This is a genomic window from Streptomyces sp. NPDC001678 (assembly GCF_042892945.1).
In the GTDB taxonomy this organism is placed as follows: Bacteria; Actinomycetota; Actinomycetes; order Streptomycetales; family Streptomycetaceae; genus Streptomyces.
Genome location: NZ_JBIAUP010000002.1, coordinates 111,802 through 167,448, shown reverse-complemented (window position 1 = coordinate 167,448; position 55,647 = coordinate 111,802). Strand labels below are relative to the sequence as shown.

Annotated in this window: 54 protein-coding genes, 1 tRNA gene and 1 riboswitch (2 of these 56 cut by a window edge); of the genes, 28 read left to right on the top strand and 27 right to left on the bottom strand. The window is 71.4% G+C overall.

Features of this window, described 5'->3' with window-relative positions:
* The 4 genes from groL to thrC all read right to left on the bottom strand — a co-directional run.
* Positions 1-839: the 5' portion of a chaperonin GroEL gene (groL, locus tag ACFYZR_RS04280; protein ID WP_358633223.1), read on the bottom strand. 784 nt of this gene lie to the left of the window's left edge; only the first 839 of its 1,623 coding nucleotides appear in the window; the start codon lies at positions 837-839; the stop codon falls past the left edge of the window.
* A 417-nt stretch (positions 840-1,256) separates the two neighbouring features.
* Complete coding sequence (locus ACFYZR_RS04275) at positions 1,257-1,460, bottom strand: cold-shock protein (RefSeq protein ID WP_004954158.1); 204 nt, start codon at positions 1,458-1,460, stop codon at positions 1,257-1,259.
* A 484-nt stretch (positions 1,461-1,944) separates the two neighbouring features.
* Positions 1,945-2,220, bottom strand: coding sequence for a MoaD/ThiS family protein (locus ACFYZR_RS04270; protein WP_391904774.1), 276 nt, complete (start codon positions 2,218-2,220; stop codon positions 1,945-1,947).
* A 64-nt stretch (positions 2,221-2,284) separates the two neighbouring features.
* A complete protein-coding gene (gene thrC / locus ACFYZR_RS04265; RefSeq protein ID WP_391904771.1) occupies positions 2,285-3,580 on the bottom strand; it encodes a threonine synthase in 1,296 nt (431 codons plus the stop codon).
* A gap of 17 nt (positions 3,581-3,597) precedes the next feature.
* Positions 3,598-3,740: riboswitch (SAM riboswitch) on the bottom strand.
* Positions 3,741-3,915: 175 nt separating this feature from the next.
* Between thrC and ACFYZR_RS04260 the strand changes: the two genes are divergently transcribed.
* The 3 genes from ACFYZR_RS04260 to ACFYZR_RS04250 all read left to right on the top strand — a co-directional run bounded on the left by ACFYZR_RS04260 (position 3,916) and on the right by ACFYZR_RS04250 (position 7,407).
* A complete protein-coding gene (locus ACFYZR_RS04260; RefSeq protein ID WP_391904768.1) occupies positions 3,916-4,863 on the top strand; it encodes a glucosyl-3-phosphoglycerate synthase in 948 nt (315 codons plus the stop codon).
* Between the two features lie 101 nt (positions 4,864-4,964).
* Entirely contained in the window at positions 4,965-6,461 is a 1,497-nt protein-coding gene (locus ACFYZR_RS04255) for a trehalose-6-phosphate synthase (RefSeq protein WP_391904766.1), read from the top strand.
* Positions 6,462-6,648: 187 nt separating this feature from the next.
* Positions 6,649-7,407 carry a hypothetical protein gene (locus ACFYZR_RS04250; protein ID WP_391904762.1) on the top strand — a complete coding sequence of 253 codons (759 nt, stop codon included), beginning with the start codon at positions 6,649-6,651 and terminating at the stop codon, positions 7,405-7,407.
* Between the two features lie 15 nt (positions 7,408-7,422).
* Here ACFYZR_RS04250 and otsB read toward each other — a convergent pair whose 3' ends face one another.
* The 3 genes from otsB to ACFYZR_RS04235 all read right to left on the bottom strand — a co-directional run bounded on the left by otsB (position 7,423) and on the right by ACFYZR_RS04235 (position 9,852).
* Positions 7,423-8,262, bottom strand: coding sequence for a trehalose-phosphatase (gene otsB / locus ACFYZR_RS04245; RefSeq protein ID WP_391904759.1), 840 nt, complete (start codon positions 8,260-8,262; stop codon positions 7,423-7,425).
* Between the two features lie 77 nt (positions 8,263-8,339).
* Positions 8,340-8,588: a DUF3263 domain-containing protein gene (locus ACFYZR_RS04240; RefSeq protein ID WP_391904756.1), complete on the bottom strand. Its 249-nt coding sequence runs from the start codon at positions 8,586-8,588 to the stop codon at positions 8,340-8,342.
* A 10-nt stretch (positions 8,589-8,598) separates the two neighbouring features.
* Positions 8,599-9,852 (bottom strand): extracellular solute-binding protein, encoded by a 1,254-nt coding sequence (locus tag ACFYZR_RS04235; protein WP_391904754.1) that lies wholly within the window; start codon positions 9,850-9,852, stop codon positions 8,599-8,601.
* Positions 9,853-10,117: 265 nt separating this feature from the next.
* Here ACFYZR_RS04235 and ACFYZR_RS04230 point away from each other — a divergent pair, with 265 nt between their 5' ends.
* The 5 genes from ACFYZR_RS04230 to ACFYZR_RS04210 all read left to right on the top strand — a co-directional run bounded on the left by ACFYZR_RS04230 (position 10,118) and on the right by ACFYZR_RS04210 (position 15,256).
* The gene (locus ACFYZR_RS04230) at positions 10,118-11,041 is read left to right on the top strand and encodes an SIS domain-containing protein (RefSeq protein WP_391904751.1); all 924 of its coding nucleotides are present in this window, start codon (positions 10,118-10,120) and stop codon (positions 11,039-11,041) included.
* Positions 11,042-11,139: 98 nt separating this feature from the next.
* On the top strand, positions 11,140-12,102 hold the full coding sequence (locus ACFYZR_RS04225; protein ID WP_391904750.1) for an ROK family protein: 963 nt from the start codon (positions 11,140-11,142) through the stop codon (positions 12,100-12,102).
* Positions 12,102-13,262, top strand: coding sequence for an N-acetylglucosamine-6-phosphate deacetylase (gene nagA / locus ACFYZR_RS04220; RefSeq protein WP_391904749.1), 1,161 nt, complete (start codon positions 12,102-12,104; stop codon positions 13,260-13,262). Before ACFYZR_RS04225 ends, nagA begins: the two co-directional genes overlap by 1 nt.
* Positions 13,263-13,368: 106 nt before the next feature.
* Positions 13,369-14,289: a 1-phosphofructokinase family hexose kinase gene (locus ACFYZR_RS04215; RefSeq protein ID WP_391904748.1), complete on the top strand. Its 921-nt coding sequence runs from the start codon at positions 13,369-13,371 to the stop codon at positions 14,287-14,289.
* 142 nt (positions 14,290-14,431) lie between these two features.
* On the top strand, positions 14,432-15,256 hold the full coding sequence (locus ACFYZR_RS04210) for a class II fructose-bisphosphate aldolase (protein ID WP_391904747.1): 825 nt from the start codon (positions 14,432-14,434) through the stop codon (positions 15,254-15,256).
* On the opposite strand, the gene ACFYZR_RS04205 is transcribed toward ACFYZR_RS04210, so the two are convergent.
* The gene (locus ACFYZR_RS04205) at positions 15,249-16,232 is read right to left on the bottom strand and encodes a carbohydrate-binding protein (RefSeq protein WP_391904745.1); all 984 of its coding nucleotides are present in this window, start codon (positions 16,230-16,232) and stop codon (positions 15,249-15,251) included. The genes ACFYZR_RS04210 and ACFYZR_RS04205 overlap by 8 nt on opposite strands.
* Positions 16,233-16,354: 122 nt before the next feature.
* Complete coding sequence (gene cdgB, locus ACFYZR_RS04200) at positions 16,355-18,157, bottom strand: diguanylate cyclase CdgB (protein ID WP_391904744.1); 1,803 nt, start codon at positions 18,155-18,157, stop codon at positions 16,355-16,357.
* 436 nt (positions 18,158-18,593) lie between these two features.
* On the opposite strand from cdgB, the gene ACFYZR_RS04195 reads away from it, so the two are divergent.
* Positions 18,594-19,157, top strand: a complete 564-nt coding sequence (locus ACFYZR_RS04195) for a flavin reductase family protein (protein WP_391905989.1) — start codon at positions 18,594-18,596, stop codon at positions 19,155-19,157.
* A gap of 70 nt (positions 19,158-19,227) precedes the next feature.
* Here ACFYZR_RS04195 and arfB read toward each other — a convergent pair whose 3' ends face one another.
* Entirely contained in the window at positions 19,228-19,656 is a 429-nt protein-coding gene (gene arfB, locus ACFYZR_RS04190) for an alternative ribosome rescue aminoacyl-tRNA hydrolase ArfB (RefSeq protein ID WP_391904742.1), read from the bottom strand.
* A gap of 187 nt (positions 19,657-19,843) precedes the next feature.
* Here arfB and ACFYZR_RS04185 point away from each other — a divergent pair, with 187 nt between their 5' ends.
* Positions 19,844-20,419, top strand: a complete 576-nt coding sequence (locus tag ACFYZR_RS04185; protein WP_391904740.1) for a TerD family protein — start codon at positions 19,844-19,846, stop codon at positions 20,417-20,419.
* 139 nt (positions 20,420-20,558) lie between these two features.
* Here the strand turns inward: ACFYZR_RS04185 and ACFYZR_RS04180 are convergent, their stop codons facing one another.
* Entirely contained in the window at positions 20,559-21,212 is a 654-nt protein-coding gene (locus tag ACFYZR_RS04180) for an NAD(P)-dependent oxidoreductase (RefSeq protein ID WP_391905987.1), read from the bottom strand.
* 35 nt (positions 21,213-21,247) lie between these two features.
* Positions 21,248-22,123, bottom strand: coding sequence for an EamA family transporter (locus tag ACFYZR_RS04175; protein ID WP_391904737.1), 876 nt, complete (start codon positions 22,121-22,123; stop codon positions 21,248-21,250).
* Between the two features lie 99 nt (positions 22,124-22,222).
* Here ACFYZR_RS04175 and ACFYZR_RS04170 point away from each other — a divergent pair, with 99 nt between their 5' ends.
* Positions 22,223-22,720: a MarR family winged helix-turn-helix transcriptional regulator gene (locus ACFYZR_RS04170; RefSeq protein WP_391904734.1), complete on the top strand. Its 498-nt coding sequence runs from the start codon at positions 22,223-22,225 to the stop codon at positions 22,718-22,720.
* 69 nt (positions 22,721-22,789) lie between these two features.
* Here ACFYZR_RS04170 and ACFYZR_RS04165 read toward each other — a convergent pair whose 3' ends face one another.
* Positions 22,790-23,557: a MerR family transcriptional regulator gene (locus tag ACFYZR_RS04165; protein ID WP_391904731.1), complete on the bottom strand. Its 768-nt coding sequence runs from the start codon at positions 23,555-23,557 to the stop codon at positions 22,790-22,792.
* A 202-nt stretch (positions 23,558-23,759) separates the two neighbouring features.
* Between ACFYZR_RS04165 and ACFYZR_RS04160 the strand changes: the two genes are divergently transcribed.
* A complete protein-coding gene (locus ACFYZR_RS04160) occupies positions 23,760-23,951 on the top strand; it encodes an antitoxin (protein WP_391904728.1) in 192 nt (63 codons plus the stop codon).
* A 39-nt stretch (positions 23,952-23,990) separates the two neighbouring features.
* Here ACFYZR_RS04160 and ACFYZR_RS04155 read toward each other — a convergent pair whose 3' ends face one another.
* Positions 23,991-24,542 carry a GNAT family N-acetyltransferase gene (locus tag ACFYZR_RS04155; protein ID WP_391904726.1) on the bottom strand — a complete coding sequence of 184 codons (552 nt, stop codon included), beginning with the start codon at positions 24,540-24,542 and terminating at the stop codon, positions 23,991-23,993.
* Positions 24,543-24,804: 262 nt separating this feature from the next.
* On the opposite strand from ACFYZR_RS04155, the gene ACFYZR_RS04150 reads away from it, so the two are divergent.
* The 4 genes from ACFYZR_RS04150 to ACFYZR_RS04135 all read left to right on the top strand — a co-directional run bounded on the left by ACFYZR_RS04150 (position 24,805) and on the right by ACFYZR_RS04135 (position 29,821).
* The gene (locus ACFYZR_RS04150) at positions 24,805-26,427 is read left to right on the top strand and encodes a M4 family metallopeptidase (RefSeq protein ID WP_391904723.1); all 1,623 of its coding nucleotides are present in this window, start codon (positions 24,805-24,807) and stop codon (positions 26,425-26,427) included.
* 147 nt (positions 26,428-26,574) lie between these two features.
* Positions 26,575-27,069, top strand: a complete 495-nt coding sequence (locus ACFYZR_RS04145; protein ID WP_391904721.1) for a hypothetical protein — start codon at positions 26,575-26,577, stop codon at positions 27,067-27,069.
* A 92-nt stretch (positions 27,070-27,161) separates the two neighbouring features.
* Entirely contained in the window at positions 27,162-28,175 is a 1,014-nt protein-coding gene (locus ACFYZR_RS04140; RefSeq protein WP_391905984.1) for a zinc-binding dehydrogenase, read from the top strand.
* A 164-nt stretch (positions 28,176-28,339) separates the two neighbouring features.
* A complete protein-coding gene (locus ACFYZR_RS04135; protein ID WP_391904718.1) occupies positions 28,340-29,821 on the top strand; it encodes an MFS transporter in 1,482 nt (493 codons plus the stop codon).
* Between the two features lie 70 nt (positions 29,822-29,891).
* Here ACFYZR_RS04135 and ACFYZR_RS04130 read toward each other — a convergent pair whose 3' ends face one another.
* The gene (locus ACFYZR_RS04130; protein ID WP_391904716.1) at positions 29,892-30,998 is read right to left on the bottom strand and encodes an aminopeptidase P family protein; all 1,107 of its coding nucleotides are present in this window, start codon (positions 30,996-30,998) and stop codon (positions 29,892-29,894) included.
* A 250-nt stretch (positions 30,999-31,248) separates the two neighbouring features.
* On the opposite strand from ACFYZR_RS04130, the gene ACFYZR_RS04125 reads away from it, so the two are divergent.
* Entirely contained in the window at positions 31,249-33,399 is a 2,151-nt protein-coding gene (locus ACFYZR_RS04125) for an MMPL family transporter (protein ID WP_391904713.1), read from the top strand.
* A 72-nt stretch (positions 33,400-33,471) separates the two neighbouring features.
* Here the strand turns inward: ACFYZR_RS04125 and ACFYZR_RS04120 are convergent.
* Positions 33,472-33,544 (bottom strand) — tRNA-Thr (locus ACFYZR_RS04120).
* 162 nt (positions 33,545-33,706) lie between these two features.
* On the opposite strand from ACFYZR_RS04120, the gene ACFYZR_RS04115 reads away from it, so the two are divergent.
* The 3 genes from ACFYZR_RS04115 to ACFYZR_RS04105 all read left to right on the top strand — a co-directional run bounded on the left by ACFYZR_RS04115 (position 33,707) and on the right by ACFYZR_RS04105 (position 36,214).
* Positions 33,707-34,819: an ABC transporter ATP-binding protein gene (locus ACFYZR_RS04115; protein ID WP_391904710.1), complete on the top strand. Its 1,113-nt coding sequence runs from the start codon at positions 33,707-33,709 to the stop codon at positions 34,817-34,819.
* A gap of 198 nt (positions 34,820-35,017) precedes the next feature.
* The gene (locus ACFYZR_RS04110; RefSeq protein WP_391904707.1) at positions 35,018-35,428 is read left to right on the top strand and encodes a hypothetical protein; all 411 of its coding nucleotides are present in this window, start codon (positions 35,018-35,020) and stop codon (positions 35,426-35,428) included.
* 54 nt (positions 35,429-35,482) lie between these two features.
* The gene (locus tag ACFYZR_RS04105) at positions 35,483-36,214 is read left to right on the top strand and encodes an NDP-sugar synthase (RefSeq protein ID WP_391904705.1); all 732 of its coding nucleotides are present in this window, start codon (positions 35,483-35,485) and stop codon (positions 36,212-36,214) included.
* Between the two features lie 160 nt (positions 36,215-36,374).
* Here ACFYZR_RS04105 and ACFYZR_RS04100 read toward each other — a convergent pair whose 3' ends face one another.
* The 3 genes from ACFYZR_RS04100 to cysS form a co-directional block, all read right to left on the bottom strand.
* Positions 36,375-37,991 (bottom strand): DoxX family membrane protein, encoded by a 1,617-nt coding sequence (locus ACFYZR_RS04100; RefSeq protein ID WP_391904703.1) that lies wholly within the window; start codon positions 37,989-37,991, stop codon positions 36,375-36,377.
* A 179-nt stretch (positions 37,992-38,170) separates the two neighbouring features.
* Positions 38,171-39,121: a 23S rRNA (guanosine(2251)-2'-O)-methyltransferase RlmB gene (gene rlmB / locus ACFYZR_RS04095; protein ID WP_391904700.1), complete on the bottom strand. Its 951-nt coding sequence runs from the start codon at positions 39,119-39,121 to the stop codon at positions 38,171-38,173.
* A gap of 75 nt (positions 39,122-39,196) precedes the next feature.
* The gene (gene cysS, locus ACFYZR_RS04090) at positions 39,197-40,591 is read right to left on the bottom strand and encodes a cysteine--tRNA ligase (protein ID WP_391904697.1); all 1,395 of its coding nucleotides are present in this window, start codon (positions 40,589-40,591) and stop codon (positions 39,197-39,199) included.
* 249 nt (positions 40,592-40,840) lie between these two features.
* On the opposite strand from cysS, the gene ACFYZR_RS04085 reads away from it, so the two are divergent.
* Both ACFYZR_RS04085 and ACFYZR_RS04080 read left to right on the top strand, forming a co-directional pair.
* Positions 40,841-41,977, top strand: a complete 1,137-nt coding sequence (locus tag ACFYZR_RS04085) for an acyltransferase family protein (RefSeq protein ID WP_391904694.1) — start codon at positions 40,841-40,843, stop codon at positions 41,975-41,977.
* A gap of 243 nt (positions 41,978-42,220) precedes the next feature.
* Entirely contained in the window at positions 42,221-43,390 is a 1,170-nt protein-coding gene (locus ACFYZR_RS04080; protein ID WP_391904691.1) for an acyltransferase family protein, read from the top strand.
* A gap of 17 nt (positions 43,391-43,407) precedes the next feature.
* Here the strand turns inward: ACFYZR_RS04080 and ACFYZR_RS04075 are convergent, their stop codons facing one another.
* The 4 genes from ACFYZR_RS04075 to ACFYZR_RS04060 form a co-directional block, all read right to left on the bottom strand.
* Entirely contained in the window at positions 43,408-43,809 is a 402-nt protein-coding gene (locus ACFYZR_RS04075; protein ID WP_391904688.1) for a PPOX class F420-dependent oxidoreductase, read from the bottom strand.
* 240 nt (positions 43,810-44,049) lie between these two features.
* Entirely contained in the window at positions 44,050-44,541 is a 492-nt protein-coding gene (ispF, locus tag ACFYZR_RS04070) for a 2-C-methyl-D-erythritol 2,4-cyclodiphosphate synthase (RefSeq protein ID WP_391904685.1), read from the bottom strand.
* Positions 44,531-45,334, bottom strand: coding sequence for a 2-C-methyl-D-erythritol 4-phosphate cytidylyltransferase (gene ispD, locus ACFYZR_RS04065; protein ID WP_391905981.1), 804 nt, complete (start codon positions 45,332-45,334; stop codon positions 44,531-44,533). The genes ispF and ispD overlap by 11 nt, the downstream gene beginning before the upstream one ends.
* A gap of 311 nt (positions 45,335-45,645) precedes the next feature.
* Positions 45,646-46,128, bottom strand: coding sequence for a CarD family transcriptional regulator (locus tag ACFYZR_RS04060; protein ID WP_009716930.1), 483 nt, complete (start codon positions 46,126-46,128; stop codon positions 45,646-45,648).
* Positions 46,129-46,710: 582 nt separating this feature from the next.
* Between ACFYZR_RS04060 and ACFYZR_RS04055 the strand changes: the two genes are divergently transcribed.
* Complete coding sequence (locus ACFYZR_RS04055) at positions 46,711-47,400, top strand: DUF461 domain-containing protein (RefSeq protein ID WP_391904682.1); 690 nt, start codon at positions 46,711-46,713, stop codon at positions 47,398-47,400.
* A gap of 77 nt (positions 47,401-47,477) precedes the next feature.
* Here ACFYZR_RS04055 and ACFYZR_RS04050 read toward each other — a convergent pair whose 3' ends face one another.
* Positions 47,478-48,158 carry a response regulator transcription factor gene (locus ACFYZR_RS04050; protein ID WP_015035162.1) on the bottom strand — a complete coding sequence of 227 codons (681 nt, stop codon included), beginning with the start codon at positions 48,156-48,158 and terminating at the stop codon, positions 47,478-47,480.
* Between the two features lie 64 nt (positions 48,159-48,222).
* Positions 48,223-49,518: a sensor histidine kinase gene (locus ACFYZR_RS04045; RefSeq protein ID WP_391904679.1), complete on the bottom strand. Its 1,296-nt coding sequence runs from the start codon at positions 49,516-49,518 to the stop codon at positions 48,223-48,225.
* Between the two features lie 220 nt (positions 49,519-49,738).
* Between ACFYZR_RS04045 and phoU the strand changes: the two genes are divergently transcribed.
* Positions 49,739-50,428, top strand: coding sequence for a phosphate signaling complex protein PhoU (gene phoU / locus ACFYZR_RS04040; protein ID WP_391904677.1), 690 nt, complete (start codon positions 49,739-49,741; stop codon positions 50,426-50,428).
* Positions 50,429-50,776: 348 nt separating this feature from the next.
* Here the strand turns inward: phoU and ACFYZR_RS04035 are convergent, their stop codons facing one another.
* Together ACFYZR_RS04035 and ACFYZR_RS04030 are read right to left on the bottom strand one after the other, a co-directional pair.
* Positions 50,777-52,075: an MFS transporter gene (locus ACFYZR_RS04035; RefSeq protein ID WP_391904674.1), complete on the bottom strand. Its 1,299-nt coding sequence runs from the start codon at positions 52,073-52,075 to the stop codon at positions 50,777-50,779.
* 353 nt (positions 52,076-52,428) lie between these two features.
* Positions 52,429-53,109, bottom strand: coding sequence for a hypothetical protein (locus tag ACFYZR_RS04030; protein WP_391904671.1), 681 nt, complete (start codon positions 53,107-53,109; stop codon positions 52,429-52,431).
* A gap of 212 nt (positions 53,110-53,321) precedes the next feature.
* Here ACFYZR_RS04030 and gntA point away from each other — a divergent pair, with 212 nt between their 5' ends.
* From gntA to ACFYZR_RS04010, 4 genes are all read left to right on the top strand, one after another.
* On the top strand, positions 53,322-54,005 hold the full coding sequence (gntA, locus tag ACFYZR_RS04025; protein ID WP_391904668.1) for a guanitoxin biosynthesis heme-dependent pre-guanitoxin N-hydroxylase GntA: 684 nt from the start codon (positions 53,322-53,324) through the stop codon (positions 54,003-54,005).
* Positions 54,006-54,350: 345 nt separating this feature from the next.
* The gene (locus ACFYZR_RS04020) at positions 54,351-54,554 is read left to right on the top strand and encodes an MbtH family protein (protein ID WP_391904665.1); all 204 of its coding nucleotides are present in this window, start codon (positions 54,351-54,353) and stop codon (positions 54,552-54,554) included.
* 102 nt (positions 54,555-54,656) lie between these two features.
* Complete coding sequence (locus ACFYZR_RS04015) at positions 54,657-55,592, top strand: ornithine carbamoyltransferase (RefSeq protein WP_391904662.1); 936 nt, start codon at positions 54,657-54,659, stop codon at positions 55,590-55,592.
* Between the two features lie 52 nt (positions 55,593-55,644).
* On the top strand, positions 55,645-55,647 hold the start of the coding sequence (locus tag ACFYZR_RS04010; protein ID WP_391904659.1) for an amino acid adenylation domain-containing protein. Its footprint extends 1,911 nt past the window's final position; 3 of the gene's 1,914 nt are visible here — the first part of the coding sequence; its start codon is at positions 55,645-55,647; the stop codon falls past the right edge of the window.

Sequence of the window (55,647 nt, the reverse complement as noted above, 5' to 3'; positions counted from 1 at the left end):
CCGAAGCCCGGGGCCTTGACGGCGACGGACTTGAAGGTGCCGCGGATCTTGTTGACGACCAGGGTCGACAGGGCCTCGCCCTCGACGTCCTCGGCGATGATCAGCAGCGGCTTGCCGGACTGCATGACCTTCTCGAGGAGCGGCAGCAGGTCCTTGACCGAGCTGACCTTCGAGTTGACGATCAGGATGTACGGGTCCTCCAGCGAGGCCTCCATACGCTCCATGTCGGTGGCGAAGTACGCCGAGATGTAGCCCTTGTCGAAGCGCATACCCTCGGTGAGCTCCAGCTCCAGACCGAAGGTCTGGGACTCCTCGACGGTGATGACGCCTTCCTTGCCGACCTTGTCCATGGCCTCGGCGATGAGCTCGCCGATCTGGGTGTCGGCGGCGGAGATGGAGGCGGTGGAGGCGATCTGCTCCTTGGTCTCCACGTCCTTGGCCTGCTCGAGCAGGGCGGCGGAGACGGCCTCGACGGCCTTCTCGATACCGCGCTTCAGGGCCATCGGGTTGGCACCGGCGGCCACGTTGCGCAGACCCTCGCGGACCAGCGCCTGGGCGAGGACGGTCGCGGTCGTCGTGCCGTCACCGGCGACGTCGTCCGTCTTCTTCGCGACCTCCTTGACCAGCTCGGCGCCGATCTTCTCGTACGGGTCCTCGAGCTCGATCTCCTTGGCGATGGACACACCATCGTTGGTGATCGTGGGGGCGCCCCACTTCTTCTCGAGGACGACGTTCCGGCCCTTGGGGCCGAGGGTGACCTTGACGGCGTCGGCGAGCTGGTTCATCCCGCGCTCGAGACCGCGCCGTGCCTCCTCGTCGAACGCGATGATCTTGGCCATGTGAAGTGGTCCTCCCAGGACGGGGTGGAGAGACTGCTCCGGACCGCGCTGGCGCCCGCGACGGACGGCCTGCGTGCCCTGCGGTTCCTTGCCCCGCTTGGCTCGCCGACCTCACCGACGGTCCAAATCTGTCACTCTCACTCGGAGAGTGCTAAGCCCAATGATTAGCACTCGACCCACCCGAGTGCAAGCGGTCCACGGTGTATCCCACCCCAGGCGGCAAAGGGCGCCCCCTCGGAGACAACAGGGGGCGCAAGCGCCTCACACCAACCTGCCCCGCGCCGGGGGAACCCACACATGGGCGTGGCACGGACGCGCGAGAACACACGGGAACGCACGAGAACACACGAGGGGCCCGCGTCATGGAGACGCGGGCCCCTCGGCGAGCTGAGTGAGCCGGTGGTCGATGCGCGCCGGTCAGGCGGTCACCTTGACCATGTCCGCCTGCGGCCCCTTCTGGCCCTGCGAGATCTCGAACTCGACCCGCTGCCCCTCCTCGAGGGTGCGGTAGCCGTCCATCTGGATCGCGCTGTAGTGGACGAAAACATCCGCACCACCGTCGACCGCGATGAAGCCGTACCCCTTCTCCGCGTTGAACCACTTGACGGTGCCCTGAGCCATGCCTAACTCCCCTATTACTGGCCCTTGCGCAGGACCGCACCTCGCGGACCCGGGTCAGACCTCACCCCCAGACAGGATGGGGGTGTGCGCCGGAACGCGTCGACCGCCGCTGAATGTATCTGCACGGATGCCGTCTGCAACAGGTCAGTCGGACGAGAATTCCGGGCGTGGCCGATCGGTCATTACTGCCGATTTCGCCAGCTTCTCGGGCAAGCCGGGCCGGGCATAACGCAACCAACCCGGCAATTCGTGCACATGTTGTGGGCACAACTTGACGGGTTCTCATATGCGTTCGGCAGTGACACCGGAGGGGGAACGCCCCAACTGTATCGCGCTTCAACAGACGGAATCACCCCGTCCGTTTTACGGGCGGGGTGATTCCGGTGAATTCCGCAGGAACGCTTTGAAAGGGTCGGGCCAAGGGTCCGGCAGCCGGGAGCCGACACGGCCCCGGCCCAGGGCGCCCGGGCCCGGGCGCCCTCGGTCAGCCGCCGGCGACCGCCGGAATGATCGATACTCCCGCGCCGTCCGGCGTGGCCGCCGCCAGGCCGCCCTCGAACCGTACGTCGTCGTCATTGACGTACACATTGACGAAACGGCGCAGCTTTCCGTCCTCGTCGAGAACGCGCGCGGCGATTCCGGGGTGGTTCTTCTCCAGGGAGGCGATCACTTCGGCGAGAGTGGCCCCCTCGGCGGGGACTTCCGCCTTACCGGCGGTGTAGGTGCGAAGGATGGTGGGGATTCGGACGTTGACGCTCATGGGGTCACCTTTTGGTTTAAGAGGCCGGTGAAAGGGAAACGGTCGCAGCGCGTTTACGGACCCGCTACAGCCCCGCCGCCCGGAACGCGTCGAGCGAAGGCGGAATCGTCGCCGTCGGCCCCGCCGCCACCGCGTCCAGCGTCTTGAGGCCGTCGCCCGTATTGAGCACGACGGTGGTCAGCGACGGATCCAGCCGCCCGTCCTCCAGCAGCTTCCGGGTCACCCCGACCGTCACCCCGCCCGCCGTCTCCGCGAAGATCCCCTCCGTACGGGCCAGCAGCCGGATCGCCTCGACGATCCGCTCGTCGTCCACGTCCTCCACGGCCCCGCCCGTGCGCCGGGCGATGTCGAGGACGTACGGCCCGTCGGCGGGGTTGCCGATGGCCAGGGACTTCGCGATGGTGTCCGGCTTCACCGGCCGCACCACCTCGTGCCCGTCCTTGAAGGCGCGCGAGACCGGCGCGCACCCCTCGGCCTGGGCGCCGAAGATCCGGTACGGGCGGTCCTCGACCAGCCCCAGCGCGATGAGCTCCTTCAGCCCCTTGTCGATCTTCGTCAGCTGCGACCCCGAGGCGACCGGCACCACGATCTGGTCCGGCAGCCGCCAGCCCAGCTGCTCGCAGATCTCGTACGCGAGGGTCTTGGAGCCCTCCCCGTAGTAGGGCCGCAGATTGACGTTGACGAAACCCCAGCCCTCGCCGCGCGGGTCGCCGATGAGCTCGCTGCAGAAGCGGTTGACGTCGTCGTACGTGCCCTCGATGCCCACCAGCTCGCCACCGTAGACAGCGGCCATCACGACCTTGCCGGTCTCCAGGTCGTGCGGGATGAAGACACACGACCGCAGGCCCGCGCGCGCCGCCGCGGCGCCCACCGCTCCCGCCAGGTTCCCCGTCGAGGAGCACGAGAGGGTGGTGAAGCCGAAGGCGCGCGCCGCCTCGACGGCGATGGCGACGACGCGGTCCTTGAAGGAGTGCGTGGGGTTGCCGGAGTCGTCCTTGACGTACAGCCCACCGGTGACGCCCAGCTCGCGGGCGAGATTGTCGGCCTTGACGAGCTTGGTGAAGCCGGGGTTGAGGTTCGGCCGGTCCGCGACGTCGGCGGGTACGGGCAGCAACGGGGCGTAGCGCCAGATGTTCGCGGGTCCGGCCTCGATACGGCGGCGCAGCGCCTCGGGGTCGCCGGCCGGGAGCTCATAGGCCACTTCAAGGGGGCCGAAGCAGCCCACGCAGGCGAAGGAGGGACCGAGCGGGAAGCGCTCGCCGCACTCGCGGCAGGAGAGCGCGACGGCGGGGCCGAAAGAGGATGCGGCGGAAGCGGCCGAGGGTACGGAGGTACGACTTTCAACGGCTTGGACAGCCATGGAGGCGAGGCCCTTTCTCCTCATCTTCCTCGCGGCGAACGTCGCCACGAGACGGAATTGGCACCTTCCCCGCCGGGAGCCTCGCGTCTGATGACCGAGACCGGCTGGAGGGTTGCCGGGGCTTCAACGGGCCGTGTCCCTCTGCCCCTCTGGATGAGCGGTATGGCCCGGGCGGACCCGGGCGTTTGTGCGCGTGACGACCCCCGACATAGGACGGCCGTCCGCGTTGTTCAAGACTGTAACGGAAGGGATGGCCGCTTGAGAGGGCCGTCCGCACCGCGAGATGCGTCACAACGAAGATCAGCGACAACGATCAACACCGAGGAGTCACGCACGTGCTGGAAGAGGTGGAACGCTGGCTCGCCCGGCGGTCCTGGTCCGCCGCAGACCGTCCGCTCGACCAGCTGCTGGCCGCGAAGGGGGACACGGGCACCACGGTCAGCGTGGTGCTGCCGGCGCTGAACGAGGAGGCGACGGTCGGGGAGATCGTGGCGACGATCCGCCGGGAGCTCATGAGCGAATCCGTTCCCCTGGTGGACGAGCTGGTGGTGCTGGACTCCGGTTCCACGGACCGCACCGCCGAGGTCGCCGCGGCGGCCGGCGCGCGCGTCGTGCACCGGGACGAGATCCTGCCGCGACTGCCCGCGCTGCCCGGCAAGGGCGAGGTGCTGTGGCGGTCCCTGCTGGTGACGACGGGCGACGTCGTCTGCTTCGTCGACGCCGACCTGAAGGACTTCTCCGGCACCTTCGTCTCGGGGATCGTCGGCCCGCTGCTGACCGATCCCGAGGTGGGGTTCGTCAAGGCGATGTACGACCGCCCACTGGGCGAGGTCGCGGGGCAGGGCGGCCGGGTCACCGAGCTGGTGGCGCGCCCGCTGCTGAACCTCCACTGGCCGCAGCTCGCGGGCTTCGTCCAGCCGCTGGGCGGCGAGTACGCGGCCCGCCGCTCGCTGCTGGAGCGGCTGCCGTTCCCCGTGGGCTACGGCGTGGAGCTGGGCCTGCTCGTGGACGCGCTGCACACGGTGGGCCTGGACGCGCTGGCGCAGGTCGACGTGGGCGTGCGCAAGCACCGCCACCAGGACGGCCGGGCGCTGGGCCGGATGGCCGCGACGATCTACCGCACGGCGCAGCTGCGGCTGGCCCGGGGCCATCTGGTGCGCCCGGAGCTCACCCAGTTCGAGCGCACGGCGGAGGGGTTCGTGCCGCGGACGTACGCGGTGGACACGGAGGAGCGGCCACCGATGGCGGAGATACCGGAGTACGCGCAGCGGCGCGCGGCATAGCCGCCGGGAGACGCGCAGCGAAAGGAACGGGACGTTCCCGTGTGCCACCCGACGGGCCGTGCGTACGTTTGAGCGGTTCGCCGGGCGGCAAGGCTGGCGACATGGTCGCTGAGCATCCCCCGTCCGCCCCGGAAGCCTCCCCGGTGGCCGCCGCACCCATCGTCGTGGCGTCCAACCGGGGGCCCGTCTCGTACGCGCTGCGCGAGGACGGCTCGCTGGCGGCGGGCCGGGGCGGCGGCGGGCTGGTGTCCGGGCTGAGCGAGATCGGGCGGGATCCCCAGGGCGCGGCGGCGGTGTGGGTATGTGCGGCGCTGGGCGAGGGCGACCGGCTGGCGGCGGGGCGCGCGGGCCGAAGACTCGACCCGGCCGACACGGGCGGGCTGCGGGTGCGGATGCTGGACATCCCGGCCGGGACGTTCTCCGCCGCGTACAACGGCGTGGCCAACTCCGTGCTGTGGTTCGCCCATCACATGCTCTGGCAGACCCCGCTGGAGCCGGTGTTCGACAAGGAGTTCCGGGAGCGGTGGGCGGCCTACGAGGCCTACAACACCGCCTTCGCGGACGCGATCGCCGAGGAGGCGGCGGAGGGCGCCGTCGTGCTCGTCCAGGACTACCACCTCACCCTCGTCCCCGGGCTGCTCCGGACCCGCCGCCCCGATCTGCGCATCGGCCACTTCTCCCACACCCCGTGGGCCCCGCCGGACTACTACCGGCTGCTGCCGGACGACATCGCCGAGCAGGTGCTGCGCGGCGTCCTCGGCGGGGACCGGGCGGCGTTCCTGACCCGGCGCTGGGCGGAGGCGTTCGCCGCGTGCTGCGCTGACGTCCTGGGGGCCGAGGTGATCCGGGAGGAGGACGGGACGGCGGCGGCGGTCCGCTTCGCGGGCCGTACGACGCGGCTGGGCGTGCACGCGCTCGGCGCGGACGCGGACTTCCTGCGCGAGCGCGCGCACCGGCCGGACGTGGAGGAGCGGCTGGCGGCCCTGCGGGAGCAGGTCGGCCCGGGGCGCCGGACGATCCTGCGGGTCGACCGCACGGAGCTGTCCAAGAACATCGTGCGCGGCCTCCTCGCCTACCGCCGGCTGCTGGAGGAGCGGCCGCACTGGCGGGGCAAGGTGGTGCACATCGCCTTCGCCTACCCCTCCCGGCAGGACCTGAAGGTCTACCGCGACTACACCGCCGAGGTGGAGCGCGTCGCGGAGTCGATCAACGCCGCCTTCGGCACGGCGGACTGGCAGCCGGTGATCCTCCATGTGAAGGACGACTTCGCCCGTTCCCTGGCCGCCTACCGGATGGCGGACGTGGCGCTGGTCAACCCGATCCGCGACGGGATGAACCTGGTGGCCAAGGAGGTCCCGGCGGTCTCCGACCACGGCTGCGTCCTTGTGCTGTCCCGCGAGGCGGGGGCGGCGGCGGAGCTGGCCGAGGAGGCGATCGTCGTCAATCCGTACGACGTCGAGGCGACGGCGCGCGCCCTCCACCTGGCCCTGCTGATGGACCCGGGCGAGCGCGCGGAGCGGGCGAAGCGGCTGGCCGCGGCGGCGACGCGGTTGCCGCCGGCGCGGTGGTTCACGGAGCAGTTGCTGGCGCTCCGTTGAGGGCCGGTTCGATCGCCGCGGGCCGGTGGGGGCTGGTCGCGCCCACGCGGCGGTAGCCGCATATCGACACTGCCCCGCGCCCCTACGGGGCGCCGGAGTGCACGGCGCGTTCGCCGGACCCGCCCGTGCGGGCCGACGCTTCCGCCACCCGGTACCCATCCCCCGGTGGGCGGGTAGCCATGGCTCCATGCCGAACGCTCAGCGCTGGGCCGCCCTCGCGGCGGCCGCCACCACGCTCATAGCCGTTACCGCCACCGGCTGTTCCTCGGACTCCGACAGCGGCAAGGACGCCGGATCCAAGGCGGCGAAGGCCGGCCCGTCGGGCACCCCGTCCCCGTCCTCGTCCTCGTCTTCCTCCTCGCCCTCGTCCGGGGGTGACGCCGCCGCGATCCCGGCCGGCCAGGGCCCCCAGGGCTCGTACACCGTCCAGAACCAGCCCCCGCCCGGTACGTGCTCCTACCGCTACACCGCCGCCAAGGAGCCGCTGCCCGACCCCAAGTGCACCCCGGGCGCCACCAATCCCAAGGTCACCCAGGCGACCCTCAAGACCACCATCTGCCGCAGTGGCTACACGGCCGACATCCGTCCCGGCACGAACATCACCGGCCGGGAGAAGACCGCGAACGCGGCCTCGTACGGCTACAAGGGGCCGCTGAAGGACGCCGAGTACGACCACCTCATCAGCCTCCAGCTCGGCGGCGACCCCAACGACCCGCGCAATCTGTGGGTCCAGCCGCCCTCCCCCGGCCACAAGGCGGGAGCCGGGCCGAACAACCCGAAGGACGTGGTCGAGAGCAAGCTCAAGGCGGCGATCTGCTCGGGGAAGACCGAGCTGGTGAAGGCCCAGCGGGCGATCGCCAAGGACTGGACGACCGCGCTGTCCACCCTGGGGCTCACGAACGAGAAGCCGGCGGCGAAGGACCCCAAGGCGGAGGACGGCGAGTAGACGCGCGGCGGGGGCTCACCCGAGCCGCTCGGCCAGCCCGGCCAGCAGCTCCACCACCCCCGCCGGCCCGTCCACCACGAGGTCCGCCCGCTCGGCGAGCACGGTGACCTCGGCGCTGCCGCTGCACACCAGGGTGCCCGGCACCCCCTCGGTGCGCAGCTTCTCGACCGCCGCGAAGGCGGCGAGATCGCCGAGGTCGTCACCGGCGTAGAGGACGGCGGAGGCGCCGGTCTCGCGGACGTACTCGGCGAGGGCCACGCCCTTGTCCATGCCCGGCGGCCGCAGCTCCAGCACCAGCCGGCCGGGTTCGACGATCAGGCCGTGGCGCTCGGCGAGGGCGGCGAGCGGGGCGCGCAGGGCGTCGTAGGCGGCCTGGGGGTCGTCGGCGCGGCGGGTGTGGACGGCGATGGCACGTCCCTTGTCCTCGACCCAGGTGCCCCGCCAGGCGCCCGATTCGTCCAGTACGCCGGGGAGTTCCGCCTGCACGGCGGCGACACCGGGGTGCGGGGCGGGGGCGTGGACGGTGCCGGTGACGGCGTCCCAGCGCTCGGCGCCGTAGTGGCCGAGCACCACCAGGTGCTCCAGCCCGGGGACGCCGGCGAAGCCGCCGTAGCGCACGGCGACCCCGGCCGCGCGGCCGGTCACCACGGCCACCGACCCCAGGTGGGGGGCGAGCCGGGCGAGGGCGGGCACGGCGCCGGGGTGGGCGCGGGACCGTTCGGGGTCGGGCACGATCGGCGCGAGCGTGCCGTCGAAGTCGAGGGCGACGACCGCGCGTTCGGGCCGCGCGAGCAGTGCGGCCAGGCCGTCACGGCCGGCCTCGGTCACGGGTTCCGGGAGGGGGTGGCTGCCCATACGGGCGACCCTACCGGGGCGCCCGCGACGGGGTGGGCGGTTGTACGGACGTATACCGGCCCCGTATACCCGTCCGCTCAGCGGCGCCCGCGCCGCTCGTCCCGCAGCCGCCGCAGCCGGTTGACCGTGACGGGGTCGTGGGCGAGGGCGCGCGGGTCGTCGATGAGGACGCCCAGCAGCTGGTAGTAGCGGGTGGGCGTGATGCCGAGGCGCTCGCGCACGGCCCGCTCCTTGGCGCCCGGCCCGGGCCAGGACATCCGTTCCAGGGCGAGCACGGCGAGATCGCGCTCGGACAGCCCGCCCTGGTCGTCCCGGTCGTCACTCATGCCGTGCAATCTAACGGCCCGCGAGCTCCGCGGCCTCCGCCTCGCGCTGGATCTCGCCGAGCACGGCGGCCGGGTCGCCGCCCTTCTGCACGACCGAGCCGATCTTCTCCTTGATCGTGGCGCTGACCTTGGCCCAGGAGGTCTTGTCGGCGGGGTAGAAGTCGGCGTTCTGGAGCTGGGAGAGGAACGGCCAGAGGGTCTCGTAGCGGCGGTCGCTCTGCATCGCCGCGGAGGCGGACTCCGTCACGGGCAGCAGCTCGTACTGGCCGACGAAGCTCAGCACGTTGTCCTTGCTGAAGACGAAGTCGAGCAGGGTGCCCAGCTGGTCGCGGTGGCCGCCCTGCTTGAAGGCCATCATCCAGTCGGCGACGCCCATGGTGGAGCTCGCCTTGCCCTTGATACCGGGCAGCGGGGCGGTCTGGAAGTCGATCTTCCCGGCCTTGGCCTGCTGCATCAGGGTCGGGTGGCCGTGGAGCATGCCGACGTCGCCCTTGCAGAACGCGTCGAAGACGTCCTGGCGGTTGGTGCGGGCCGGGTCGGTCGGGCCGGTGAGGCCCTTGCCGACGAGCTCGTCGCGCAGCCAGGCGAAGGCCTTCACGTTGGCCTCGGAGCTGATCGTGTAGGCACCGGTGTTGTCGGTGTAGCCACCGCCGCCGCCCAGCATCCACAGCATGGTCTCGGCGGGCGCCTCCTCGGGGCCCAGCGGCACGCCGAAAGGTATCTTCACGCCCGCGGCCTTGAGCTTGACCGCCGCGGCCTGGACCTCGTCCCAGCTCTCGGGCGCCTTCGTGACGCCCGCCTTGAGGAACAGGGTCCTGTTGTAGAAGAGCATGCGGGTGCTGGAGACGAACGGCAGGCCGTACTGCACCCGGTGGACCTCGCCCGCCTTGGCGAGCGAGGCGATGAAGTCCGCCTGGGTGGGCACGGAGATCATCTGGTCGGCGCTGTAGAGCTTCCCGGCCGCGGCGAAGTCGGCGTACGCGCCGATCTGCGCGATGTCGGGGGCCTTGCCGGCCGCGACCATCTCGGCGACCTTCTTGTCGACCTCGGTCCAGCTGTAGACCTCGACGTCGAGCTTGATGCCCTTGTTCTTGGACTCGAAGTCCTTGGCGAACTGCTCCCAGTACTTCTTGGAGCTGTTGGCCGGCTTGTCGCCGTAGTCCGCCGCGACGAGCTTCAGCTTCTTGTCGCCGCCGGGGCCGGAGCTCCCGCACGCCGTCAGCGTCGGCGCCAACGCCGCCGTAGCGGCACCCGCCGCCGTCATGCCCAAGAACCGCCGCCGCTGCACTACTGCTACCCACCTTGTGGTTCGTGTTCGCCGTGTGGAGACCGTGGAATCTCCCCCCTGGGATTCGCGAGTCCCGTGGAGACCGTGAGTTTCTCCCGCGCGCAACCATACGGTCTACGGCTCCGGGGTTTCGCTTCGGTATCGCCGTATCGCTCTTCCCCCAGGTCACGGGGGCCTGCTATGCACGGGGGCGGCGTTCGACCTGCTGTACGCGTCCACGCATCCCGCAAGGAGCAAGCACATGAAGCCGTCCTCGTCTCCGTCCCCGTCGTCCCCGTCGCTCACCCACCGTGAACTCGTCACCCAGCCGGAGAGCTGGCGCCGGGCGGCCCGTGCCGCGAAGCTCACGACGGGCCTCCCGTCCCCCGGCGAACGCGTGGCGGTCACCGGCTGCGGCACGTCGTGGTTCATGGCCCAGGCCTACGCGGCGCTGCGCGAGGCGGCGGGGCAGGGCGAGACGGACGCGTTCGCCGCGTCCGGGTTCCCGCGCGGCCGCGCGTACGACCGCGTCGTGGCGATCACCCGCTCCGGTACGACGACGGAGGTGCTGCGGCTGCTGTCGGAAACCGCGAGCACCCCCACGCTGGCGATCACCGCGGACCCCAGGACGCCCGTCATGGACGCCGCGACCGACACGGCCGTCCTGGACTGGGCGGACGAGGAGTCCGTCGTCCAGACCCGCTTCGCGACGACGGCCCTGGCCTTCCTCCGCGCGGGCCTCTCGCCGTCCGCCGAGGCGGCGATCGTGACGGCGGCGGACGAAGTGGAGGGGGCCCTGGCGACCCCCTTGCCGCCCTCCCTCCTGGCAGCGGAACAGTGGACGTTCCTGGGCCAGGAGTGGACGTACGGCCTGGCGCAGGAGGCGGCGCTGAAGATGCGGGAGGCGGCGGGGGCGTGGACGGAGGCGTACCCGGCGATGGAGTACCGCCACGGTCCGGTGGCGATCGCGGGGCCGGGGCGGGTGGTGTGGTCCTTCGGGCCACTGCCGGAGGGGTTGGCGGCGCAGGTCGCGGCGACGGGAGCCACGCTCGTGGCGGAGCCGGGCCGCGATCCGATGGCGGATCTGGTGCGGGCGCAGCGGCTCGCGGTGGCGGTGGCGGAGTCCAGGGGGCTGAACCCCGACGCGCCGCGTCACCTCACGCGGAGCGTGGTGCTTTCCGGCTGACCACCGTGGGGGTGCCCGGCAAGTCGACAGAACCCCGCGCGGGAGGCGCGCGGCGAGTGGACTAGACCTTTCATGCCCGCAAGGGCGAAACTACAGACGTGAAACACGTCATCGCCCTGGACGTAGGCGGCACCGCCATCAAGGCCGCGCTGGTCGCCCCGGACCACACCCTGCTGTACGAGACCCGCAGGCCGACCGAGCGCGCCAAGGGCCCCGAAGCCGTCGTGGCCGGCATCCTCGCCCTCGCCGCGGACCTCCGCGAGCACGGCCGCCGTACGTACGGGGAGCCGGCCGCCGCGGCCGGCATCGCCGTACCCGGCATCGTGGACACCGCCACCGGCACCGCCGTCTACGCCGCCAACCTCGGCTGGCGCGACCTCCCCCTCCGCGACCGCCTCAGCGACCACCTGGCCGGCACCCCCGTCGCCCTCGGCCACGACGTCCGCACCGGCGGCCTCGCCGAGGGCCGCGTCGGCGCCGGCCGGGGCGCCGACCGCTTCCTCTTCGTACCGCTGGGCACCGGCATCGCCGGAGCGATAGGGATCGACGGCCGCATCGAGGCGGGCGCCCACGGCTACGCGGGCGAGATCGGCCACATCGCCGTGCGCCGCGGCGCCGACGCCGACGCCCTCGACTGCGGCTGCGGCGGCCGCGGCTGTCTGGAGACGATCGCCTCCGCGTCGGCGGTCAGCCGCGCCTGGGCGGAGGCGAGCGGCGACCCCGCCGCAGACGCCGCCGACTGCGCGAAGGCCGTGGCGTCGGGCGACCCGCGCGCCCAGAAGGTGTGGCGGCACGCGGTGGAGGCGCTGGCCGACGGCCTGGTGACGGCCCTGACCCTGCTCGACCCGCGCGTGCTGATCATCGGCGGTGGCCTGGCCGAGGCGGGGGAAACCCTCTTCGCCCCCCTGCGCGCGGCGGTGGCCGAGCGCGTCACCTTCCAGAAGCTCCCCCGGATCGTCCCGGCGGCCCTCGGGGACACGGCCGGCTGCCTGGGCGCGGGCCTGCTCGCCTGGGACCTACTCGCAACGCTCGACACGGAATCCATGGAGGTATCCGCCTGATGGCCGAACGAACGGTTCTCACCGGCGCCCGCGTAGCGCTGCCGACCGGGGTGGCGGAGGGGGGCCGCGTAACGATCGCGGGCGGCCGCATCGCGGAGAACACGCCGCGCGGTGGTGCGGAAACAGCTGTCGACCTGACCGGCCACTGGATCGTCCCCGGCTTCGTGGACATCCACGTCCACGGCGGCGGCGGCGCGTCCTTCTCGTCCGGCGACGCCGAGGAGGCGCTCACCGCGATCCGCACCCACCGCGCCCACGGCACCACCACCATGGTCGCCTCGACGGTCACGGGCGACCTGGACGACCTGGCCCGGCAGGCGGCGACCCTCGCCGAGCTGACCGAGCAGGGCGACCTGGCGGGCATCCACTTCGAGGGCCCGTTCATCTCCCCGCACCGCTGCGGCGCCCACCAGCCGGAACTCCTCCGCGACCCGGACCCGGCGGACGTCCGCAAGCTCGTCGACGCGGCGCGCGGCACGGCGCGGATGATGACGCTGGCGCCGGAGCTCCCCGGCGGCCTGGAGTCGGTCCGGCTGCTCGCCGACCACGGCGTGATCGCCGCCGTGGGCCACACGGACTCCACCTACGAGGCCACCCTCGAAGCCATCGACGCGGGCGCGACGGTCGCCACCCACCTCTTCAACGCGATGCCTTCCCTCCTGCACCGCGCGCCCGGCCCGATCGCGGCGCTGCTGGAGGACGAGCGGGTCACGGTGGAGCTGATCGACGACGGCACCCACCTCCACCCGGCAGCCCTCCAGCTGGCGTTCTCCCAGGCGGGCCCGGACCGGGTCGCGTTCATCACGGACGCGATGGGCGCGGCGGGCATGAGCGACGGGATGTACCCGCTGGGCCCGATGAGCGTCGAGGTCAAGGACGGCGTGGCGCGGATCGCGGACGGCCCGACGGCCGGCTCGATCGCGGGCTCGACGCTCACGCTCGACACGGCGTTCAAGCGCGCGGTGACGGTGGACCGGCTGCCGGTCGAGGACGCGGTACGGGCCCTGTCGACGACCCCGGCGCGGCTGCTGGGCCTGTCGGACCGGATCGGCACGATCGAGCCGGGCAAGGACGCGGACCTGGTCGTCCTGGACGAGGCGTTCGGCCTCGTCGGTGTGATGCGCAAGGGCGAATGGCTGGTTAAGCCGGAAGTGCGGTAATTATCCGCCCACTTCATCGAGAGCGGTGGGCCCCGAGGTCTGGGCCTGCCGCCCCCGCTTTGGCATGATCACTGGCGCGCATCCACCACCGTCGAGAGAGGCGCCGATGATCCTCACGGTCACGCTCAACGCCGCGCTCGATCTGACCTACCGCGTCCCCCGGTTGCTCCCGCACACCTCGCACCGCGTCCGGCACTCGGCCGAACGGCCGGGCGGCAAGGGCGTGAACGTCGCACGGGTGCTGGCCGCGCTGGGCCACGAGACGGTGGTCACCGGCTTCGCGGGCGGCGCCACGGGCGACACCCTGCGCCGGCTCCTCGCGGAGTCGACGGGCTCGCTGACCGACGCGCTGGTGCCCATCACCGGCGCGACGCGCCGCACGGTGGCCGTCGTGGACGACGCGACCGGCGACACGACGCAGCTCAACGAGGCGGGCCCGGACGTCACTCCGGCCGAGTGGGCCGCCTTCGACGACCGTTACGGCCACCTCCTGCGCGACGCCGAGGCCGTCGCCCTGTGCGGCAGCCTGCCGCCGGGTGTCCCCGTCGGCGCCTACGCCCACCTGATCCGCCAGGCCCGCGCCCGGCACGTGCCCGTCCTCCTCGACACCAGCGGCGAGCCGCTGCGGCGCGGCATCGCCGCCCGCCCGGACGTCGTCAAGCCCAACGCCGCCGAACTGGCCGCGCTGACGGGCTCCACGGACCCCCTCCCCGCGGCCCTGGACGCCCGCCGCCGCGGCGCCCACGCGGTCGCGGCGTCGCTGGGCCCCGAGGGCATGCTCGCCGTCACCCCCACTGGCACCTGGCGCGCCACCCCACCCGCTCCCCTGCGGGGCAACCCCACGGGCGCGGGCGACTCGGCCGTCGCGGGCCTCCTCTCGGCCCTGACGGAGGGCCTGCCCTGGCCGGACCGCCTGATACGCGCGGTGGCCCTGTCGGCGGCGACGGTCCGGGCACCGGGGGCGGGCGAGTTCGACGCGGGGGCATACGAGGAGTTGAGGGCGGGCGTACGGGTCGAGGAGCTGTGAGGACCCCAGGGCCCGGGGCGAAGCCCCGGTTACGGGAAGGGGTGGGACTGGGGCCCCTCCCCCGCCGCGACGGCGATCGGCCCACGCGGCGCGACCCGGCGGTGCCGAAACACCCGTCACCCACGGAAGGGTTGAGCCGCACATGCCACTGACCCGCACCCAAGACCTGATGACCGCACGCGGAGCCGTAGCCGCCTTCAACGTCATCACCGTAGAACACGCCGAAGCGATCGCGCTCGGCGCGGAGGCGGCCGGCGCCCCGGCCATCCTCCAGATCTCCGAGAACGCGGTGAAGTTCCACGGCGGGAACCTGGCCCCCATCGCCGCCGCGACGGCAGCCGTGGCCCGCACCTCGACGGCCCCGCTCGCCCTCCACCTGGACCACGTCGAAAGCGCGGACCTCCTCCGCGCCGCGCACGCCCACGACTTCAGCTCCATCATGTTCGACGCGTCGAAGCTGCCCTACGGCGACAACGTGAAGGCCACGGCCTCCGCCGCCCGCTGGGCGCACGAACGTGGCCTCTGGCTGGAGGCGGAGATCGGCCGCATCGGCGGCAAGGCGGGCGACGCCCACACCCCCGGCGTCCGCACCGACCCGGCCGAGGCGGCTGCCTACGTGGCCGACACGGGCGTGGACGCCCTGGCCGTGGCGGTAGGCAGCACCCACGCCATGACCGAACGCACGGCCGCCCTCGACCACACCCTCATCGCCACCCTCGCCGCCACCGTCCCGGTCCCGCTCGTCCTCCACGGCTCCTCGGGCGTTCCGGACGCGGAAATCCGCCGTGCCATCGCCGCCGGCATGAAGAAAATCAACGTCGGAACGGCCCTGAACACCGCCTACACGGGCGCGGTACGAGCCTTCCTGGAGGGCCGTCTCTCAACCGTTGATCCCAGGGCGTACCTCGCCCCCGCTCGCGAGGCGATGGCGGGGGCGGTGGCGGGGTTTCTGGGGGTCGTCAGCTGATCCAGAGCTGGTCGAGGTGGGACTCGCACTGGTTACCGGGCTCGCAGGAGACCTTGAGGACGTTGGTGCCCTTGTTGAGCGTCACCTGGACCCAGCTGGTGAACCAGCCGTTCTCCCAGTCACCCGGCTTGGCGCCGTAGTTCTTCATGTTGATGGAGGTCGTGGTCTTGTTGCCGTTCGCCCACGTGGTGAGGCTGGCGTCCTTGCCGGGCACGCCGTAGCGAAGGTTCAGCCGGTAGTTCCCGGCCTCCGCGACGTCCACGGTCCATTCGACGGCCGCGCCCGGCTGGTTCATGCCGGTGATGTAGATGCCCCCGTCGGCATTCGCACCCTTCACGGTCTTCTCCGTGGTGGCACCGCCGCTCAGCCGGAGGTTCGACGCGTCACGCTTCCTCTGGTCATTGACCGAAGGATTCTTCGGCTGGTCGTCCTTGCCCTTGTCCTTTTCCTTCTTTTTCTTCGCGTCGTCGCCCTTGGCCTGCCCGTCGTCGCCGGGCTTCTCCTCGCCGCCCGCCGTCGTCTGCTTGTCGTCGGACGAGCTGTTCGTCAGCATCGCCACGCCGATGCCACCCGCGACCACGAGCACGACCGCTATCGCGGCTATGAGCAGCCCGCGCCGCTTCGGTCGCGCCGGGGCCGCGCCGTGGCCGCTCGGGGCGCCCTGGGCGCGGCCGCCCTGGGCGGGCATTCCGCCCGGCAGCGTCTCCGGAGCCGCGTAGTGCGGGTTCGGCCCGGCGGCCGGGCGGGGCGCGGTCGAGCCGACGCCCTGCGCGCCGCCGTACGTGCGCGAGCCCACAGGCCGTACCTGGTTGTAGGACGTGCGGGGAACGCCCGGCTGATAGGCGGCGGTCTGCTGCTGACCGCCCTCGGTGGACCCGCCGCCCTCCGAGCGGTACAGGTAGCCGAACGGGTCGTCGTTCTCCGGCGCGCCGGACGCTCCGGAACCGGTGCCCGTGCCGTTGTTACCGGCCGTCATCCCCTGTCACTCCCCATATCCCACATGGTGTCCCCGTCGGCGGTGCCGCATCGGCGAAGCGTACCCCGAGTGGGTGGTTTCACGCCGTGCACCCGGTCTCGGGGGGCCGGGCAAACCGGCACTCATCCGGCGCGTCTTCCCGCCTTCGCCCGCGCCCGCTTCTCCATGTACATCCGCTGGTCGGCGGAGTGCAGCACTTCGTCGGCGCTCATACCGCAGCCGGCCCAGCCGATTCCGAAACTCGCCCCCACCCGGACGGCCCGGCCATCGACCCTTATGGGCGGAATGATGGCATTTCTCAGCCGTACGGCAAGATCCTCCGCGTCGGCGAGGGCCAGCCCGTCCGCGAGGACGACGAACTCGTCGCCGCCGAGCCGGGCGACGGTGTCGCCCTCCCGCACGCCGTTGCTCAGCCGCCGGGCGACCTCTATCAGCACCGCGTCGCCCGTGTGGTGCCCGAACCGGTCGTTGATCAATTTGAAGCCGTCGAGGTCGCAGAAGAGGACGGCCAGGCCCTTGGTGCCGTCGTCGGCGTCCTCGTCCGGGGCGATCGCGTGCTCGTGGTGGTCGTAGGCGTGGCCGTGACCATGGCCGTAGCCGTAGCCGGCGGAGAGGCCCGGTCCGCCGCCGTAGTCCTCGGGCGGGAAGTCCGGCGCGTAGTCGGGCCCGGTGTCGGAGCCGAAGCCGTGGCCGTGACCGGCGGCGGGAAGCCCTCCCACGGCACCCGCCGGCAGCGGCTCCGGCACATACGCCGTGCCCTCGACGCTCGCGACCTCCGCGAAGCCGTCGAGCGCCCCGTACGGGCCGGTGGCCGCCGCCGCGTGGGTCTCGCTGCCGGGCGGGCGGCCGCAGAGCCGGCTGCTGAGGCGGGCGCGGAGCTCGGCGCTGTTGGGCAGGCCGGTCAGGGAGTCGTGGCTGGCGCGGTGGGCGAGCTGGAGCTCGTGCCGCTTGCGCTCCTCGATGTCCTCCACATGGGTGAGCAGGAAGCGCGGGCCGTCGGCGGCGTCGGCCACGACCGAGTTGCGCAGCGACACCCAGACGAACGTGCCGTCGCGCCGCGCCAGCCGCAGCTCGGCGCGGCCGCCCTCGGCGGAGGTGCGGAGCAGGGTGCCTATGTCCTCGGGGTGGACGAGGTCGGCGAAGGAGTAGCGGCGCATCTGGGAGGCGGAGCGGCCGAGCAGCCGGCACAGCGCGTCATTGGTGCGGTGGAGCCGGCCGTGCTGGTCGCCACCCATCTCGGCGATGGCCATCCCGCTCGGCGCGTATTCGAACGCCTGCCGGAAACTCTCCTCGCTCGCACGCAATGCCTGCTGTTCCCGTTCGAGCCGGACCAGGGCGCGCTGCATATTTGCGCGTAGACGAGCGTTACTGATCGCAATCGCCGCTTGCGACGCATACATCTGAAGAGCCTCCCGGCCCCATGCGCCGGGTCTACGGCCATTGCGCGGTTTGTCCACAGAAATGACGCCGAGCAGTTCGCCGCCGGAGGGGCCCGTGGAGTACATCGGGGCGAAGAGCCGGTCCATCGGGTGCCACTCGTCCGCGAAGCGCGGCGCGGGGCCGGCGGTGTGCCACTGGGGGACGTCGTCGTCGTCGAGGATCCAGCCCTCGGTGTACGGGATGAAGCGCAGCTCGCCCCACTCGTCACCCATCGCCAGCCGCCGCTCCCATGACACGCGCGAGCCGACACGCCCCGCCATCAGGGCCTCCGCGCTGGCGCTCCCGGCCACGGCGGCGACGACCAGATCGCCGTCCGGGCGGACGAGGTTGACGGCGGAGAGCTCGTAGCCGAGCCCGGACACGACACCGTCGGCGACGGTCTGCAAGGTGTCCGCGAGGCTGCGCGCGGTGTTCAGGTCCGCGATCGCCCGATGGACCTGTTTCAGTGTGGCCAGGCGGACGTACGGCTCCGACTCGGTCTCCATAGCTCGCTCTCCCCCGAGACCTCGACAGCAAACTCCAGGCTTCTTGTTCGTCCGATTACCCGGCCACTGAATCACAGCGAGCTGACCACCCGGTACACAGGGTCAACAATTAGCGCCCTCTGTGACTCATGTCACAGGAGGCGTTGAAGTCCCACCCCTGGCGTTCGAGCGCGCTCTTATGCTTAATGAACGCAAATTCGACGGCCCGGAAAAGACACGAACGGACATGATCAGATCTCTTCCGGACCGATTCCCACGTGGATATGCGTCACCGCACACGGACCGGCATCACCGCACGCGGACTGTACGCGCACAGGTTCTCAAGACCTAGGACCGGACCGGAACCCCGACTGGTCCCCCCGCCCGATGCGTCTCGTCCCCCGGGACGGCTAGCGTGCGAGGCGTGTTGCAGACGACTTCGCCCACCGAGACCGGCATAGCCCATCCTGTTGGAGTGACCGCCGAGCCCGACACCCACCACGAGGGCCACCCCGAGGGGGTGCCCGCCGACGAATTCCGCGCCGCCCTGACCCGGCTCGCGGCCGGCGTCGTGCTCGTGACCGCCCACGACCCGGAGGACGGCCCCCGCGGCGAGGACGTCGGCATGACGGCCACCGCCTTCGTCTCCGTCTCCCTGGAACCGCCCCTGGTGATGGTGAGCGTCCGTAACGGCTCCCGCATGGACGACCTGCTGGAGCGGCAGCCCGCATGGGCGGTCTCCGTGCTCGCCGAGGGCCAGCGCCACATCGCGGGCCGTTTCGCCATGAAGGGCCGCGTCAGCGACCGGCTCCTCTTCGCGGACGTCCCCCACGAGCGCGGCGCGGTCAGCGGCGCCCCCCTGATCGAGGGCACCCTGGCGACCCTCGAATGCCGCACCGAGCAGCGCGTGGTGGCCGGGGACCACACGCTCGTCATCGGACGGGTGCTCCGGGCGGTCACGCCCGCCGTGGAGAGCGGCCCGCTCGCATACTTCCGAGGGCGCTACCGCCACCTGGACTGACCGCGATCGATGGGCCTAGCGGTCGGCACCGATCGGCGTCAGTGCCAGTCGGCGTCAGTGCCAATCGGCGTCAGTGCCAATCGCGCCCGGAACGCCCCCGTTTGGTGTCGGCGCGCTGCTTCTTCTCGCGCAGCCGCCGCTCATTGATGCCGCGCGGGATCTTCGTGGCCCGCCGCGGCTTCGGCGGCGGCGCGCTCGCCTCGGCCAGCAGCGCCGCCAGCCGCACGGCCGCCGCCTCGCGGTTCCGCCACTGCGAGCGGTGCTCGGAGGCCCGTACGGTCACGACGCCGTCGACGAGCCGGCTCGCGAGCCGCTCCAGCGCGCGCTCCTTCCACACCTCGGGCAGCGCGTTCGTCGCCGCGAGGTCGAAGCGCAGCTCGACCTGACTGTCGCTCGTGTTGACGTGCTGACCGCCCGGCCCGGAGGAACGCGAGAAGCGCCACATGAGCTCGGCCTCGGGGAGGGAGACGGAGCCGCGGATGACGTGGGGACCGGACATGCGTCCATGTTCCCCCGGCGGACGCGGACACGTCACCTCGTTTATCCACGAAGGCCACGGCGTCAGGAAGCGGTAAAGAAAGTAAAGCGGAATGGAACCCCGGGTCCCCCACATGGCGTTATCAGGAGTGTGACGGCGGCCTGGAGCGCGCCGCGAGTCGACGTAGAAGCAGAAAGGGACCCATCCCATGGCTGTAAGCCTGTCCAAGGGCGGCAACGTCTCCCTCACCAAGGAGGCCCCGGGCCTGACGGCCGTCACGGTCGGCCTCGGCTGGGACGTCCGCACCACCACCGGCACCGACTTCGACCTCGACGCCAGCGCCATCGCCGTGAACGCGGGCGGCCGGGTCTACTCCGACGCCCACTTCGTCTTCTTCAACAACAAGTCGACGCCGGACCAGTCCATCGTCCACACCGGTGACAACACCACCGGCCAGGGCGAGGGCGACGACGAGCAGATCAATGTGAACCTGGCGGCCCTCCCGGCCGACATCACCAAGATCGTCTTCCCGGTCTCCATCTACGACGCCGCGGCCCGCTCGCAGAACTTCGGCCAGGTCCGCAACGCCTACATCCGCATCGTCAACCAGGCCGGCGGCGCCGAGATCGCCCGCTACGACCTCAGCGAGGACGCGGCCACCGAGACGGCCATGGTCTTCGGCGAGCTCTACCGCAACGGCGCCGAGTGGAAGTTCCGCGCTGTCGGCCAGGGCTACGCGTCCGGCCTCGTCGGCATCGCCAAGGACTTCGGCGTCAACGTCTGACGGACACGTCTGAGCGTCTGAACGCCTGAACGTCTGCCGGAAACGTCCGGCGAACGACGCCGGAGGGCCGCCTCGTCCCCGCGAGGGGAGGGGCGGCCCTCCGCGCACCCACCCCAGTGCGCGGTTTCGGCAGGCGGCTTCAGTACGCCACCGTGAACCGGGCCCGGCGGTGCCCCGGCCGTTCGGCCTCGTCCAGCAGGGCCACGGCCAGGTCCTCCATGGAGACGGCCGACCTCCCCTCGCCGTCGACGAGCAGTTCGTCGCGGCCGAGCCGGTAGGCGCCGGTCCGCTCGCCCGGCTCCAGCAGCGCCGGCGGGCTCAGGTACGTCCAGTCCACGCCCTCGCCGGCCGCGCGGCAGACGGCCAGTTGCTCGCCGCAGGCCACCGCGATGGGCCGCCACGCCTCGGGGACGTACGCCGGGTCGTCGACGACGAGGGTACGACCGCCCGTGCCCGGCACGGAGAGGTTCCCCGCGCCGCCGACGAGCAGCAGCCGGGTCCCGGCTTCCGCGACCCCGGCCAGCAGGGCCTCCGCCATGGCGGCGAGCTCGCCCTCCTGTCCCGGGGCGGGGCGGGTGGCGCCGATGACCACGTCCTGCCCGGCGCTCAAGGCAGCGACGTCCCTGACGTTTCCCGCATCGCCGACGCGTATTTCCGCTGCCTCGGGCAGCCCCGCCGCCAGGGCCCGGGCCGGATCGCGGACGACGGCGGTGACGGCGTGCCCCCGGTCCAGGGCCTCGGCGACGACGCGGCGTCCGACGTTCCCGCCCGCGCCGATGACGGTGACGCGCAGGGACTTGACGGTCTTTTCTGTCTTTTCCATGACTTTCAGCTCCTCTGGGTCCGGGCGAGTCGACGGGTTCCGAGTTGACGGGGTTTGAACTGTGCCTGTGCCAGGACCAGGGCGCCCAGGACGACCAACCCACCCAGCCCCTGCGCGACGGTGAGGGACTGACCGAGCGCGAGCCAACCGACCACCGTGGCGACGACGGGGCTCAGCAGCCCGAGGAAGGTGACGTCCGTGGCGGGCAGCGCCTGTATGCCGCGGAACCACAGCACGTAGGCGAACGCCGAGCCGACGACGGCCAGATAGCCGTACCCGGCGAGGTTCGCCGCGGTGAGCGACGTGGGCGGCGCGCCCTCCACGACGAGGGCGACCGGGAGCAGCAGCACGCCACCGGCGACCAGCTGCCAGCCCGTCGCCGCGAGCGGCGGCGCGGACGAGGCCCAGCGCTTGCTGAGCACGACGCCGGTGGCCATCACCACCGCGCCGCCGACCGCGGCCGCCACCCCGATCCCGTCGAGCCGCGCGTCGGCCCGCAGGACGAGCAGGCTGACGCCGGCCACGCCCACCGCGCCGGCGATCACCGTGCGCAGGGAGAGCCGCTCCCCCAGCAATCCGGTGGAGAGCCCGGCGGCCAGCAGGGGCTGCACCGCCCCGATGGTGGCGGCCACACCGCCGGGCAGCCGGTACGCGGCGACGAACAGCAGCGCGAAGAACGCCCCGATGTTGAGCGCCCCCAGCACCAGCGCCCGCCACCACCAGTCGCCCTTGGGCAGCCGACGGGTCACGGCCACCAGGACGAGCCCGGCGGGCAGCGCCCGCACGACCGCCGCCAGCAGGGGCCGGCCGGGCGGCAGGAACTCTGTGGTGACGGCATAGGTGGTGCCCCAGATGGCGGGCGCCAGAGCGGTGAGGAACACGATCCCGATCCGATTGCTTAGCACTAAGCCAATATAACTCAGCGCTAAGCTATCGGTGAGTGATCTACCTCACCGCTAAGACATTGCTAGGCTGGGGCCGTGACAGATCACGTCGACCGAGTACTGGAACAGTGGGCACGAGAGCGGCCCGACCTGGACCCCTCCCCCATGGCCGTGATCGGCCGCCTGAACCGGCTCCACCAGCTGGTCAACACCGAGCTCCGGCGCACGTTCGCCGCCCACGACCTGGACGGCGCCTCCTTCGACGTCCTCGCCACCCTCCGCCGCAACGGCCCCCCGCACCGCCTCACCCCGGCCGAGCTGATGCGCTCGTCGATGGTCACCTCCGGCGCCATCACCCAGCGCCTCGACCGCCTCGAGGCCCGCGGCCTCGTCACCCGCACCCGCAGCGACCACGACGGCCGCAGCGTCGTCGTCTCCCTCACTGACGAGGGCCGCGCCCTCATCGACCGCGCCCTCCCGGACCACATCGCCACGGAGGAACGCCTCCTGGCCGCCCTGAGCCCGGCCGAGCGGGAGGCACTGACGGGATCGCTGCGGGCCCTGCTGGAATCGCTGGGCGACAGGACGGGCTGAGGCAGGCCGAGTCAGGCCGAAACAAGGTGCGGGCCGACACGGGGTGAAAGGCGGCAAGCCCCCGGCCGCTCAGCCCAGCCGGGCGTCCGCGTAGACGGCCATCGCGTCGCGCTGGTAGCCGGCCAGCCCCTCGGCGATCTTGTCGAAGTTCGCGCGGAACCTCGGGTCGTCGACGTAGGTCTGCCCCACCCCCTTGTACGCGGCCGCGCACGGGGTCCAGAAGCCGCACACGCCCTGGTAGTGGGTCTCCACCTCGGCCTGTACCGCCGGGTCGGTGACCGGGACGCCGGCCGCCATGAACTCCGCCATGCGGATCATCTGCGCCGTCACCTCCCGCTGCCACCGCTCCGTGTCCTCGGCGGTCATCGCCTCGACGGCCTGCCGGGACTGCTCCCACTGCTCCGGCCACCGCTCCCGCACCTCCGCCTCGATCTCGGCGTCGGCGGGGTCGAAGCCCTCGAACAGGTTCTCCGGACGGTTGATCTTCGTCATGCCGTTGTCGTCCTTTCCTTCCTCCAGTTCGGTGATGGTGCGGCCGACGGTGCGGACGAGCGTCTCCAGCCGGTCGCGTTCGCCCAGCAGGCGCTCGTAGTGCTCACGGAGCGCGGCCAGCCGGTCGACCTGGCTGTCCAGGACCGCCTGGATCTCGCGCAGCCCCAGGCCCAGCTCCCGCATCAGGAGGATCTGCTGCAACCGCAGCAGTTCGGCCTCCTCGTAGTGGCGGAGCCCCCCGTGCCCGGTCCACGCGGGCGGCAGCAGCCCGATCTCGTCGTAGTGCCGCAGCGTCCGGGACGTCACCCCGGACATCCGGGCCACATCCGCGATCGACCAGGCCATCCGCCTCAGCCTTCCCTCACCACCGGGCCGGTCTCTCCGGCCCTGGGAAAGACCGTAGGAGTTGACGTAACGGCAACCGCAAGCCCGTCCGTGCGACCCCACACGGCCCCGCACGACCCCGCACGCCCCCCGTCCCCAGGATGCGGCACGGCCGGAACGCGGCGATCCTGAAGGCGTCAGGCGTTCCGTAAGGAGGACGACCATGTCCATGCTCGACAAACTCAAGGACCTGCTCAAGGGGCATGAGGACACAGCCCGGCAGGGCGTCGAGAAGGCCGGCGACGCGTTCGACGCGAGGACGGGGAACAAGTACCAGAGCCAGGTCGACACCGCTCAGCAGAAGATCAACGAGCAGCTCGGCACCCAGGAGCGGAAGCCGGACGACCAGCCGTAGCCCCGGTATCCCCTCTCACCGCAACCCTCGCCTCAGCTCTCACCACAACCTGTCGATCCCACCCGGGTACAGCCCGATCCGGGCGTCCCGGAACGAGGCCGCGCCCCGCCGCCCCCGCTCGGTGAAGAAGTCCGCCATCGCGACCTTGTCGAATCCCGGGCGGTCGCTGGGGAAGGGGGCCTCCGGGGTGCCCCCGACGAGCACGGCGCCCTCCAGCGCGCGCCAGCCGGCCCCCTCGTAGAAGCCCCGCAAGGGGCGGTCGCAGGTGAAGATTCCCAGGTCCGCACCGCTTTTCGCGATGAATTCACGGGCGGCAGCCACGAGCTGCCGCCCGTGTCCTTTGCCCTGGTGCGCCCCGGCCGTGACGACCGAACTCAGGCCCGCCGCCCGGTAACGGACGCCCTCGTGCTCGATGTCCTTCGACAGGACATCGAGCACCGCCCTGACTTCTCCGTCCGGCGTTACCAGCAGTATCGTCAGCGGATTCAACGCGGGATCGTGCGGGATTCCCCCCAGCCCGGGCCACGCCTCTTCGCGCAACGCCCTCGCCTGTACGCGGAATTGCTCCGGAACGTAGTCCTCCGCGTACATTCCGATATCCATTCCCGTCACCCCTTTCCCTCTGTTCAACTGCCCTTCTCCACCAGTTGAGCACATCCCCCCGTCCCCCAACTCACCGCATAGCGGATCCAATCCACCGCTCAGCGTTTACCAACAGATCAAATCCTTGTTGCGCCCCTGTCAATCTCCGGCCATCGATGGCACGCTCTCCTCAATTCGCTCCTGTACCACTCCTGACGCAACGGTCGGCCCCCGCTCGGGCTGCCCGTAACCCCCCTCTTAGGAGATCGAGTTGAGAAGCATCACCGCCACCCCCCGTAAGAACTCCCTGCGTGCCGCCGCACTTGTCGCCTCCGCCGCCATGGTGGTGATCGGTGTGCAGTCGGGCTCGGCGAACGCGTCGGCCGACAAGGCCCAGGGCGGGCAGCAGTTGGCGCTGTCGGCCGGACAGCGGGCCTCCGCCGTCAAGGAGGCGCAGGGTGAGGCGTCCTCGACCGCCGCGAAGATCGGGCTGGACGCCGGCAAGGAGAAGCTGGTCGTCCGTGACGTCGTGAAGGACGCCGACGGCACCGTGCACACGCGCTACGAGCGCACGTACGAGGGTCTGCCGGTGCTCGGCGGCGACCTGGTGGTGCATCAGAAGAAGAACGGCGCCCGTGACGTCACCAAGGCGACCGACGCCAAGATAGCCGTGCCCAGCACCACGCCCTCCCTCGCGCCCGCCGCCGCCAAGAAGAGCGCGCTGAGCGTCGCCGCAGGCAAGGAGACCGCGAAGGCCGACGCCGACCGCGCGCCGCGCAAGGTCATCTGGGCCGCGCAGGGCAAGCCGGTCCTGGCGTACGAGACCGTGGTCACCGGCGTCCAGAAGGACGGCACGCCCAGCAAGCTGCATGTGATCACCGACGCGAACACCGGTGAGAAGCTGTTCCAGGACGAGGCCATCGAGACCGGCACCGGGACCAGCACCTACAGCGGAAAGGTTTCGCTGAGCACCACCAAGTCGGGCTCCGGCTACACGCTCACCGACGGCGACCGCGGCGGCCACAAGACGTACGACCTCAACCAGGGCACCGACGGCACCGGCGCGCTCTTCACCAACGCGAGCGACGTGTGGGGCGGCGGCCGGCAGACCGCGGGCGTCGACGCCCACTACGGCGCGGCCGTCACCTGGGACTTCTACAAGAACGTGCTCGGCCGCAGCGGCATCAAGGGCGACGGCAAGGGCGCGTACTCCCGCGTCCACTACGGCAGCGGCTACGTCAACGCCTTCTGGGACGACGAGTGCTTCTGCATGACCTACGGCGACGGCGAGAACGACTCCCACCCGCTGACCGCGCTCGACGTGGCCGCCCACGAGATGAGCCACGGCGTCACCTCCGCCACCGCCAACCTGCGCTACAGCGGTGAGTCCGGCGGTCTGAACGAGGCCACCTCCGACATCTTCGGCACCGCCGCCGAGTTCTACGCCAACAACGCCACCGACCCGGGCGACTACCTCATCGGCGAGAAGATCGACATCAACGGCGACGGCACCCCGCTGCGCTACATGGACAAGCCGAGCAAGGACGGCCGCTCCAAGGACTACTGGTCGTCCTCCCTGGGCAACGTCGACGTCCACTACTCCTCCGGCCCCGCCAACCACTTCTACTACCTGCTGTCCGAGGGCAGCGGCAGCAAGGTCGTCGGCGGCGTGAGCTACAACAGCCCCACCTACAACAACTCCAAGATCACGGGCATCGGCCGGGACAAGGCCACCAAGATCTGGTACAAGGCCCTGACCACGTACTTCACCTCCACCACCAACTACAAGGCCGCCCGTACCGCCACCCTCAAGGCCACCGCGGACCTCTACGGCGCCACCAGCAACGAGTACAAGACGGTCGCCGCCACCTGGACCGCGATCAACGTGAAGTAGCCCCCACGGGTCCACCCCCACCGGTACACCCCCCAGTGCCCCCGTCGCCCCTATGGCGGCGGGGGCACACCCGTCGTACGCACGCACGCCCGCCGTACGCGCGCACGCCCGTCCTACGCACCCGCCCGGCATACGTACCATCGAAGCGTGATCGACCTCGGCTACTCCCTCTCCCGCCGCTTCCCGGACCCTCCGCAGACGGACTACCGCACCGCTGACGTGCACGCCCTGCGGCACGACCTCTTCTGCGGCGACGTCTATCTGGCCGACGTCAAGGAGGACCGGGAGATTTCCACAGCCTGGGGATGGGTGCCGGTGCTCGACTTCGCCTGGGCGCTGTGCGACATCGTGGAGAAGATCGACCGCGACCCCCGGGGCAGCCGTTCGGCGCAGACGCAGTTCGCCGAGCTGGACTTCACCGAGTCCACCGACTGCCTGGTCTTCGAGCGCCGTTTCGGCTGGGTGGAGGTCACGGCCGACTGGGCGCCGGACGACCCGCCGCTGACCTTCGACCACAAGGCCCTGCGCCGCGAAGCCCGCGATTTCCTCCACGATCTGGTCGCGGATCTGGCGGACATGCATGAGGGACTCGCCGACAACCCCGTCGTCTGGGACCTCCAGAGCCGCTTCCCCCGGGTCTGAGCGCCGGGCGGCGCCAGGTGCCCCTTGACCTCAATTCTGGTTGAGGTTGAAGACTCGGGACCGTCCCCGTGACGATCTTCGAGGAGAGCGCCATGCACGCCGTCCGTCTGCACGCCTTCGGCCCCGCCGAGAACCTGCGCCACGAGCGCGTCGAGGACCCCGTTCCCGGCCCCGGCCAGGTCCGGGTGGCCGTGGCGGCCGCGGGCGTCCACCTGGTCGACGCCGGCCAGCGCGCCGGGGACCCCGGCAACCCCTACGGCCTGCCCGGGCTGCCGGCCGTCCCCGGCCGTGAGGTCGCGGGCACCGTCGACGCCCTCGGCGAGGGCACCGACCCCTACTGGCTCGGCCGGCGCGTCGTCGCCCACCTGGGCCGTACCGCCCCCGGCGGCGGCTACGCGGAGCTGGCCGTCGTCGGCGCCGACAGACTCCACGAGCTGCCGGACGGGCTCGCCGAGGACCACGCCATCGCCATGATCGGTACGGGCCGCACCGCGCTCGGCATCCTGGGCTTCACCGAGCTGGGCGAGGACGACATCGTGGTCGTGACGGCCGCGGCGGGCGGCATCGGCTCGCTGCTCGTGCAGTACGCCGGGAACGCGGGCGCCACCGTCGTCGGACTGGCCGGCGGGCCGGCCAAGGTCGCGCACGTCGGCGCGCTGGGCGCGGACATCGCCCTCGACTACAACGACCCCGGGTGGGCCGAGCGGGCCCGTACGGCCCTGTGGGGGCGTGCCGCCACGGTCGTGTTCGACGGCGTCGGCGGCCCGGCCGCCCTGGCCGCGGTCGACCTGCTGGCGCCCGGCGGGCTCCACCTGGTCTTCGGCTGGTCCGCGCACGGCACGGTCGGCGGCGGGCCGCTCGACCTCGACCCGGCCCGGCTCGCCGAGCGCGGCATCACCTCGCGGTACGTGCTCGGCCCGGCCATGCTGGAACGGTTCGGCGGGGGCGAGACCGGGATGCGGCGGCTGGAGGAGCTGTCCCTGGCGGAGGCCGCGGCGGGGCGCGTCGTACCGGCCGTGCAGCGCTTCCCGCTCGCCGAGGCGGCAGCCGCCCACCGGGCGCTGGAGACGCGCGGCACGATCGGGAAGGTCGTGCTCGTCCCCTGAGCCTCCCGTTCCGGGATACGCCGCGAAAGACCCGGATACGCCAAAATACGTCGAACAAGTAGGCGATTGGCCGCCGGGGGGCGTATGTCACCCGGCAGGCCTAGGCTGGATCGCGAGCCTCTGCACGTCGCGCACGGCGCGTAAGCACGCGAGAGCGGGTACCCATGAGCTCGAACGAGCCTCCCATAGCCGACGCAGCCGATGAATCCGACGCCGACCCCCGCCGCTGGTGGGGGCTGGTGGTGATCGCACTGGCGCAGCTGATGGTCGTCCTCGACGCGACCATCGTGAACATCGCTCTCCCCTCGGCCCAGCGTGAACTCGGGATGACCGACGCCCACCGGCAGTGGGTCATCACCGCCTACTCCCTCGCCTTCGGCGGGCTCCTGCTGCTCGGGGGCAGGATCGCCGACCGGGTCGGGCGCAAACGCGCCTTCACCCTGGGACTCGTCGGTTTCGCGGTCGCCTCCGCGCTCGGTGGCGCCGCGCACAGCCAGGGCACGCTCTACGCGGCCCGCGCCCTTCAGGGCGTCTTCGCGGCGGTGCTGGCGCCCTCGGCGCTGTCGCTGCTGACGACGACGTTCACGGACCTGCGCGAGCGCGGCAAGGCGTTCGGGATCTACGGCGCGATCGCGGGCGGCGGCGCCGCCATCGGCCTGATCACCGGTGGCCTGCTGACGGAGTACCTGGACTGGCGCTGGTGCCTGTACGTCAACGTGCCCATCGCGCTGGTCGCGCTGCTCGGGGCGGTCCTGCTGCTGCGCGACCACCGGCCGCTCCCAGCCGACCGGCCGAGCCTCGACCTGCCCGGGGTGCTGCTCGGCTGCGGCGGGCTCGTGGCCGTCGTGTACGCGTGCAGCGAGGCCGAACCGCGTGGCTGGTCCAGCCCGTTGGTCCTCGGTCTGCTGTGCGGCGGGACGGTGCTGCTGGCGGTCTTCGCCCGGTGGCAGACGCGGGCGCGCAGCCCGCTGCTGCCGCCGCGCGTCATCGGTGACCGCAACCGGGGCGGCGCGGTCATGACGATGGCGCTGGCGGTCGTGGGGATGTTCGGGATGTTTCTGTTCATGACCTACTACTTTCAGGTCGTGCTCGGATACTCACCGCTCCGGACCGGGCTGGCGTTTCTGCCGCTGAGCGGCGCGATCGTCATCGCCTCGACGCAGATCTCCGCGCGGCTGATGACCCGGCTGCCGCCCCGGCTGCTGATGGTGCCGGGCGCCCTGCTCGCGGCGACGGGGCTGTTCCTGCTGACGTTCCTGACCGCCGCGCCGGCCTACGCCTCGCACGTCCTGCCCTCCGAGATCCTCGTCGGCCTCGGCATGGGCCTGATCTTCATGCCGGTCGTCAACGTCGCCACGTCCGGGGTGGCGCCGCGCGACTCCGGTGTCGCCTCGGCGACGGTGAACACCGCGCAGCAGGTGGGGGGTTCGATCGGGACGGCGCTGCTGAACACGATCGCGACGTCGGTGGCCGTCAGGGCCGGTGTCGTCCACGGCTTCGCCGTCGCCATGGCGTGGGGGGCGGGGATCATGCTGATGGCGGCCGTCGTGGCCTGGGTGTTCGTCAACGCGCGGGCGCCACGGTACGGACAGACCACCCGCGCGCCGGGGCACGACTACGACCCGCACCGGATGCGGGTGGTGTGAGACGGCCGAGGGGGTTCTCGCCCCCTCTCGCTCCTCGTGCCCCTCGTGCCCCTCGCGCCCCCGGCCGGGGCTAGCTCACCACCCGCAGCTCGCGCGCCGTGTTGTTCAGCCTCCGCCCGCCGGACTCCGTGCACACCACGATGTCCTCGATCCGCACCCCGAACCGCCCCGGCAGATAGATCCCCGGCTCGATCGAGAAGCACATCCCCGGTACCAGCGGCAGGTGTTCGCCCTCCACCATGTACGGCGGCTCGTGCGTCGTGACGCCGATGCCGTGCCCCGTGCGGTGGATGAAGTACTCGCCGTAGCCCGCGCGGCGGATGACCTGGCGGGCCACGCGGTCGACGTCCTGGCAGGCCACCCCGGGGCGGACCGCCTCGAACGCCGCCTGCTGGGCCTCGCGCACCAGGTCGTGGACCTTGCGCTCCTCCGCCGTCGGCTCGCCCACGTGCACCGTGCGGGTGGTGTCGGAGCCGTAGCCGTCCTTGAGGCCGCCGAAGTCCAGGACGACCATGTCGCCGTCCTCGATGACCCGCTCGCCCGCCTCGTGGTGGGGGTTGGCGCCGTTGGGGCCGGAGCCGACGATCGTGAAGTCGACCTGGGAGTGGCCGTGTTCCCGGAGCAGCCGGGCGAGGTCGGCGGCCACCTCGCGCTCGCGGCGCCCGGCGAAGCGCAGGTCGACCACGGTCTCGTAGGTGGCGTCCGCGGCCGCTCCGGCGGCGGCGAGCAGCTCGACCTCGTGGGCGTCCTTCACGGCCCGCAGCATCGGGAGGACCTCCGTGAGCGCGCCGAAGCCCGCTCCGGGGGCCGTTCGCTGGAAGGCCAGCAGGTGCAGCGCCCAGGTGGCGTCGGAGACGCCGTAACGGCCGCGCGGGTCGAGGTGCCCGGCGAGGGTGGCGTAGGGGTCCTCGCCGTCGGCCCAGCCGGTGATCGTCAACGCGCCCGCGCCCGGCGAGTGCTGGGCGTCGGGCTGCTCCAGCCGGGGCACCACGAGCAGGGGCTTGCGGCCGGGGAGGAGGAGCAGGGCCGTGAGGCGCTCGGTGACGGCCGGGACGCGGTATCCGCAGAGCCAGCCGAGATCGGGGCCCGGGGAGATGATCAGACCGGCCAGGCCCGCCTCGGTGGCGGCCAGGACGGCGCGCTCCATGCGCGCGGCATAGAAATCGACATCGCTCATGAGGGCAGCGTAATCCGGACGAAGCTGTTCGGCGGAGTGGCCTCTACCCCACGGGTGAGAGCGGCTCCACCGGCTCTCCTCCTCAGGGTTGAGAGGCTTCTCCAACTTCCCCACCCCAGGGCCGATTTCCCCCTGATTCCCCGGAATTTTGTTGTGGCCGGGGAACTTCAGTCCCTAGCGTGTTCATGCCTATACGGCCCATACGAACACACGTACACGCATGTTGTTAAGAGGTAGTTGAAGGAGCGTCATGTTCCGTCGAGTCGGGCGGTTCGCCGTCCATCGGCCCTGGCTCACGATCGCCGGCTGGATCATCGCGGCCGTGGCACTCGCCATGTTCGCACCCGGCCTGAAGTCCACCACGGACGAGACCGAGTTCCTGCCCTCGCACTATGAATCGGTGCGGGTGGGGAATCTCCAGCAGAAGGCCTTCCCGCAGACCGAACAGCCCGCCGCGATCGCGGTGTTCCAGCGCGCCGACGGCGGCAAGCTGGACGACGCGGACAAGCGCGACGTCATCAAGGTCACCGCCGGGCTCGACGGCAAGCACCACGAGAAGATAGCCAAGGTCGTCACCGACCCCAAGGCCGTCTCCCCCAATGGCGAGGTGGCCCTGGCCAACATCTACGCCACCACCAAGAATTTCAACGACGAGACGCTGCCGGACTCCGTCAAAAAGCTGCGCGACGACGCCAAACCGCTGCTGGACGGCACCCATCTGAAGATGGGCATCACCGGCCAGGCCGCCACCCAGCTCGACGCCAAGGAATCCTCCAGCGACACCGACGCCATGGTCATGTCGGCGACGTTCCTGCTGATCATCGTGCTGCTGCTGGTCATCTTCCGCAGCCCGCTGATCGCCATCCTTCCCGTCGTCATCATCGCCGTCGTCTCGATGGTCGCCACCGGCCTCATCGGCACCGCCGCCTCGGTCGGCGGGCTGAAGGCCGACAGCTCCATCTCCGCGATCCTGATCGTCGTCCTCTTCGGCGTCGGCACCGACTACATCCTCTTCCTGCTCTTCCGCTACCGCGAGCACCTGCGCCAGGGCCAGGAGCCCAAGGAGGCCCTCGTCGAGGCCGTGGCCCGGGTCGGCGAGACCATCGCCTCGGCCGCCGGGGCGGTCATCGTCGCCTTCCTCGCCCTGCTGCTCTCCACGCTGGGCATGATGCGGGCGATGGGCCCCTCGCTGGCCATCTCCGTGGCCGTCACGCTCGTCGCGGCGCTCACGCTCGTGCCCGCCGTCTTCTCCCTCCTCGGGCGCGCGGCGTTCTGGCCGTCGAAGGCCTGGCGCAAGCAGCCGAGGAACCGCTTCGCGAACGGTGTCGGCGGGCTCGTCGCCCACCGCCCCGGCGTGGTCGCCGTCCTGTCCACCGCCGTCCTCGCCGTCCTCGCCGTGGGCGCCTTCAGCTTCAAGCCCCAGTTCGACACCAGCAGCCAGATGCCGCAGAAGCTGGAGTCCGTCCAGGCCATGAAGGACCTCCAGCGGGGCTTCTCCGCCGGCCAGTCCGACCCGGCCATGGTCTACCTCAGCGCCAAGGACGGCACCCGCCTCGACCAGGCCGCGCTGGAGACCTTCCGCGGCAAGCTCGCCGCCGTCGACGGGGTCGGCACGGCCGCGCCCGCCGTCGTCAACGCCGACGGCACCGTCGCCCAGTACAGCGTGATCCTCAAGTACGCGCCCACCGCCGACAAGGCCATCGACCTCGCGGGCGGCGAGCTGCGCGAGGCGGCCCACAGCGCCGCGCCCTCCGGCACCGAGGCCCTCGTCGGCGGCACCTCCGCCGTCCTCGCCGACATCGAGGACGCCGTGGGCCACGACTACCGGGTCGTCTTCCCCGCCGCCGGAGTGGCCATCATGATCATCCTCGGTCTGCTGCTCCGCAGCCTGGTCGCACCCTGGTATCTGATGATCGCCGTGGCCCTGGGCTTCGGCGCCACCCTCGGCTCCACCGTCTGGCTCTTCCAGGACGTCAAGGGCGAGCACGGACTGCTCTTCATGCTGCCGGTGATCGTCTATCTCTTCGTCGTCGCGATCGGCACCGACTACAACATCCTGATGGTCGCCCGCCTCCGCGAGGAGGTACGCCGCGGTGTCCCGCCCAAGGAGGCCATCCGCACGGCCGTGGCGCAGTCCGCCCCGACCGTCGCCTCCGCCGCGATCATCCTCGCCGGCACCTTCGGCGTGCTGGTCCTCGCCGACAACTCCATGCTCCAGCAGATGGGCTTCGCCGTGGGCTTCGGCATCCTGCTCACCGCCTTCGTGATGGCGATGCTGCTGGTGCCCACCGTCACCTCGCTGCTGGGCCACAAGGCCTGGTGGCCGGGTCACCAGGACTCGCCCCAGGAGACGCCGGCCGGCGCCCCGGCCGTCGACGACCGGGTGGCCCACCGGAGCTGAACGCCGGGCCCCTGACGCACGGAAACCGCAGGTCCTCCTCGGAGGGCCTGCGGTTTCCGTGTCTTCGCACCGAGCCGCCTGTCGGACTCGAACCGACGACCTTCGCTTTACAAGAGCGGTGCTCTACCAGCTGAGCTAAGGCGGCATGCGAGACGCAGTCTACCCACATCGACTTCGTGACCCGCCACCTGCTGACAACGGCCCTCCGCCCCGGTACCGTCACGGGAAACCCAGCCCGATTGGACTGGACCACTCCCTCTACTCGGATCGTCCGGCACGTTCCTGCCGGTGAAGGGATCACATCACCATGGCCACGGTCACGTACGACAAAGCCACCCGGATCTACCCGGGAACCGACAGGGCCGCTGTCGACCAGCTCGACATCGCCATCGAGGACGGGGAGTTCCTGGTCCTCGTCGGCCCCTCCGGCTGCGGCAAGTCCACCTCCCTGCGGATGCTGGCGGGACTGGAGGACGTCAACGGCGGCGCGATCCGCATCGGCGACCGGGACGTCACCCATCTGCCGCCCAAGGACCGGGACATCGCCATGGTGTTCCAGAACTACGCGCTCTACCCCCACATGACCGTGGCCGACAACATGGGCTTCGCCCTGAAGATCGCGGGCGTGCCGAAAGCGGAGATCCGCCAGAAGGTCGAGGACGCCGCCCGCATCCTGGACCTCACCGAATACCTGGGCCGCAAGCCCAAGGCCCTCTCCGGCGGCCAGCGCCAGCGCGTGGCCATGGGCCGCGCCATCGTCCGCGAGCCGCAGGTCTTCCTCATGGACGAACCGCTGTCCAACCTCGACGCCAAGCTGCGTGTCCAGACCCGCACCCAGATCGCGAGCCTCCAGCGCCGCCTCGGCATCACCACCGTCTACGTCACCCACGACCAGGTCGAGGCCATGACCATGGGCGACCGGGTCGCGGTGCTCAAGGACGGCCTGCTCCAGCAGATCGACTCCCCGCGCAATATGTACGACCGGCCGGCCAACCTCTTCGTGGCGGGCTTCATCGGCTCCCCCGCGATGAACCTCGTCGAGGTGCCGATCACCGACGGCGGGGTGAAGTTCGGCTCCGACGTCGTGCCCGTGCCCCGCGAGGCGCTGACCACCGCCGCCGACAAGGGCGACCGCACGGTCACCGTGGGCGTCCGGCCCGAGCACTTCGACGTCGTCGAGCGGCCCGAGGGCAAGGGCGCCGAGCCCGGCGGCGTCGCCGTGACCGTCAACGTCGTCGAGGAGCTCGGCGCCGACGGCTACGTCTACGGCACCGCCGAGGTCGGCGGCGAGCAGAAGGACATCGTCGTCCGCGTCCACGGCCGCCGCGTGCCCGAGAAGGGCTCCGTGCTCCACGTCGTCCCGCGCTCCGGTGAACTGCACGTGTTCTCCACGTCCTCCGGCGAGCGCATCGGCGACTGAGCGTAACCGAGAAGACGCGCCCCGCGTCCGGGTCCCGGGGGCCCGGGACGCGGGGTGTGCTTCGGCGGCAAATACCCCGGCACACCGCTCATTTCGAGCCCCGTACGTCAACTCAACCGTCATTCCGATAACCATCGACATCCCCCGACCGGGTGACTAAATGGAGCGGCGTCATTACGCCTCGCTACCATCTGCGGCATGAACCAGGCCGCCCGCCGCATCGGCAGAACCCTCGCTCTCGTCCTCCCGGTCGTTCTCGTGCTCTCGGGGACTCTCGCGGTGACCCGCGTTCCCTGGGCGGCGCCGACCGCCGAGTCGCAGGTCCTCACCGCGTCCTCCGACACCGCCTCGACCGTCGCCAAGGCCCGTGCGCCGCACGAGGTGCTGCGCGACAAACTCCTCCTGGAGCTCCAGGAGAAGAACCCCGGCGCCGCCCTGACACACCTTCAGGAGGCGACCAACGGCCGTCCCTCACTGGCCCAGCACTGCATGGCGATCGCCCGGGCACTGGGCGAGGCCGCGCGCAAGAAGTACGGGGAGCGCAAGGCCCAGTCCTTCGCCCGCCCCGTCTGCGACACGGCCTTCGCCGCCGGCGTCCAGAGCCACTGACCGCTCCCACCGCCGGCCGCGTCCCCACGCGCGGCACCGCATATCGTGCGGAGCATGACCGGCACGCAGCACAGCCCGTACAGCCTGTACCCGACGCAAGCCGTGATCCTGGCCGGAGGCCAGGGTTCGCGGCTCCGTCCGTACACCGACGACCGTCCCAAGCCGATGGTCGAGATCCCCGGCACGGGAGTCCCGATCATCGGCCATCAACTCGCCTGGCTGGCCGCCGAGGGCGTCACCGACGCCGTGGTCTCGTGCGGCCATTTGGCGCGTGTCCTCGAGGACTGGCTCGCCACGGCCGAACTGCCGCTGCGGGTGACGACGGTCGTCGAGCCCGAGCCCCTCGGCCGGGGCGGCGGCCTGCGGCACGCGGCCTCCTCCCTGCCCCGCCCCGACGAGGCCTGGTACGCCACCAACGGCGACATCTGGACCCGGTTCTCGCTGCGCGAGATGGCCGCCTTCCACCATGAGCGGGACGCCACGGCGACGCTCGCACTGGCGCGGCCGCGGATCCCCTGGGGTGCGGTGAAGACCGACGAGTTCGGGCACGTCCTGGACTTCGTCGAGGCGCCGCCCTCGCCCTATCTGATCAACGCCGGCGTCTATGTCTTCTCGCCCGCCTTCACGGAGCTGCTGCCCGAGCGCGGCGACCACGAGCGGACCACGTTTCCGCGCCTGGCGCGCGAGCGGCGTCTTGCCGGGTTCCCGCTGCCGCAGGGGGCGTACTGGCGGGCGATCGACACGGCGAAAGATCTGGCGGAGGCCGCCAAGGAACTGGCTCGCTGAGCCCCGTCAGGGGCGCGGGGAACTGCGCGACAAGCCCCCACCGGCCCGCGGTGAACCGACCGTGCGTCGTGGCTGAGCGCGCAGTTCCCCGCGCCCCTTCGGGGCGCGAAACGGTCCCGCACCCCAACAGGGTGCGGGACCGTTCGCGTACCGGCGACGACTAGCCGAGGAGCCCTCCGAGCGCCCCGCCGCCGGAGGAGCTGCCCGAGCCGCTCGTCGAGCCGCCCGAGCCACCGCCGGTGGAGCTGCCCGTCGTCGCCCCCGAGGAGCTGTGCTGCGGGGCCGCCGGAGCCGGCGCCTGGTGCGGGGACTGCGGTGCCGGGCGGACACTGCCCGCGCTCCCGCTGGACTGCCCGGCGCCGCCCGCGGACGCCGTGGGCGTACGGACCGTGCCGGCCGGCGCGGACGGCGTGGCCCCGGGGGTGGGCGTCTTCCGGTTGGACGCGCTGGGCTTCGGGGTGCTCGACGTCGCCGGGCCGTGCGAGCCGCGCGGCGAGGACGAGGAGGGGCGCTGCGGCAGCGGCGAGCCCTGGAGGCTGTTGGACGGCGGGGGCGGGGTGCCGGGGGTCTCCGCGACCCGGGAGGAGCGGACGGCCCCGCCCAGCATCGACCCGGTCAGCAGCGAGATCCCGATGAGCACCGTGGCCATGACCGCGCCCCGGCGCAGCACGCGCCGCCGCAGCGCCCAGAGCTCGGCGCGCGGCCCGAGCCGCCGCCAGGCCTCGCCCGCGAGCCGCCCGTCGACGGAGTAGAAGGGCGCCCCGGCGATCACCAGGGGGCTCCAGGCGGCCAGGTAGATGATGTCGGGCGCGCCGTAGACCGGGGTGGTCCGCCAGCTGACCGTGACGAGGAGGATCACGGAGAGCAGCACGCCGACGGCGGCGGCGACCCGCTGCCAGAGGCCGAAGATGGTGAGGACGCCGATGACGACCTGCGCGAAGGCGACGCTCAGGCCGGCGCCGACGGGGTGGGCGAGGGCCAGGTGGCGCAGGGGCTCGGCGGCGGCCCAGGGGTGGAGCTGGTGGAGCCATTCGACCAGGGAGCCGCGCTTGCCGCCGTCGAAGTAGACGGGGTCGCAGAGCTTGTTCATCCCGCCGTAGACGGAGATGAGGCCGAGGAAGACGCGCAGGGGAAGGAGGACGACGCCGAGGTTCATCCGGCGCCCGGGGTAGTAGGCGTGCCGGACGGGGTCGCCCTGGCGGCCGCGCCGTAGCTCGTCCTCGTCGGCGTCCTGCTCGTCGGCGAAGTCGTCGAGATCGTCGGGGTGGCCGGCGTCCTCGTCGTAGGCGCTGTGGGTGGGGCGCATACCGCGCAGGAGCTGGGTCGGCGGCCCGCCGTGCTCCTCGGCGGGCCCGCGCGGGCCGATCACGGTGGCCGGGGCGTCGTCGACGCTGATGCGCGGCAGCACCTGGGTGGCGCCCGCGTCCCCGCCGCCGGCCGTGGGCAGCGGGGCGGTGAGGCCGCCGGAATCGCGGACGGCCTGGAGGAGCTGGGTGGAGGCAGAGTCTCCCGGCCCGGTCCGTCCGCTCCACACCACGGGTGCGCGGCGCTTGGCCCCGGCGTTCTTGGCGGCGGGGATCCGCGCGGCGTCCGCTCCCCCGGCGAACTGCCGGGACGCGCGTGGGGGCCGGGCGAGCTGCACCCGGAAGCTCAGATGGTTGACGATGACCTGCGCGGGGTCGGACGGGACCTTCACCGTACTCAGCGCGGGCTGGTCGTCGTACCCGGAAGAGCTTCCCCCCGTAGGTGTGCGGGGTGTTCTGGTGTCCACACTCATCTAACCGAGTGACCGGAGGTTAGGACACTGCCTTGACCGGTTGGATGTGTCCAGGACCCGTCAATATCTTCAGAATCTTCGGGACGTCTCCGGACGTCTCCAGACGTCTTCGGCGGAAAGCGCGGCGGCCGGGGAGGATCCTCCCCGGCCGCCGCGTACCGCTGGTCCCGCCCGGTGTGTCAGGCGCGGCGGCGCGCCGCCTCGTAGAGCACGACGCCGGCCGCGACACCGGCGTTCAGCGACTCGGCGCCGCCCGGCATGGGGATGCGCACACGGAAGTCGCAGGTCTCGCCGACGAGGCGGGAGAGGCCCTTGCCCTCGCTGCCGACGACGATCACGACCGGGCCCTCCAGGGCCTCCAGCTCGTGGAGCTCGGTCTCGCCGTCCGCCGCGAGGCCGACGACCATCAGGCCCTCCTTCTGGTACGCCTCCAGCATCCGCGTCATGTTGGTGGCGCGGGCGACGGGCGTCCGGGCGGCGGTGCCGGCGGAGGTCTTCCAGGCGCTGGCGGTCATACCGGCCGCGCGGCGCTCGGGGACGACCACGCCGTGGCCGCCGAAGGCGGAGACGGAGCGGACGACGGCGCCGAGGTTGCGCGGGTCGGTGATGCCGTCGAGGGCGACGATCAGCGGGTCCTCGCCGTTGTCGGCGGCGGACGCGGTCAGGTCCTCGGGGTGGGCGTAGTCGTACGGGGGCACCGACAGGACCAGGCCCTGGTGGTTCAGGCCGTTGGTCATGCGGTCCAGCTCCGGACGCGGGGCCTCCATGAGGTTGAGGCCCTTCTCCGTGGCGAGCTGGACGGCCTCGCGCACGCGCTCGTCGCTGTCGACGAACTGCTGGACGTAGAGCGTGTTCGCGGGCACGCCCTCGCGCAGCGCCTCGACGACCGAGTTACGGCCGACGACGAGCTCGTTGGTGCCCTTGGGGCCGCCGCGGCGCGGGGCCGGGCGGCGGGCCGCCTGCTTGGCCTGGGCGTTGGCGACACGGTTCTTCTTGTGTCCCTTGCGCATGGACGCGGGCGGGGTCGGGCCCTTGCCCTCCAGGCCCCGGCGCCGCTGGCCGCCGCTGCCGACCGTCGCGCCCTTCTTGTTGGACGTGCGACGGTTCCTGCGCTGGCTGTTGCCGGCCATGGGGGTCACCTATCTCTTTACTGCTCAGAACCGCATGGGACGCGGCTCAGTAGACGTGCGTACGAAAAGTGTCCCTCAGGACAGGGTCCAGCGGGGGCCGGCGGGGGTGTCCTCGATGCTGAGGCCGGACTGCTGGAGCTGGTCACGGATGGCGTCGGCGGTCGCGTAGTCCTTGCGGCCCCGGGCGCTCTCGCGCTGCTGGAGGACCAGCCTGACCAGGGAGTCCACCACACCGTGGAGATCGTCCCCACGGCCGGTGGCGGTGCCGGTCCAGTGCTCGTCGAGCGGGTCCAGGCCCAGGACGCCGAGCATGGCGCGGACCTCGGCCAGCCGGGCGACAGCGCTCTCCTTGTCATCGGCGGTCAGCGCCGAGTTCCCCTGGCGGACGGTGGTGTGGATGATCGCGAGCGCCTGCGGCACCCCCAGATCGTCGTCCATCGCCTCCGCGAACGCGAGCGGGACCTCCGTGGCGGGCTCGACGGGTCCGGCGAGCTCCACGACACGCTGCATGAAGCCCTCGATGCGGGCGAACGCCGCCTCGGCCTCGTGCAGCGCCTCCGGGCTGTACTCGATCATCGACCGGTAGTGCGGGGTGCCCAGGTAGTAGCGCAGCACGATCGGGCGCCACTGCTTGAGCATCTCGGAGACGAGCACCGAGTTGCCCAGGGACTTCGCCATCTTCTCGCCGCTGATAGTGACCCACGCGTTGTGGACCCAGTAGGCGGCGAAGTCGTCACCGAAGGCCTTCGCCTGGGCGATCTCGTTCTCGTGGTGCGGGAAGATCAGGTCCAGGCCGCCGCCGTGGATGTCGAAGGCGGTGCCCAGGTACTTGTGGGCCATCGCCGAGCACTCCAGGTGCCAGCCCGGCCGGCCGCGGCCCCAGGGGGTCTCCCAGCTCGGCTCGCCTTCCTTGGCGGCCTTCCACATGGCGAAGTCGCGCGGGTCGCGCTTGCCGGTCTCGCCCTCGCCGGAGGGCTGGAGGAGATTGTCCAGCTCCTGGTTGGAGAGCTTCAGGTAGCCGGGGAAGGAGCGCACGTCGAAGTAGACGTTGCCGTCGGCGGCGTAGGCGTGGCCGCGCTCGATCAGGCCTCGCATCATCTCGACCATCTCGGTGACGTGCCCGGTGGCGCGGGGCTCGACGGTCGGGGGGAGGCAGCCCAGGGCGGCGTAGCCGTCGTTGAAGGCCCGCTCGTTCTCGTAGCCGATCGACCACCACGGGCGGCCCTGGTCGGCGGCCTTCGCGATGATCTTGTCGTCGATGTCCGTGACATTACGGACGAACGTCACGTCGTAGCCGCGGTAGGCGAACCAGCGGCGCATGATGTCGAAGTTCAGACCGGAACGGATGTGCCCGATGTGCGGAGCGGCCTGTACGGTCGCACCGCACAGGTAGATCGAGACGCAGCCCGGGATCAGCGGGGAGAAGTCACGGATCTGCCGGGCGCTGGTGTCGTACAGGCGAATGGTCACGGCACCAGGGTAGTGGCCCCGAGGGGGTGCATCGCCCCTGGCGGCACGGGCTGACTCGATAACGGGTACGAGCCCGGAGCCCTACTGCGGCGGAGCGACAGCTTCCGCGAACCCGTCGCGGGTCTTTGACCTCTCCTTACTATCTGCACATGATAGGGGGCCGCGTGGTAGCTTCCCCGGCGGTCGTGCCTTCCCGGTCAGGCCTCCGATAAAACCAGCGAAATCCGGACACAGGACTCAGGAGGGACGTTGACGTCCTCCGTGACGGTGCAGCAGCGGCAGAAGGAACGTCCTGCCTCACCACTCCCGCGAATAGCGCCCAAGGGGAGACTCGCCGCGCTGGATGGCCTGCGTCTGCTCGCCGCCCTCATGGTCGTGCTGTACCACTACATCGCCTTCAACAGCGCCGCCTGGTCCATGCCGGCCACCGAGCGCTTCCCGGTGGCGTACGTGCCGGCGTCCTACGGGTGGCTGGGCGTCCAGCTCTTCTTCCTCATCAGCGGCTTCGTCATCTGTATGAGCGCCTGGGGCAGAAGCATCGGTGATTTCGCGACCTCGCGCGTCACCCGCCTCTACCCCGCCTACTGGTTCGCCGTGCTCGCCGCGACGGTCGTCGTCTCCATCTGGCCCGTGAACGGCGTCGGGCCCTCGCTGAGCGACGTCGCGGTCAACCTCACGATGTTCCACGAGCCGATGAAGGTCGCCCCCGCGGACGGGGTCTACTGGACGCTGTGGGCGGAGATCCGCTTCTACCTGCTCTTCGCGCTGCTCATCGCCTGGAGAGGGCTGACCTACCGGAACGTCGTCGGTTTCTGCGTGGTCTGGGCCATGGCCGCCGCCGTCGCCGCGGGCCTCGACGTCGACGCGCTGGACGCGGTGCTGATGCCGAACGACTGCTGGTTCTTCATCGCCGGCATGGCGTTCTACCTGATGTACCGCTACGGCCCCAATCTGCTGCTGTGGGGCATCGTCGCCGCGACCTTCGTGGCCGGTCAGCACTTCGCGTTCAACACCCACCACAACGTGCAGAAGTACGTGGGGCACAAGCTCCCGCTCTGGCCCACGGTGATGCTGCTCGCCCTGTTCTACGCCGCGATCGCGGCCGTGGCGCTCGGCAAGACGAGCAAGATCAATTGGCGCTGGCTGCCGACGGCGGGCGCGCTGACGTACCCGCTCTACCTGCTGCACGAGCGCATCGGCTGGACGGTGATCAAGGAGTTCGAGAACGACATCTCGCGCTACGTCCTCGTCCCCGCCCTCGTCGCGCTGATGCTGGTGGCCTCCTGGCTGCTGCACCGCTATGTGGAGCGCCCGCTCGCCCGCGCGCTCAAACGCGGCATGACCAAGGCGCTGGCCGACATGCGCGCGCCGCGCGAGCGCGTCTGACGACGCCGCCCGGCGGCTCTCCTCACGAGCCCCGCCCGCCCCACCGGCCCCGACGGCGGCCCCCCGGTCATCCGGGGGGCCGCCGTTGCTCCTTTCGGGGGACCCACCAAGGGCATCGGGCGGAAACCGGGAGACAGGCGGCCCGGCCGTGACGTTCGGTCACCCGCCGGGAACGCTCGGTGTGCCAGCATGCCTGGGTGGCCCGTAAGCGCAGCGGGCCGAGCGCCAACGGGAGAGGACGACATGCGTTTCGCCAGCGGCGGCGAAAACGATGGCGTCCGACCGGGTGGGCCTGGCCCCAGGCTCTGCATCCTGGACGGACTCCGTCTGCTCGCGGCCCTCATGGTCGTGCTGTACCACTACACGAGTCTGAACGGCGGCTGGAACCGCGACCCGCGCCTGCTGTTCCCGGGCATCGAGCCGATAACGCGCTACGGCTGGCTGGGCGTGGAGATCTTTTTCCTCATCAGCGGCTTCGTCATCTGCATGAGCGCCTGGGGCAGATCCCTGGGCGACTTCGTGGTGTCCCGGGCCGCGCGGATCTACCCCGCCTACTGGGTGGCGATCCTGCTGACCGGCGGCGTGGTCATGCTGTGGCCGGAGGTCCGCTCGGTGGCGGGCCCGGAGACCGTGTTCACCAACCTGACCATGCTCCAGCACGGGCTCGGCGTCTGGGACGTGGACGGCGTCTACTGGACGCTCTTCGTGGAGCTGAAGTTCTACGTGCTCTTCGCCCTCGTCGTGGCCAGGGGCGTCACCTACCGCCGCTGCGTGATCTTCTGCGGCGTCTGGACCCTGGCCGCCGCCATCGCCCCGACGGCCGACAGCAAGCTCCTCACCCTGTGGGCGTCGCCCTTCGCGGCGCCGTACTTCGTCGCGGGCATCGCCTACTACCTCATGCACCGCTACCGGCCCACGGCCCTGCTCTGGGGCATCGTCGCCGTCTCGTACCTGCTCGCCAACCACCACGTGGCCAAGCGGGTGCACGACAACGCCAACCACGCGACGGCGCTCCTCCCCGCGCAGGTCATGGTCTTCGCGATCTTCGCGGTGATGGCGCTGGTGGCACTGGGCACCTTCGACCGGGTGCGGTGGCGCTGGCTGACCACGGCGGGCGCGCTCACCTACCCGATGTACCTGCTGCACCAGTACATCGGGATGACGATCATCTACGCGCTGCGCGAGACCGTCCCCCCGCTGCCGCTCGTCACCGGGCTGATCACGGTGATGCTGGGCGCCGCCTGGCTCATGCACCGCTACGTCGAGCGCCCGCTCGGCCGTCGGCTGCGCTCGGCGCTGCGCAAGGGCATGGAGGACATCCGCCACAGCGGGGCGGCGCCCGCGCTCGACGGACTGCCGCTGCTGAACGAGCCGCGGCGCTCCGACCGGGTGGGTGCCGTGCGACCGGACTGATCTACAGCCGGACTGATCTACAGGGAGCCGACGACCTTGCGCGGCGTGATGCGGACCACGACGCGCTGGGCGTCGTCCTTGGCGGCCGGGTTGAAGTCGGCGTAGTCCTTGCCGGTGTACTTCCGCGCCAGCTCGTCGATCAGCTCGTCCCCGCCCTCGGTGGTGATGCCGGCGGTGCCGCGCACCTCGGCGTAGGTGTACGGCGCGTTGGGCGGGTTGACCATGACGGTGACACGGGGGTCGCGGCGGAGGTTCTTCTCCTTGCGGCGGCCGACCGTCGTGGAGAACAGCAGGTCGTCGCCGTCGCGCTTGATCCAGGTGACGGAGAGCTGGGGGCTGCCGTCGGGCTGGACGGTGGCCACGGTGGCGAAGACGGGGTTGTCGTCGATGTACTTCTTGAGGTCCTCGGAGAGCGGCACGGGTTGTCCTTTCCGGGTGGGCGGGTGCGGGTCCGTGGATCTTTCCCCTGACCCGCCCCTTCCCGAAACCGGGGGGCGACCCCGGGCCCCCGTTCCGCGCTGCCGTGCGGTGTCCTGGGGCTCCGCCCCGGACCCCGGTCCTCAAACGCCGGACGGGCTGCTGTGCCTTGTCCTCAAACGCCGGACGGGCTGCTGTGCTTTGTCCTCAAACGCCGGACGGGCTGAAATCAGCCCGTCCCCCTACGCGCGGTACACGAGCGCCGTCGCCATAGCCGCAAGCCCCTCCGCCCGGCCCGTCAGGCCGAGACCGTCCGTCGTCGTCCCGGAGACCGCCACGGGGGCGCCCACGGCGGCCGAGAGCGCCGCCTGCGCCTCCTCCCGCCGTTTGCCGATCTTCGGCCGTACGCCGATCACCTGAATGGCGACATTGCCGATCTCGAACCCCGCCGCGCGCACGATGCGGGCAGCCTCCGTCAGGAGCGTGACGCCGGACGCGCCCGACCACTCGGGCCGGTCCGTGCCGAAGTGGGCGCCGAGGTCGCCGAGCCCGGCCGCGGAGAACAGCGCGTCACAGGCGGCGTGGGCGGCGACGTCGCCGTCGGAGTGGCCCGCGAGGCCGTGGCTCGCGCCCTCCCACTTGAGGCCCGCGCACCACAGCTCGCGGCCCTCCTCGAAGGCGTGGACGTCGGTGCCGATGCCGACCAGGGGCAGCGGCGGGCGGTCAGAAGCCATCGTTGGCCCTCCTGCGGGCGAGTACGGCCTCGGCCAGGACGAGGTCCAGCGGCCGGGTCACCTTGAACGCCTCCTCGTGGCCGGGCACGACCACGACCCGGACGCCGAGCCGCTCGACCAGGCCGGCGTCGTCCGTGGCGCCCTCGCCCTCCACGGCGACCTTCTCGTGCGCCTCGACGAGTACCGCACGGTCGAAGCCCTGCGGCGTCTGCACGGCCCGCAGCAGCGCCCGCTCGGGCGTGCCCACCACGGGCTCCGGCTCGCCGGCGCGCTCGCCGACGCTCGGCTCGACCTGCTTGACGGTGTCCGCGAGCGGCAGCGCCGGCACGACGGCGGGCGCGCCTTCACGGACGGCGGCGGCGACGGCGTCGACGGTGTCGACGGGCACCAGCGGCCGGGCCGCGTCGTGGACGAGGACGGCGGTGACGTCGGCGGGCAGGGCCGCGAGGCCCAGCCGGACGGACTCCTGGCGGGTCGCGCCGCCGGGGACGACCACGACGTCGGTGCGGGTGCTGTCGCGGTCGGCCAGCGGATGGGCGTCGAGGAGGTTGCGGACCTCGGCGGCGCCGTCCGGCGGGGCGACCACGACGACGAGCGAGACCGCCCGGGAGGCCGCCATGGCCCGTACCGCGTGGACCAGCATGGGGGTGCCGCTCAGGGTCCGCAGGGCCTTGGGGGCGCCCGGTCCGAGCCGCACGCCCCGGCCCGCGGCGGGAATGACGGCGGCGGTGCGCGAAAGGGGCTGGGAGAGAGTCTGAGAGCTGCCTCGATCAGACAATGGGTTGGCGTTCAGGTTTGTTTCCTTCGCCGAATTGGGTATGGCCTGGGGGTACCCCCTGCTCGAAGAGCTTGGGGAGTGCCGGGCGCGATGCCCCGACCAGCCCCTTCCGTGACGACTGGTCGGGCCGGCTGCCCGGGCCCGGCACGCCAAGCACGCGATGCACGAGCAAAAGCTGTAGAGCCCACAAAGCTGCAGAGCCCACAAAAGCTGTAGAGCCGAAGACGCCGCAGCGCCCGCCGGATGACTTCGGTCATCACGCGGGCACCGCGGCACTTCTATGAGTCCAGTTGCGGGGCACAGCCGCCGGCACCTGTGCTGTTACGTCAGGACGCGAGAACCTCGTCGAGCAGGGCCTCGGCCTTGTCCTCGTTGGTGCTCTCCGCGAGGGCGAGCTCGCTCACCAGGATCTGCCGCGCCTTGGCGAGCATGCGCTTCTCACCTGCGGAAAGACCGCGCTCACGCTCACGCCGCCACAGGTCGCGAACGACCTCGGCGACCTTGATCACGTCGCCGGACGCGAGCTTCTCGAGATTTGCCTTGTAGCGACGGGACCAGTTCGTCGGCTCTTCGGCGTACGGTGCGCGGAGCACCTCGAAGACCCGGTCAAGCCCGTCCTGGCCGACCACATCGCGAACGCCGACGAACTCGGCATTGTCCGCCGGCACCCGAACCGTCAGGTCACCCTGGGCGACCTTCAGCACCAAGTAGGTCTTGTCCACGCCTTTGATCTGGCGAGTTTCGATGGCCTCGATCAGCGCGGCCCCGTGATGGGGATAGACCACGGTGTCGCCAACCTTGAACGTCATGTGACAGGTACCCCTTCCGTGGCTATCCAGTCTAACACGGGAACTGCCCGTTCTGAATGGCGTTTCCGCAGGTCAGGGCATATCTCAGGGCTTGACAACAGCAACCGGAACGTGCTGCGGAGCCCTTCCGGAAGCAGGTATTCGCAGGTCGGAGCGGTTGTCCGGGTCAGGCGAAACGCGCACGTTACACCTGTCGGACAGGCCCCGCGAGCGGCCGAACGTCCCGGTTTGCCGGGCTCCGGTCGGCCGACTTCCGGTACTCCGTTCGGGGCGCGCATCCCTTCCGTACTTCCCTTCCGGAATTGATCAAGTTCGGCGTGATCAATTCCGGAAGGGCCTTCCCGGGACCTCTCGCATTCATTGCCGATATTCACTCGCGTCACCCGGCCGGACGTTCCGCGGCGGCCGGACTTCCGGCCGTCGCCGATATTCGGCCGTGGGGCCGTCGCGGCGCCGAGTTGACCATGGGGGCGGGTCGGGTGCGGGCGCCGTACGACGGCTCGGTAACCTAAGCCCGCTGACAAGACCCTTATCCCGTGCGTACCTCGTACGTGAACCCTCGTCCAAGGAGATGCCGCCGCCGTGAGCAGCAGCCTTCGACGCGGCGCTCTCGCCGCTTCCGCCCTCGTGGTCTCGATCGCCTCGCTCTCCGCCTGCGCCGCGGGCAACAAGGCGCAGACGCTGGAGGTCAAGCCGGACAACGCCGCCACCTCGGTCGGCGACATCAGGCTCCAGAACGTCAATGTGATCACCCAGCAGGACCTCAAGGCCGGTGGCCCGGCGGTCGTCACGGGCAAGGTCTTCAACAACGGCCGCAAGGACCAGGAGCTGCGCTCGATCAAGCTCACGGGCCTGGACTCGCCCGTGACGCTGACCCCGGCGAAGGGCTCCGGCCCGGTCGTCGTGCCGGCGGGCGGCTCGATCGTCCTGGGCGGCAAGGACAACCCCTCGGCGGTGCTGCCGAAGGGCCGCGAGGGCCTGAAGGACGGCGCGACCCAGCGGCTGTCCTTCGACTTCAGCTCGACGGGTGAGGTGAAGATCGCCGCGTTCGTCGTCCCGGCGAAGAGCTTCTACAAGGACTGGGGCCCCTCCCAGGCCCCCGCCGGCCAGCCGGGCGGCTCGCCGAGCGCCCCCGCGGGCGCGTCCTCGGCCCCGGCCGGGGCGGCCGCCGAGGGCCAGCCGCAGGGCGCCGGCCACCAGGCGGGCACCAAGCCGGGCGCGGGCGCCTCGGCCACCCCGCAGGGCGGCCAGCAGCAGCACGCGGGCCACTGACGGTGTGCGAAAGGGGCCCGGAAGCCTCGTAAGGCTTCCGGGCCCCCTTCGCATACCCGGGTTTACGGCTGCCCGGTTTACGGCTCGAACTTGTAGCCGAGCCCCCGCACCGTGACCAGATAGCGCGGCGCGCCCGGGTCCGGCTCGATCTTGGCGCGCAGGCGCTTGACGTGGACGTCGAGGGTCTTGGTGTCGCCCACGTAGTCCGCGCCCCAGACGCGGTCGATCAGCTGCATCCGGGTCAGGACGCGCCCGGCGTTGCGCAGCAGCATCTCCAGGAGGTCGAACTCCTTCAGCGGCAGGTCGACCTTGCCGCCGGCGACGGTGACGACGTGCCGGTCGACGTCCATGCGGACCGGGCCGGCCTCCAGCGCGGCGGGGGTGACCTCCTCGGGCTCGCCCCGGCGGCGCAGCACCGCGCGGATGCGGGCGACGAGCTCGCGGGAGGAGAAGGGCTTGGTGACGTAGTCGTCGGCTCCTATTTCCAGGCCGACGACCTTGTCGATCTCGCTGTCCTTGGCCGTCACCATGATCACGGGCACATTGGAGCGTCCCCGCAGCTGCCGGCAGACCTCCGTGCCGGGCAGGCCCGGCAGCATCAGGTCGAGCAGGACCAGATCGGCGCCGTTGCGCTCGAACTCGTCCAGCCCGTCGGGCCCGGTGGCCGCGACCGCGACCTCGAAGCCTTCCTTGCGGAGCATGTAGGACAACGCGTCGCTGAAGGATTCTTCGTCCTCGACGACGAGCACTCGGGTCACGAGGCGACCTCCGGTCGGTTCTCTGAGAAGTGCGGAGAGGGGGGAGAGAAGGGAGTGCCGGTGGTCACGGCCGGACCCCCGGCAGGGGGAGGTGCTCGTCGGCGCGGGTCGCGCCGACGGGCTCGTCTGGGGTGTCGCCGACGTCCCGGACCGGCCCGGGTCCGGACTCGTGGGCGATGCGCGAGCGGCCGTCCCGGTCGCGGTCACGGGCCGCGCCCGCCTCGGGCAGCCGCAGCGTGAACGTGGAGCCCTGGCCCTCGGCGCTCCAGACGGTGACCTCGCCACCGTGCGAGGCGGCCACGTGCTTGACGATGGACAGGCCGAGGCCCGTGCCGCCGGTGGCACGGGAGCGGGCGGGGTCGACGCGGTAGAAGCGCTCGAAGACCCGCTCGCGGTCCTTCTCGGAGATGCCGATGCCCTGGTCGGTGACGGCGATCTCGATCAGGTCGCCGCCGGGGGCGGCGACCCGGCGGGCGGCGATGCCGACGCGGGTGCGGGCGGGGCTGTAGTTGACCGCGTTCTCCACGAGATTGCCGAGGGCGGCGGCGAGCTGGCCCCGGTTGCCCCAGACGTGGAGCTCGGCGGTGCCTCCGGTGGCCATGGTGATCTGCTTGCTGGCGGCGCTCTGGCGGCAGCGGTCCACGGCCTCGGCGACGAGCACGTCCACCCGGACGGGCTCGGAGTCCTCCAGCGGGTCGTCGTACTGCACCCGGGAGAGGTCGATGAGCTCCTGGACCAGGTTGGTCAGCCGGGTGGCCTCTATCTGCATCCGGCCGGCGAAGCGGGTGACCGCCTCGGGGTCGTCGGAGGCGTCCATGACGGCCTCGGAGAGCAGGGAGAGCGCGCCGACGGGCGTCTTGAGCTCATGGCTGACGTTGGCGACGAAGTCGCGGCGGACGGCCTCGATGCGGCGGGCCTCGGTGAGGTCCTCGACCAGCAGCAGCACGAGCCGGGAGCCGAGCGGCGCGACTCTGGCCGACACTGCGAGCGCTTCGCCGCGCCCGGTGCCGCGCCGGGGGAGGTCGAGCTCGACCTGGCGTATCTCGCCGTCCCGGCGGGTGTCGCGGGCCATCTGGAGCATGGGCTCGACGGCGAGCTTCCCGCCGCGCACCAGCCCGAGGGCGTAGGCGGCGGAGCTGGCCTTGACCACGGCGTCGGCCTCGTCGAGGACGACGGCGGAGGAGCGCAGGACGGACAGGACGGTGTCGACGCCGGGCGGCAGCACGGCGTCGGTGTGCAGGGAGCTACGGGTGGGACGAGCCTGGTCGCGCTCGCTCCAGCGGAACGCCAGCATGGCGATCACGCCGGTGCACACTCCGGCGATCGCTGCCGCTGCGGCGACGGCCGCATCCAGGTTCATGAGTCAAGGTTATGCGGGCGCGCCGACACAGCCACAGCCAAATGGGGGGCACCTCGAACACCCGTTGCCAAGAGTTCACCTTGAGGCCAGCGCCGGTTCATTCCGGAGGCCGCCTGCCGTCTACGTTCCGGCCGGAACGTAGAGGTCACGGCCGGAATGGCGGCCGGCGGGAAGCCGCCGGGCCCGCCCCGGCGCTACCAAGGTGAGAGAAGGACGGGACATGCGGGACGCGTACCACGAGGAGCTGGATTCGATCGGCGAGGGCCTCGTCGAGATGGCCCGGCTGGTCGGCTCCGCGATCGGGCGCGCCACCACGGCGATCCTGGACGCGGACCTCAAGCTGGCGGAGTCGGTGATCGCGGCGGACGCCAAGGTCGACGACCTCCAGCGGGACCTGGAGGCCCGGGCGATCGCCCTGCTGGCCCGGCAGCAGCCGGTCGCCACGGACCTGCGGATCGTCGTCACCTCGCTGCGCATGAGCGCCGACCTGGAGCGTTCCGGCGACCTCGCCCAGCACGTGGCCAAGCTGGCCCGGCTGCGCTTCCCGGAGACGGCGGTGCCGCGCGATCTGCACTCCACGGTCCTGGAGATGGGCCAGCTCGCCCAGCGGCTGATGGCCAAGGCGGCCGAGGTGATCATCACCAAGGACGTGGACCTGGCGCTCCAGCTGGAGCAGGACGACGACGCCATGGACCTGCTGCACCGCACGCTCTTCCAGCACCTGATGGACGACCGCTGGCGGCACGGCATCGAGACGGCCGTCGACGTGACCCTGCTGGGCCGCTACTACGAGCGCTTCGCCGACCACGCGGTGTCGGTGGCCAAGCGCGTGGTCTACCTGGTGACCGGCGAGCACGCGGACGAGATCGTCCAGAGCGGCGGCACCCAGGGCGCGGTCGAGGCGGACTGACCTCCTACGCTCCCCAGCGCCCCTGCCGTGCGCCTTTACGCCCCCACCAATCCCGCACATGCGTACGTTGTGAGCATTGACGCTCGCCTCGGGTGGTCCTTGACTGGGTGGGAGGCAGACACCCCTTCGAGGGAGGAGACCGAATGAGCGGCTGTCAGTGTGGTCCTGGGTGCTCGTGCGGCTGCCAGAACGGCGGTTCGTGCCAGTGCGGCGGAAGCTGCTCCTGACGACTTCACGCACGTCACTCACGCATAGAGTCACGTAGAGACACGTAGAGACACGTAGAGAAGGGCCCCCGCCCGGCAGCCATCGGCTGCGGGGCGGGGGCCCTGTCCGCGTCCGGCGGTGCTACACGAGGCCGTCGACCGCCTCGCCCCGGTCCGCGGCGACGGGCTCGGAACCCTTTTCCCGCAGCTCCAGTTCGGCTCGCCGCCGGCCGCCCCAGCGGATCACGGGGCCCATCGCGGCCGACGTCACGACGAACAGCACGCCCAGCAGGATCCAGCCGGGGGCGCCCCAGTAGACGATCAGGCCCGTCAGCGCCAGCGGGCCGAGCATCTCGGCGACCGTCATGCCGTTGCCGAAGAACGCCTGGTACTGACCGGTCTTGCCCTTGGGGGCGAGGCCGAAGCTGACCTCCCATTCCCCGGCGGCCTGCATCATCTCGCCGACGACCATCAGCGCGGCGGCGACGATGAGCAGCAGGCCCGCCGTCCAGGCGGAGTCCCCGGCGGCGGAGAACGCGAACGCGAAGAACGCCGCGGCCAGCAGGAGGCTGCCGAGCAGGAGGTAACGGGCGGCGGAGGCGAGGTCCTTGACCCCGTCCGAGACCCGCACCTGGAAGAGGGCCACCACCACGGTGTTGAGCATCAGCATCACGGACAGCAGGGACACCGGCGCCGAGGTGTGCTCGCTGATCCACAGCGGCAGGGCGACGCTGACCAGGGGGACGTACAGCAGCAGGACGGTGTTCAGCACGCTGACGAGGACGTACGGGCCGTCCCGGAAGACCGACGTGCCACTCTTCTCGCCCCTCTCGCCCTTCGCGGCGGCGGGGGCCGCCGGGACGGGGGCCACGGCGGGCAGCCGGCTGAGGATGAACGCGGCGACCAGGAAGGCGATGGCGTTCAGGACGAACGCGGCGTAGTACGCCCCGCGCCGGTCGAAGAGCAGGACGAGGCCGCCGAGGCCGGCCCCGATCGTCATGCCCGCGTTGAAGCTGGACTGGACGTACGCGCGGACCCGGGTGACCTGGTCCTTCGGCACCAGGCCGGCGAGCAGCGCCTGTTCGGCCGCCGAACCGCCGCGCTGGCTCACCGCGTAGGCGCAGGAGGCGAGGACGAAGGGCACGAAGGAGCTGATGAAGGTGAAGGACGCGACGGAGAGGGCCGCGCACACGAACAGCACCACCGCCGTGCCCCGGGGGCCCGCGCGGTCGGCCAGATGTCCCAGCGGCACGCTCAGGACGAGCGCCGCCGACCAGCCGATGGTCAGGCCGAGGCTCATCTGGAACGGGGACAGCCCGACGATGCGGGTGAAGAACAGCGCCGCGCAGATGTTGTAGGCCCCGTCCCCCATGCGGCACACCAGCTGGGCGAGGGCCAGGCCGCGAGGCGGGCCGGGGGGCGGGATCAGGTCCTTTAACACGTTGCTCCTTCAGACCAGGCGGGCGGGCGCTCGGTGGCTCCTCGTCCGTGCGCGCGCACGGCGGTTCGTCCGGGGGCTCGGGGACGGACGCGGGCACGGCCCGGCGGGACGCGGCCCGCTACCGGGTGACGCCGGCGGGACTCACGACGCGCACGGCCGGCGGCCGGGAAGGGGGATCGCTCGTCGACCCCGCCCGTCACCCTCCGCCGACGTCTTCGGCGGCTCTCCCCGACCCACACCCGGTCGGAGTCGCAAGGCTGATCGGCCGGCCTCTGTGCGGCCCTGTATGACGGAAAGAAAGATAGGCGCAGGCCACGGACGCGCACAAGGCGCGATCCGGGCCGAAAGCCCGCTCAGTCGCCCGCTCGCCCGCCCGCGAGCGGCAGCGGCGTGAGGGTGATGTCGGGGCGCACCGAGGCCAGCACCCCGGCGACGGTCGCGCCGATCTCCTCGGTGTGGCCCGCGTCCTCGCCGGGGCAGCCGAGGACGACCAGCAGGGCCTTGCGGTCGTCCGCGCCGACCTGGCGTTCCGCGGAGTCGCAGTCGCGGCGGCCCAGCCAGGCGAACGGCTCCAGGCCCCCGTCGGGGCCCGGCACCCCGTAGACCAGGTCCCCGGCCGGAACCGGCCGGGAGCGGGAGGAGAAGGCCGGCACGATCCGTTCGCCGCCGGCGGCGCGGGCGACGACGAGGTCGCGGCCGTCGTCCTCCGGCAGCAGCCGGTGGAGGCCGATACCGGCGCCGTGCCGGAGCGTCGCCACGCTCACCGCGTCGACGACCGCCCCGTGGGAGCGCCAGCCGCGCGTCGACACCAGCGTCCGCAGGCGCTCGCCGGCCGGGACCACTTCGGGGTGGCCGAGGCCCGCGAGGAGTTTGCGGTACCCCTCCGGCAGGGGGGCCTCGGCGTCGTAGGCGGCGGCCACCCGCTCGGCGGTCAGGCCGTCGCCCCCGAGCAGCGGGGCGTCGGCGGTGAGCCACCAGGCGCGGGAGTGGTGCAGGCCCAGGGCGCGGGCCTCCGGCGAGACATGGAGCCTCATGCGATCTCCTCCGAGGGGAAGTTGAGTGGATACCGGACCGTCTTCCTCCGGACCGTCGCCACATAGCCGTCACATATACACCACTTGCCGGCGTTTGTTCACTCGACCGATCTTGTCGCGACAAGTCCCGAGGAATGCGCGCGACATGGCGCACGGCCGGACGCGAACACCATGGCCGCATGCACCGTCATGGCCACAGGGGGGAGATTGACGTGTCCGAGCACCTCGGTCAACGAGAGGACGAGATTCGTTCCCGGATCGGCGACTGGCTGCGGAGCGACCGATTCAGCTGCCTGGCGGGAAAGGCGGCCCTGCGCAGGGACTTGATCACTTATGCGGCGCTGGGCCCGCTCGGCGCGCCGGAGACGACCGCCGCCCTCCACCGGGAGCTCGAGGAGTACGTCTCCGAACAGCTCGGCCCGGACGAGAACTTCGCCACCTTCATCGCCGTCTTCGACGGCCCGGCCGGGCTCTCCGAGGAGAGGTTCGAGGCCGCCCTGTGGCAGCAGCTCTCGGATCTCCACGAGGTCGACCGGCAGCGGTACGCCTGGGCCCCGGAGGCGGATCCCGACCCGGAGTCCCCGCGCTTCGCGTTCAGCGCGGCCGGGCACCCGTTCTTCGTCGTCGGCCTCCACGACGGCGCCTCGCGGATCAGCCGCCGCTCCCCCCTCACCGCCCTGGCGTTCAACTCCCACCATCAGTTCGAGCGTTTGAAGCAGAGCGGTGTATACAGCGGCCTTCAGCGTCGCATTCGCGAACGCGAGATGCGCCTCCAGCAGTCGATCAATCCGAACCTGGACGAATTCGGCCTGTCGTCGGAGGCCCGGCAGTACTCGGGACGAACGGCGGAACCGGGCTGGACCTGCCCTTTCCGGCCAGTGACGGACGGAAGTTGAACAGCTCGGGCACTGCAGTCGAACAAATTGAACCAGGAATTCCGCACCTCTCGATCCAGCCATTATCCGGACTCCCCCTTTCCGCAGCGTAGTTGAGTGCTAGGGCATCACCACCACGCCAAACCGCAGGTCGGAGGCGGTTACTTCCGGCCACCGCGGACCACCCGCGCACACCGGCACCCCCGATAATGTGACCCATGCCATACCGGGGCCGTGTAACACCGTGGCAACCTGGCGCTCGCGGCAGCGGGGCCGATTCCTGACCGGAGTTCGCCGGACCCTTGCTCGGCCGGACATCCAGCGGGTCCCGCTCCGGACCCGCCTGCACCACGCTCGGGGGAGCCCATGACAGACGACCGGCGTTTTCGCGTAGTGATCAACGACGAGGAGCAGTACTCCGTCTGGCCCGCGGACGGTGAACTTCCGGCGGGCTGGCGCGCCGAGGGCTTCGAGGGCGTCAAGCGGGAGTGTCTGGCCCACATCGACTCCGTGTGGACCGACATGCGGCCAGCGAGTCTGCGCCGCCGCGCCACGGCTCCCACGTCCTGATTCCGTGCCGCGCGGCCCGGTGCCCGACCGGCGCGCGGCCGGGGATTCGACAGCGACACGAGTGACGGGACCGCCGTCCGGCGCCCGTCGTGAAAGGACATTGTGAACAGCGCTGCCGTGCGTCACCTGATCTCGACGAGGGACCTGTCCGACGCCGATCTGCGCGCCCTCGTCGAGAGGGGCGCCGAGTTCTCCCGTGGCTCCGTCCGTTCGGGGGACCAGCTGGCCGGGCTGGTCGCCGGGGTCCTCTTCCTGAAGACCTCGACCCGGACCCGTACGTCCTTCTCCGCCGCGGCCCTCCGGCTCGGCGCGAAGCTCATCTCCTACGGCCCCGACGACCTCCAGACCAACAGCGGGGAGACGCTGGAGGACACCGCCGAGGTGCTCTCCCGGATGCTGGACCTGCTCGTGGTGCGCAGCGCGGGCGACCCGGCGGACCTGCGGGCGTTCGCCGGCCAGTCGCGGATGGCCGTGATCAACGCGATGACCGCCGACGAGCACCCGACGCAGGCGATCGCCGACCTGACCACCCTGATGTGCCGCTTCGGCGCCATCGAGGGCCTGCGGATCTGTTACGTGGGCGAGGGCAACAACACCGCGGCCGCCCTGGCGCTGACGCTGAGCCGGTTCAAGGGGGTCCGCCTGGAGCTGCGGACGCCGCCCGGCTACGGCCTGGACCCGGCGACGCTGCGGCAGGCGCTGGTCAACGCGGAGGCCAGCGGGGCGCGGGTGACCGAGCTCCACTCGATGGAGCCCGCGCCGGCGGGCTTCGACGCGATCTACACGACCCGGTGGCAGACGACGGGCACCAGCAAGCCGGACCCGGGCTGGCGCGAGGTCTTCGCGCCGTTCCAGGTGACCACCGCGCTGTGGGACGGCAGCCCCGACGCCGTCTTCCTGCACGATCTGCCCGCCCACCGCGGCGAGGACGTCACCGCCGAGGTCCTGGACGGCCCGAAGAGCCTGGCCTTCGACCAGTCCGAGAACAAGATGTACGCGGCGATGGCCGTCCTGGAATGGTGCGCCGGCGCGCGCTGAGAGCCGGCGCCGAGCGCCGGGGTGAACACTTCGAAGCGGGGGAATCGCACACGTG

Bases quoted from the DNA above. Each gene is read 5' to 3' on its own strand.
- rlmB (WP_391904700.1), bottom strand. From the start codon at position 39,121: ATGGCCGGCAACAGCCAGCGCAGGAACCGTCGCACGTCCAACAAGAAG.
- ACFYZR_RS04060 (WP_009716930.1), bottom strand. From the start codon at position 46,128: ATGACGTTCAAGGTTGGCGACACCGTGGTCTATCCCCATCACGGGGCC.
- ACFYZR_RS04045 (WP_391904679.1), bottom strand. From the start codon at position 49,518: ATGAACCTGGATGCGGCCGTCGCCGCAGCGGCAGCGATCGCCGGAGTG.
- ACFYZR_RS04110 (WP_391904707.1), top strand. From the start codon at position 35,018: ATGAACCAGGCCGCCCGCCGCATCGGCAGAACCCTCGCTCTCGTCCTC.
- ACFYZR_RS04240 (WP_391904756.1), bottom strand. From the start codon at position 8,588: ATGAGTGACGACCGGGACGACCAGGGCGGGCTGTCCGAGCGCGATCTC.
- ACFYZR_RS04030 (WP_391904671.1), bottom strand. From the start codon at position 53,109: ATGAGGCTCCATGTCTCGCCGGAGGCCCGCGCCCTGGGCCTGCACCAC.
- ACFYZR_RS04230 (WP_391904751.1), top strand. From the start codon at position 10,118: ATGAAGCCGTCCTCGTCTCCGTCCCCGTCGTCCCCGTCGCTCACCCAC.
- ACFYZR_RS04255 (WP_391904766.1), top strand. From the start codon at position 4,965: ATGGTCGCTGAGCATCCCCCGTCCGCCCCGGAAGCCTCCCCGGTGGCC.
- ACFYZR_RS04105 (WP_391904705.1), top strand. From the start codon at position 35,483: ATGACCGGCACGCAGCACAGCCCGTACAGCCTGTACCCGACGCAAGCC.
- ACFYZR_RS04215 (WP_391904748.1), top strand. From the start codon at position 13,369: ATGATCCTCACGGTCACGCTCAACGCCGCGCTCGATCTGACCTACCGC.
- arfB (WP_391904742.1), bottom strand. From the start codon at position 19,656: ATGTCCGGTCCCCACGTCATCCGCGGCTCCGTCTCCCTCCCCGAGGCC.
- ACFYZR_RS04155 (WP_391904726.1), bottom strand. From the start codon at position 24,542: ATGTACGCGGAGGACTACGTTCCGGAGCAATTCCGCGTACAGGCGAGG.
- nagA (WP_391904749.1), top strand. From the start codon at position 12,102: ATGGCCGAACGAACGGTTCTCACCGGCGCCCGCGTAGCGCTGCCGACC.
- ACFYZR_RS04125 (WP_391904713.1), top strand. From the start codon at position 31,249: ATGTTCCGTCGAGTCGGGCGGTTCGCCGTCCATCGGCCCTGGCTCACG.
- ACFYZR_RS04185 (WP_391904740.1), top strand. From the start codon at position 19,844: ATGGCTGTAAGCCTGTCCAAGGGCGGCAACGTCTCCCTCACCAAGGAG.
- ACFYZR_RS04020 (WP_391904665.1), top strand. From the start codon at position 54,351: ATGACAGACGACCGGCGTTTTCGCGTAGTGATCAACGACGAGGAGCAG.
- ACFYZR_RS04115 (WP_391904710.1), top strand. From the start codon at position 33,707: ATGGCCACGGTCACGTACGACAAAGCCACCCGGATCTACCCGGGAACC.
- ACFYZR_RS04130 (WP_391904716.1), bottom strand. From the start codon at position 30,998: ATGAGCGATGTCGATTTCTATGCCGCGCGCATGGAGCGCGCCGTCCTG.
- ispF (WP_391904685.1), bottom strand. From the start codon at position 44,541: ATGGCTTCTGACCGCCCGCCGCTGCCCCTGGTCGGCATCGGCACCGAC.
- ACFYZR_RS04135 (WP_391904718.1), top strand. From the start codon at position 28,340: ATGAGCTCGAACGAGCCTCCCATAGCCGACGCAGCCGATGAATCCGAC.
- ACFYZR_RS04100 (WP_391904703.1), bottom strand. From the start codon at position 37,991: ATGAGTGTGGACACCAGAACACCCCGCACACCTACGGGGGGAAGCTCT.
- ACFYZR_RS04210 (WP_391904747.1), top strand. From the start codon at position 14,432: ATGCCACTGACCCGCACCCAAGACCTGATGACCGCACGCGGAGCCGTA.
- thrC (WP_391904771.1), bottom strand. From the start codon at position 3,580: ATGGCTGTCCAAGCCGTTGAAAGTCGTACCTCCGTACCCTCGGCCGCT.
- ACFYZR_RS04235 (WP_391904754.1), bottom strand. From the start codon at position 9,852: ATGACGGCGGCGGGTGCCGCTACGGCGGCGTTGGCGCCGACGCTGACG.
- ACFYZR_RS04165 (WP_391904731.1), bottom strand. From the start codon at position 23,557: ATGGCCTGGTCGATCGCGGATGTGGCCCGGATGTCCGGGGTGACGTCC.
- ACFYZR_RS04275 (WP_004954158.1), bottom strand. From the start codon at position 1,460: ATGGCTCAGGGCACCGTCAAGTGGTTCAACGCGGAGAAGGGGTACGGC.
- phoU (WP_391904677.1), top strand. From the start codon at position 49,739: ATGCGGGACGCGTACCACGAGGAGCTGGATTCGATCGGCGAGGGCCTC.
- ACFYZR_RS04080 (WP_391904691.1), top strand. From the start codon at position 42,221: ATGCGTTTCGCCAGCGGCGGCGAAAACGATGGCGTCCGACCGGGTGGG.
- cdgB (WP_391904744.1), bottom strand. From the start codon at position 18,157: ATGGAGACCGAGTCGGAGCCGTACGTCCGCCTGGCCACACTGAAACAG.
- ACFYZR_RS04140 (WP_391905984.1), top strand. From the start codon at position 27,162: ATGCACGCCGTCCGTCTGCACGCCTTCGGCCCCGCCGAGAACCTGCGC.
- ACFYZR_RS04160 (WP_391904728.1), top strand. From the start codon at position 23,760: ATGTCCATGCTCGACAAACTCAAGGACCTGCTCAAGGGGCATGAGGAC.
- otsB (WP_391904759.1), bottom strand. From the start codon at position 8,262: ATGGGCAGCCACCCCCTCCCGGAACCCGTGACCGAGGCCGGCCGTGAC.
- ACFYZR_RS04250 (WP_391904762.1), top strand. From the start codon at position 6,649: ATGCCGAACGCTCAGCGCTGGGCCGCCCTCGCGGCGGCCGCCACCACG.
- ACFYZR_RS04270 (WP_391904774.1), bottom strand. From the start codon at position 2,220: ATGAGCGTCAACGTCCGAATCCCCACCATCCTTCGCACCTACACCGCC.
- ACFYZR_RS04205 (WP_391904745.1), bottom strand. From the start codon at position 16,232: ATGACGGCCGGTAACAACGGCACGGGCACCGGTTCCGGAGCGTCCGGC.